The sequence below is a fragment of the Mesorhizobium sp. M1182 genome (assembly GCF_040318335.1).
Taxonomy (GTDB): Bacteria; Pseudomonadota; Alphaproteobacteria; order Rhizobiales; family Rhizobiaceae; genus Mesorhizobium.
This window is the reverse complement of sequence record NZ_JAMYMD010000015.1, coordinates 1-53,147: the sequence shown is the minus strand read 5'-3', so window position 1 is coordinate 53,147 and position 53,147 is coordinate 1. Positions and strand designations below refer to the sequence as shown.

63 protein-coding genes, 2 tRNA genes and 1 pseudogene (1 of these 66 running past the window's edge) are annotated in these 53,147 nt (G+C 62.8%); 27 read left to right on the top strand and 39 right to left on the bottom strand.

Going from position 1 to position 53,147, the window contains the following annotated elements; translation table 11 throughout:
* From NKH33_RS18890 to NKH33_RS18875, 4 genes are all read right to left on the bottom strand, one after another.
* Window positions 1-745, bottom strand: partial view of an amino acid ABC transporter ATP-binding protein gene (locus tag NKH33_RS18890; RefSeq protein ID WP_031212005.1) — the 5' portion only. 5 nt of this gene lie to the left of the window's left edge; the window shows 745 of its 750 coding nt (coding positions 1-745); its start codon is at window positions 743-745; its stop codon lies off the left edge, out of view.
* Window positions 746-814: 69 nt separating this feature from the next.
* Complete coding sequence (locus tag NKH33_RS18885) at window positions 815-1,936, bottom strand: amino acid ABC transporter permease (protein WP_502900218.1); 1,122 nt, start codon at window positions 1,934-1,936, stop codon at window positions 815-817.
* A 40-nt stretch (window positions 1,937-1,976) separates the two neighbouring features.
* Window positions 1,977-3,164, bottom strand: a complete 1,188-nt coding sequence (locus NKH33_RS18880; RefSeq protein ID WP_352472636.1) for an amino acid ABC transporter permease — start codon at window positions 3,162-3,164, stop codon at window positions 1,977-1,979.
* A 63-nt stretch (window positions 3,165-3,227) separates the two neighbouring features.
* Window positions 3,228-4,256: an amino acid ABC transporter substrate-binding protein gene (locus NKH33_RS18875; RefSeq protein ID WP_254820740.1), complete on the bottom strand. Its 1,029-nt coding sequence runs from the start codon at window positions 4,254-4,256 to the stop codon at window positions 3,228-3,230.
* 427 nt (window positions 4,257-4,683) lie between these two features.
* Between NKH33_RS18875 and NKH33_RS18870 the strand changes: the two genes are divergently transcribed.
* From NKH33_RS18870 to NKH33_RS18855, 4 genes are all read left to right on the top strand, one after another.
* Window positions 4,684-5,853 (top strand): cystathionine beta-lyase, encoded by a 1,170-nt coding sequence (locus NKH33_RS18870; protein ID WP_352920978.1) that lies wholly within the window; start codon window positions 4,684-4,686, stop codon window positions 5,851-5,853.
* Between the two features lie 246 nt (window positions 5,854-6,099).
* The gene (locus NKH33_RS18865) at window positions 6,100-6,771 is read left to right on the top strand and encodes an RNA polymerase sigma factor (protein ID WP_352472634.1); all 672 of its coding nucleotides are present in this window, start codon (window positions 6,100-6,102) and stop codon (window positions 6,769-6,771) included.
* A gap of 103 nt (window positions 6,772-6,874) precedes the next feature.
* Window positions 6,875-7,399, top strand: a complete 525-nt coding sequence (locus NKH33_RS18860; RefSeq protein ID WP_352472633.1) for a DUF4142 domain-containing protein — start codon at window positions 6,875-6,877, stop codon at window positions 7,397-7,399.
* 11 nt (window positions 7,400-7,410) lie between these two features.
* On the top strand, window positions 7,411-7,725 hold the full coding sequence (locus NKH33_RS18855; protein WP_352920976.1) for a cupredoxin domain-containing protein: 315 nt from the start codon (window positions 7,411-7,413) through the stop codon (window positions 7,723-7,725).
* Window positions 7,726-7,830: 105 nt separating this feature from the next.
* On the opposite strand, the gene NKH33_RS18850 is transcribed toward NKH33_RS18855, so the two are convergent.
* The 3 genes from NKH33_RS18850 to NKH33_RS18840 all read right to left on the bottom strand — a co-directional run bounded on the left by NKH33_RS18850 (window position 7,831) and on the right by NKH33_RS18840 (window position 9,543).
* Window positions 7,831-9,051, bottom strand: coding sequence for an anion transporter (locus NKH33_RS18850; RefSeq protein WP_352920974.1), 1,221 nt, complete (start codon window positions 9,049-9,051; stop codon window positions 7,831-7,833).
* Window positions 9,052-9,110: 59 nt separating this feature from the next.
* Window positions 9,111-9,187 (bottom strand) — tRNA-Arg (locus NKH33_RS18845).
* Between the two features lie 50 nt (window positions 9,188-9,237).
* The gene (locus NKH33_RS18840) at window positions 9,238-9,543 is read right to left on the bottom strand and encodes an ETC complex I subunit (RefSeq protein WP_352472630.1); all 306 of its coding nucleotides are present in this window, start codon (window positions 9,541-9,543) and stop codon (window positions 9,238-9,240) included.
* Between the two features lie 160 nt (window positions 9,544-9,703).
* On the opposite strand from NKH33_RS18840, the gene NKH33_RS18835 reads away from it, so the two are divergent.
* Window positions 9,704-9,780, top strand: a tRNA-Pro gene (locus NKH33_RS18835).
* A 124-nt stretch (window positions 9,781-9,904) separates the two neighbouring features.
* Here NKH33_RS18835 and NKH33_RS18830 read toward each other — a convergent pair.
* On the bottom strand, window positions 9,905-10,732 hold the full coding sequence (locus NKH33_RS18830; RefSeq protein WP_352501886.1) for an alpha/beta fold hydrolase: 828 nt from the start codon (window positions 10,730-10,732) through the stop codon (window positions 9,905-9,907).
* A 130-nt stretch (window positions 10,733-10,862) separates the two neighbouring features.
* Here NKH33_RS18830 and NKH33_RS18825 point away from each other — a divergent pair, with 130 nt between their 5' ends.
* Window positions 10,863-11,864 carry a GlxA family transcriptional regulator gene (locus tag NKH33_RS18825; protein WP_352817536.1) on the top strand — a complete coding sequence of 334 codons (1,002 nt, stop codon included), beginning with the start codon at window positions 10,863-10,865 and terminating at the stop codon, window positions 11,862-11,864.
* A gap of 200 nt (window positions 11,865-12,064) precedes the next feature.
* On the opposite strand, the gene hdaA is transcribed toward NKH33_RS18825, so the two are convergent.
* From hdaA to NKH33_RS18810, 3 genes are read right to left on the bottom strand one after another with little or no spacing between them, the layout of a single operon-like run.
* A complete protein-coding gene (gene hdaA / locus NKH33_RS18820) occupies window positions 12,065-12,766 on the bottom strand; it encodes a DnaA regulatory inactivator HdaA (protein ID WP_352472673.1) in 702 nt (233 codons plus the stop codon).
* 5 nt (window positions 12,767-12,771) lie between these two features.
* Window positions 12,772-14,013, bottom strand: coding sequence for an AI-2E family transporter (locus NKH33_RS18815; RefSeq protein WP_352472627.1), 1,242 nt, complete (start codon window positions 14,011-14,013; stop codon window positions 12,772-12,774).
* A complete protein-coding gene (locus NKH33_RS18810) occupies window positions 13,985-14,542 on the bottom strand; it encodes a CDP-alcohol phosphatidyltransferase family protein (protein WP_352472672.1) in 558 nt (185 codons plus the stop codon). The genes NKH33_RS18815 and NKH33_RS18810 overlap by 29 nt, the downstream gene beginning before the upstream one ends.
* A 201-nt stretch (window positions 14,543-14,743) precedes the next feature.
* On the opposite strand from NKH33_RS18810, the gene NKH33_RS18805 reads away from it, so the two are divergent.
* The 9 genes from NKH33_RS18805 (at window position 14,744) to NKH33_RS18765 (ending at window position 20,054) form a co-directional block, all read left to right on the top strand.
* Complete coding sequence (locus NKH33_RS18805) at window positions 14,744-15,388, top strand: glutathione S-transferase family protein (RefSeq protein WP_352541636.1); 645 nt, start codon at window positions 14,744-14,746, stop codon at window positions 15,386-15,388.
* Between the two features lie 12 nt (window positions 15,389-15,400).
* A complete protein-coding gene (locus tag NKH33_RS18800; protein WP_352921038.1) occupies window positions 15,401-16,165 on the top strand; it encodes an Imm52 family immunity protein in 765 nt (254 codons plus the stop codon).
* A gap of 87 nt (window positions 16,166-16,252) precedes the next feature.
* The gene (locus NKH33_RS18795) at window positions 16,253-16,666 is read left to right on the top strand and encodes a hypothetical protein (RefSeq protein WP_352771148.1); all 414 of its coding nucleotides are present in this window, start codon (window positions 16,253-16,255) and stop codon (window positions 16,664-16,666) included.
* Window positions 16,667-16,776: 110 nt separating this feature from the next.
* Entirely contained in the window at window positions 16,777-17,841 is a 1,065-nt protein-coding gene (purM, locus tag NKH33_RS18790; RefSeq protein ID WP_352472623.1) for a phosphoribosylformylglycinamidine cyclo-ligase, read from the top strand.
* The gene (gene purN / locus NKH33_RS18785; protein ID WP_352920971.1) at window positions 17,838-18,545 is read left to right on the top strand and encodes a phosphoribosylglycinamide formyltransferase; all 708 of its coding nucleotides are present in this window, start codon (window positions 17,838-17,840) and stop codon (window positions 18,543-18,545) included. Before purM ends, purN begins: the two co-directional genes overlap by 4 nt.
* Window positions 18,546-18,604: 59 nt before the next feature.
* Window positions 18,605-18,892 (top strand): type II toxin-antitoxin system ParD family antitoxin, encoded by a 288-nt coding sequence (locus NKH33_RS18780; RefSeq protein ID WP_352457662.1) that lies wholly within the window; start codon window positions 18,605-18,607, stop codon window positions 18,890-18,892.
* Entirely contained in the window at window positions 18,885-19,178 is a 294-nt protein-coding gene (locus tag NKH33_RS18775; RefSeq protein WP_352920969.1) for a type II toxin-antitoxin system RelE/ParE family toxin, read from the top strand. The genes NKH33_RS18780 and NKH33_RS18775 overlap by 8 nt, the downstream gene beginning before the upstream one ends.
* Window positions 19,179-19,196: 18 nt before the next feature.
* Window positions 19,197-19,529 (top strand): hypothetical protein, encoded by a 333-nt coding sequence (locus NKH33_RS18770; RefSeq protein ID WP_352920967.1) that lies wholly within the window; start codon window positions 19,197-19,199, stop codon window positions 19,527-19,529.
* Between the two features lie 9 nt (window positions 19,530-19,538).
* On the top strand, window positions 19,539-20,054 hold the full coding sequence (locus tag NKH33_RS18765) for a SixA phosphatase family protein (protein WP_352920965.1): 516 nt from the start codon (window positions 19,539-19,541) through the stop codon (window positions 20,052-20,054).
* A 113-nt stretch (window positions 20,055-20,167) separates the two neighbouring features.
* On the opposite strand, the pseudogene NKH33_RS18760 reads toward NKH33_RS18765, so the two are convergent.
* From NKH33_RS18760 to NKH33_RS18725, 8 genes and pseudogenes are all read right to left on the bottom strand, one after another.
* A pseudogene (locus NKH33_RS18760) lies at window positions 20,168-20,437 on the bottom strand (DUF680 domain-containing protein); the annotation flags it as partial.
* A 275-nt stretch (window positions 20,438-20,712) separates the two neighbouring features.
* Window positions 20,713-20,949 (bottom strand): DUF680 domain-containing protein, encoded by a 237-nt coding sequence (locus NKH33_RS18755; RefSeq protein WP_352920963.1) that lies wholly within the window; start codon window positions 20,947-20,949, stop codon window positions 20,713-20,715.
* Between the two features lie 379 nt (window positions 20,950-21,328).
* The gene (locus NKH33_RS18750; protein ID WP_502899638.1) at window positions 21,329-23,551 is read right to left on the bottom strand and encodes a cation:proton antiporter domain-containing protein; all 2,223 of its coding nucleotides are present in this window, start codon (window positions 23,549-23,551) and stop codon (window positions 21,329-21,331) included.
* Window positions 23,552-23,741: 190 nt separating this feature from the next.
* Window positions 23,742-24,440, bottom strand: a complete 699-nt coding sequence (locus NKH33_RS18745; protein WP_352472615.1) for a DUF2270 domain-containing protein — start codon at window positions 24,438-24,440, stop codon at window positions 23,742-23,744.
* Window positions 24,441-24,496: 56 nt separating this feature from the next.
* The gene (locus NKH33_RS18740) at window positions 24,497-26,605 is read right to left on the bottom strand and encodes a molybdopterin-containing oxidoreductase family protein (RefSeq protein WP_352920961.1); all 2,109 of its coding nucleotides are present in this window, start codon (window positions 26,603-26,605) and stop codon (window positions 24,497-24,499) included.
* 69 nt (window positions 26,606-26,674) lie between these two features.
* Window positions 26,675-27,082, bottom strand: coding sequence for an SMI1/KNR4 family protein (locus NKH33_RS18735; RefSeq protein ID WP_352817550.1), 408 nt, complete (start codon window positions 27,080-27,082; stop codon window positions 26,675-26,677).
* A 125-nt stretch (window positions 27,083-27,207) separates the two neighbouring features.
* On the bottom strand, window positions 27,208-29,085 hold the full coding sequence (locus tag NKH33_RS18730; protein WP_352920959.1) for an ABC-F family ATP-binding cassette domain-containing protein: 1,878 nt from the start codon (window positions 29,083-29,085) through the stop codon (window positions 27,208-27,210).
* Window positions 29,086-29,539: 454 nt separating this feature from the next.
* Window positions 29,540-29,719 (bottom strand): hypothetical protein, encoded by a 180-nt coding sequence (locus NKH33_RS18725; protein WP_023677659.1) that lies wholly within the window; start codon window positions 29,717-29,719, stop codon window positions 29,540-29,542.
* Window positions 29,720-29,851: 132 nt separating this feature from the next.
* Here NKH33_RS18725 and NKH33_RS18720 point away from each other — a divergent pair, with 132 nt between their 5' ends.
* From NKH33_RS18720 to NKH33_RS18710, 3 genes are all read left to right on the top strand, one after another.
* The gene (locus NKH33_RS18720) at window positions 29,852-30,025 is read left to right on the top strand and encodes a hypothetical protein (protein WP_023677660.1); all 174 of its coding nucleotides are present in this window, start codon (window positions 29,852-29,854) and stop codon (window positions 30,023-30,025) included.
* A 94-nt stretch (window positions 30,026-30,119) separates the two neighbouring features.
* A complete protein-coding gene (locus NKH33_RS18715; RefSeq protein WP_352920957.1) occupies window positions 30,120-32,201 on the top strand; it encodes an ATP-dependent helicase in 2,082 nt (693 codons plus the stop codon).
* A gap of 164 nt (window positions 32,202-32,365) precedes the next feature.
* A complete protein-coding gene (locus NKH33_RS18710) occupies window positions 32,366-32,668 on the top strand; it encodes a DUF982 domain-containing protein (RefSeq protein WP_023677662.1) in 303 nt (100 codons plus the stop codon).
* A gap of 12 nt (window positions 32,669-32,680) precedes the next feature.
* Here the strand turns inward: NKH33_RS18710 and NKH33_RS18705 are convergent, their stop codons facing one another.
* From NKH33_RS18705 to NKH33_RS18695, 3 genes are all read right to left on the bottom strand, one after another.
* Complete coding sequence (locus NKH33_RS18705; protein WP_352920955.1) at window positions 32,681-33,469, bottom strand: GGDEF domain-containing protein; 789 nt, start codon at window positions 33,467-33,469, stop codon at window positions 32,681-32,683.
* Between the two features lie 130 nt (window positions 33,470-33,599).
* Window positions 33,600-33,833 carry a hypothetical protein gene (locus tag NKH33_RS18700; RefSeq protein ID WP_352920953.1) on the bottom strand — a complete coding sequence of 78 codons (234 nt, stop codon included), beginning with the start codon at window positions 33,831-33,833 and terminating at the stop codon, window positions 33,600-33,602.
* Window positions 33,834-33,923: 90 nt separating this feature from the next.
* The gene (locus tag NKH33_RS18695) at window positions 33,924-34,436 is read right to left on the bottom strand and encodes a DinB family protein (protein WP_352472607.1); all 513 of its coding nucleotides are present in this window, start codon (window positions 34,434-34,436) and stop codon (window positions 33,924-33,926) included.
* A 73-nt stretch (window positions 34,437-34,509) separates the two neighbouring features.
* On the opposite strand from NKH33_RS18695, the gene NKH33_RS18690 reads away from it, so the two are divergent.
* From NKH33_RS18690 to NKH33_RS18670, 5 genes are all read left to right on the top strand, one after another.
* Window positions 34,510-35,220, top strand: a complete 711-nt coding sequence (locus NKH33_RS18690; protein WP_352920951.1) for a glutathione S-transferase family protein — start codon at window positions 34,510-34,512, stop codon at window positions 35,218-35,220.
* Window positions 35,221-35,533: 313 nt separating this feature from the next.
* Complete coding sequence (bluB, locus tag NKH33_RS18685) at window positions 35,534-36,169, top strand: 5,6-dimethylbenzimidazole synthase (protein ID WP_352617690.1); 636 nt, start codon at window positions 35,534-35,536, stop codon at window positions 36,167-36,169.
* Between the two features lie 145 nt (window positions 36,170-36,314).
* Window positions 36,315-36,611 (top strand): DUF1905 domain-containing protein, encoded by a 297-nt coding sequence (locus NKH33_RS18680; RefSeq protein ID WP_352617688.1) that lies wholly within the window; start codon window positions 36,315-36,317, stop codon window positions 36,609-36,611.
* 244 nt (window positions 36,612-36,855) lie between these two features.
* Window positions 36,856-37,278, top strand: a complete 423-nt coding sequence (ndk, locus tag NKH33_RS18675) for a nucleoside-diphosphate kinase (RefSeq protein WP_352820224.1) — start codon at window positions 36,856-36,858, stop codon at window positions 37,276-37,278.
* A gap of 257 nt (window positions 37,279-37,535) precedes the next feature.
* Complete coding sequence (locus NKH33_RS18670) at window positions 37,536-38,144, top strand: class I SAM-dependent methyltransferase (RefSeq protein ID WP_352457647.1); 609 nt, start codon at window positions 37,536-37,538, stop codon at window positions 38,142-38,144.
* A 75-nt stretch (window positions 38,145-38,219) separates the two neighbouring features.
* On the opposite strand, the gene NKH33_RS18665 is transcribed toward NKH33_RS18670, so the two are convergent.
* From NKH33_RS18665 to NKH33_RS18635, 7 genes are all read right to left on the bottom strand, one after another.
* Complete coding sequence (locus tag NKH33_RS18665; RefSeq protein ID WP_023677671.1) at window positions 38,220-38,489, bottom strand: hypothetical protein; 270 nt, start codon at window positions 38,487-38,489, stop codon at window positions 38,220-38,222.
* Window positions 38,490-38,683: 194 nt separating this feature from the next.
* A complete protein-coding gene (locus NKH33_RS18660) occupies window positions 38,684-39,451 on the bottom strand; it encodes a YbaY family lipoprotein (RefSeq protein ID WP_352920948.1) in 768 nt (255 codons plus the stop codon).
* Between the two features lie 85 nt (window positions 39,452-39,536).
* On the bottom strand, window positions 39,537-40,016 hold the full coding sequence (locus tag NKH33_RS18655; RefSeq protein WP_352874348.1) for a molybdenum cofactor biosynthesis protein MoaE: 480 nt from the start codon (window positions 40,014-40,016) through the stop codon (window positions 39,537-39,539).
* A gap of 3 nt (window positions 40,017-40,019) precedes the next feature.
* Window positions 40,020-40,277, bottom strand: a complete 258-nt coding sequence (moaD, locus tag NKH33_RS18650) for a molybdopterin converting factor subunit 1 (protein WP_023677674.1) — start codon at window positions 40,275-40,277, stop codon at window positions 40,020-40,022.
* A gap of 1 nt (window position 40,278) precedes the next feature.
* Complete coding sequence (gene pgsA, locus NKH33_RS18645) at window positions 40,279-40,875, bottom strand: CDP-diacylglycerol--glycerol-3-phosphate 3-phosphatidyltransferase (RefSeq protein ID WP_352481786.1); 597 nt, start codon at window positions 40,873-40,875, stop codon at window positions 40,279-40,281.
* Window positions 40,876-40,975: 100 nt separating this feature from the next.
* Window positions 40,976-43,054 (bottom strand): excinuclease ABC subunit UvrC, encoded by a 2,079-nt coding sequence (uvrC, locus tag NKH33_RS18640; RefSeq protein WP_352920946.1) that lies wholly within the window; start codon window positions 43,052-43,054, stop codon window positions 40,976-40,978.
* Window positions 43,051-43,827, bottom strand: coding sequence for an SDR family oxidoreductase (locus NKH33_RS18635; RefSeq protein ID WP_352472599.1), 777 nt, complete (start codon window positions 43,825-43,827; stop codon window positions 43,051-43,053). The genes uvrC and NKH33_RS18635 overlap by 4 nt, the downstream gene beginning before the upstream one ends.
* Window positions 43,828-44,246: 419 nt before the next feature.
* Between NKH33_RS18635 and NKH33_RS18630 the strand changes: the two genes are divergently transcribed.
* The gene (locus NKH33_RS18630) at window positions 44,247-44,897 is read left to right on the top strand and encodes an outer membrane protein (RefSeq protein ID WP_292662341.1); all 651 of its coding nucleotides are present in this window, start codon (window positions 44,247-44,249) and stop codon (window positions 44,895-44,897) included.
* A gap of 77 nt (window positions 44,898-44,974) precedes the next feature.
* Here NKH33_RS18630 and NKH33_RS18625 read toward each other — a convergent pair whose 3' ends face one another.
* The 4 genes from NKH33_RS18625 to NKH33_RS18610 form a co-directional block, all read right to left on the bottom strand.
* Entirely contained in the window at window positions 44,975-45,571 is a 597-nt protein-coding gene (locus tag NKH33_RS18625; protein WP_352472598.1) for a glutathione S-transferase family protein, read from the bottom strand.
* A 485-nt stretch (window positions 45,572-46,056) separates the two neighbouring features.
* Window positions 46,057-46,476, bottom strand: coding sequence for a hypothetical protein (locus NKH33_RS18620; RefSeq protein WP_352920944.1), 420 nt, complete (start codon window positions 46,474-46,476; stop codon window positions 46,057-46,059).
* 495 nt (window positions 46,477-46,971) lie between these two features.
* Window positions 46,972-47,136, bottom strand: coding sequence for a hypothetical protein (locus NKH33_RS18615; RefSeq protein ID WP_352920942.1), 165 nt, complete (start codon window positions 47,134-47,136; stop codon window positions 46,972-46,974).
* Window positions 47,137-47,150: 14 nt separating this feature from the next.
* Window positions 47,151-47,495 carry a hypothetical protein gene (locus NKH33_RS18610; RefSeq protein WP_352920940.1) on the bottom strand — a complete coding sequence of 115 codons (345 nt, stop codon included), beginning with the start codon at window positions 47,493-47,495 and terminating at the stop codon, window positions 47,151-47,153.
* Between the two features lie 62 nt (window positions 47,496-47,557).
* On the opposite strand from NKH33_RS18610, the gene NKH33_RS18605 reads away from it, so the two are divergent.
* Window positions 47,558-48,193 (top strand): TetR/AcrR family transcriptional regulator, encoded by a 636-nt coding sequence (locus tag NKH33_RS18605; protein ID WP_352920938.1) that lies wholly within the window; start codon window positions 47,558-47,560, stop codon window positions 48,191-48,193.
* 38 nt (window positions 48,194-48,231) lie between these two features.
* Here the strand turns inward: NKH33_RS18605 and NKH33_RS18600 are convergent, their stop codons facing one another.
* Entirely contained in the window at window positions 48,232-48,984 is a 753-nt protein-coding gene (locus tag NKH33_RS18600; RefSeq protein WP_352920936.1) for a sulfite exporter TauE/SafE family protein, read from the bottom strand.
* Window positions 48,985-49,101: 117 nt separating this feature from the next.
* Here NKH33_RS18600 and NKH33_RS18595 point away from each other — a divergent pair, with 117 nt between their 5' ends.
* On the top strand, window positions 49,102-49,461 hold the full coding sequence (locus tag NKH33_RS18595; RefSeq protein WP_352501860.1) for a VOC family protein: 360 nt from the start codon (window positions 49,102-49,104) through the stop codon (window positions 49,459-49,461).
* Between the two features lie 36 nt (window positions 49,462-49,497).
* Here the strand turns inward: NKH33_RS18595 and NKH33_RS18590 are convergent, their stop codons facing one another.
* The 4 genes from NKH33_RS18590 to NKH33_RS18575 form a co-directional block, all read right to left on the bottom strand.
* On the bottom strand, window positions 49,498-49,950 hold the full coding sequence (locus tag NKH33_RS18590; protein ID WP_023677684.1) for a hypothetical protein: 453 nt from the start codon (window positions 49,948-49,950) through the stop codon (window positions 49,498-49,500).
* Window positions 49,951-50,075: 125 nt separating this feature from the next.
* Window positions 50,076-50,924 carry a 23S rRNA (adenine(2030)-N(6))-methyltransferase RlmJ gene (locus tag NKH33_RS18585; protein ID WP_352501859.1) on the bottom strand — a complete coding sequence of 283 codons (849 nt, stop codon included), beginning with the start codon at window positions 50,922-50,924 and terminating at the stop codon, window positions 50,076-50,078.
* The gene (locus NKH33_RS18580; protein ID WP_352472592.1) at window positions 50,921-51,532 is read right to left on the bottom strand and encodes a hypothetical protein; all 612 of its coding nucleotides are present in this window, start codon (window positions 51,530-51,532) and stop codon (window positions 50,921-50,923) included. Before NKH33_RS18580 ends, NKH33_RS18585 begins: the two co-directional genes overlap by 4 nt.
* Before the next feature lie 4 nt (window positions 51,533-51,536).
* Window positions 51,537-52,208: a TetR/AcrR family transcriptional regulator gene (locus tag NKH33_RS18575; RefSeq protein ID WP_352501858.1), complete on the bottom strand. Its 672-nt coding sequence runs from the start codon at window positions 52,206-52,208 to the stop codon at window positions 51,537-51,539.
* Between the two features lie 85 nt (window positions 52,209-52,293).
* Here NKH33_RS18575 and NKH33_RS18570 point away from each other — a divergent pair, with 85 nt between their 5' ends.
* A complete protein-coding gene (locus NKH33_RS18570) occupies window positions 52,294-52,761 on the top strand; it encodes a carboxymuconolactone decarboxylase family protein (RefSeq protein ID WP_352920934.1) in 468 nt (155 codons plus the stop codon).
* Between the two features lie 37 nt (window positions 52,762-52,798).
* Here NKH33_RS18570 and NKH33_RS18565 read toward each other — a convergent pair.
* On the bottom strand, window positions 52,799-53,147 hold a 349-nt coding region (locus NKH33_RS18565), incomplete at its 5' end, for a phosphotransferase (RefSeq protein ID WP_352920932.1).

Genomic DNA, 53,147 nt, shown 5'->3' with positions numbered 1-53,147 from the left:
GCAGGATCTGCGACAGGAACAGCTTCGTGCGCTCATGGCGCGGGTGGTCGAAGAACTCGGCCGGCGTGTTCTGCTCGACGATCTGGCCTTGGTCCATGAAGATCACCCGGTTGGCGACTTTGCGCGCAAAGCCCATTTCGTGGGTGACGCAGAGCATGGTCATGCCCTCCTCGGCCAGCCCGACCATCGTCTCCAGCACTTCCTTGATCATTTCCGGATCGAGAGCCGAGGTCGGCTCGTCGAACAGCATGATGCGCGGATTCATGCACAGCGAGCGGGCGATCGCCACGCGCTGTTGCTGGCCGCCGGAAAGCTGGCCGGGATATTTGTTGGCCTGTTCCGGGATCTTGACGCGCTTGAGGAAATGCATGGCGATTTCCTCGGCCTGTTTCCGCGGCATCTTGCGAACCCAGATCGGTGCCAGCGTGCAATTCTCCAGAATGGTCAGATGCGGGAACAGGTTGAAGTGCTGGAACACCATGCCGACCTCGCGGCGCACCTCGTCGATCTTCTTCAGATCGTTGGTCAGTTCCTTGCCGTCGACTATGATCTTGCCCTTCTGGTGTTCCTCCAGCCGGTTGATGCAGCGGATCATCGTCGATTTGCCGGAGCCCGACGGGCCGCAGATGACGATGCGCTCGCCGCGCATCACCTTTAGATTGATGTCCTTCAGCACATGGAATTCGCCGTACCATTTGTGCATGGCGATGATGTCGATGGCGACATCGGTGGTGGAAATGTGCATCTTGGCGGCATTGACCTTGATCTCTTCCGCGCTGACGGCGTTTTCTATGGCCATGACAAGGTCCCCTTTTTAGCGTTTGTGGCCGGTGTCGAGACGGCGTTCCGTGTACATTGAATAGCGCGACATGCCGAAGCAGAACAGCCAGAAGATGAAGGCAGCGAACACCAGGCCGGATCTGGCCGTCTGCGGCGTCGCCCAATTTGCGTCGGAGAAGTTCTGCTTGACGATGCCGAGGAGGTCGAACATCGAGATGACGATGACCAGGCTGGTGTCCTTGAACATGCCGATGAAGGTGTTGACGATGCCGGGAATGACCAGCTTCAGCGCCTGCGGCATGACGACCAGGCCCATCTTCTGCCAGTAGCTGAGGCCGAGCGAATCGGCGCCCTCATACTGGCCTTTGGGGATCGCCTGCAGGCCGCCACGCACCACTTCGGCCATGTAGGCGGCGGCAAACAGCGACACGCCGATCAGCGCGCGCAGGAACTTGTCGAAGCTGACGCCGGCCGGCAGGAACAGCGGCAGCATCACGCTGGCAAAGAACAGCACCGTAATCAGCGGGATGCCGCGTACCGTCTCGATGAAGATCACGCACAGCAGCTTGACTATCGGCATGTTCGAGCGCCGGCCAAGCGCCAGCACGATGCCGATCGGCAGCGACACGGCAATGCCGACGAACGACAGGCTGAGCGTCACCAGCAGTCCACCCCAACGCGAAGTCTCGACATGCGGCAGGCCGAACATGCCGCCGACCAGCAGAACGAAGGCGACGACCGGCAGTACAAAAAAGAGAAGAATGGCATTCAGCCCCTTGCGCGGTATGCGCGGAATGAGCAACGGCACCAGCAGTGCCACGAACAGGATGGCCACCACGATCGGCCGCCAACGCTCCTCGATAGGATAGGTGCCGAACATGAACTGGCCGAACTTGGCGTTGACGAATGCCCAGCAAGCACCGGTCCAGCCATCCGGCTGGATGCCGCCTTGCGCCACGGTGGCGCAGACCGAGCGGTCCGGTCCAGTCCACTGGGCGTTGATGAAGGCCCAATTGATGATTTGGGGCAGGATCACAGCGACCAGCGCAATGCCAACGATGGTGAGAATGGTGTCGCCCGTGGTGGCAATCAGGTTCTTGCGGATCCAGGCGGTGAGGCCACGCTCGCTCGACGGCGCCGGTTGGGCCAGCGCCATCTCAGTCCGCACCCAGGACATGTCGTGTTCCTGCATGGCCCTACCTCTCCACCAGCGCCATCCTGGCATTGACGACGTTCATGATCGCCGACGTGATCAGGCTGAGCGCGAGATAGACAGCCATCATGATCACCACGCCTTCAACCGCCTGCCCGGTCTGGTTCAAGACAGTGCCGGCAGTCGCCGTCAGGTCCGGATAGCCGATGGCGATGGCGAGTGAAGAGTTCTTGGTCAAGTTCAGATACTGGCTGGTCAGCGGCGGAATAACGATGCGCATCGCCTGCGGCACGACGACAAGCCTGAGGATCGATCCCGAGCGCAGCCCGAGTGCCGCGGCCGCCTCGGTCTGGCCCGTGCTGACGCCCCTGATGCCGGCGCGCACGATCTCGGCGATGAAGGCGGCCGTATAGCAGGACAACGCCAGATAGAGTGACAGGAACTCCGGTCTGACCTGAAAGCCACCGACCAGGTTGAAAGTCGATTGTTTCGGGAATTCGAAGGTCAGAGGAAAGCCGCTCAGCGCGTAGGCCAGCAGCGGCAGGCCGACGATCAACGCTATGGATGTCCACAGCACCGGGAACGGCTGACCCGTCGCCATCTGCCGCTGCCGCGCCTTGCGGGCGACGAACCAGGCCATGGCAAGGGCGAGGAGCAGGGCGACCAGGATCAGCCAGGAGCCCTCGCCCCAGACAGCGCGCGGAAAATAGAAGCCGCGCTGGTTGAGAAAGGAGCCGAACGGCAAATTAATGCTCTCGCGCGGCGGCGGCAGCACGGCGAGCACGCCGGAATACCAGAAGAAGATGACCAGCAGCGGCGGGATGTTGCGGAAGACCTCGACATAGACCGTGCAGATCTTCCTGATCAGCCAGTTGCGCGAAAGCCGGCCGATGCCGACGATGAAACCGATAATGGTCGCGGTGATGATGCCGACGACGGCAACGATCACGGTGTTGATGAAGCCAACCAGGATGGCTCGGAAATAGGTCGAATCCGACGAATATGCGATCGCGCTTTCGCTGATGTCGAAGCCGGCGCGGCCCCTGAGGAAGCCAAAGCCGGAAGCGATGTGCAAGCGCGTCAGATTGACGATGACGTTGTGGGTAACCCACCAGACCCCCGCTACCAGCAGGACGAGGACCAGCGCTTGAAAGAATATTCCGCGGACACGAGGATCATTGATGAAGGAACCGCGGCTTGGCTCCTCGCGAAGAACTTCCTGCGATGCCATTCGACAGTCCCCTGGAAAGAGAGACCGGAAGGCAGACGATCTGCCTTCCGGATCCATTTTCGATCAGCGGATCGGCGGAGCGTACTGCAGGCCACCCTTGGTCCACAGCGCGTTGATGCCGCGCGCGATCTTCAGCGGGCTGCCCGAGCCGACATTACGCTCGAACATCTCGCCGTAATTGCCGACGGCCTTGACGATGTTGACGACCCAGTCGTTAGAGACGCCGAGATCGGTGCCGATCTTGGTGTCGGCTTCCTGGCCGAGCACGCGCTTGATCTCTGGACTGTCCGAGTTCTTCATCTCGTCGACATTGGCCTTGGTGATGCCGAGTTCCTCGGCGTCGAGCAACGCGAAATAGGTCCACTTGACGATGTGGTACCATTGGTCGTCGCCCTGGCGTACGGCCGGCCCAAGCGGTTCCTTGGAGATGATCTCGGGCAACACGACGTGGTCGGCCGGCGCACCGAGCGTCAGGCGGATGCCATAGAGGCCCGACTGGTCGGTGGTGTATACGTCGCAGCGGCCGGCGTCATAGGCGGCGTTAACCTCTTCCAGCTTTTCGAAGACGACAGGATTGTACTCCATCTTGTTCGACTTGAAATAGTCGGCAAGGTTGAGCTCGGTCGTGGTGCCGCTCTGCACGCAGACCGCCGCGCCCGAAAGCTGCAGCGCCGAGTTCACGCCCGGTAGCTTCTTGGCGTTGATCATGAAGCCCTGGCCGTCGTAATAAGTCGTGCCGATGAAGTTCAGGCCGAGTGCGGTGTCGCGATTGATGGTCCAGGTGGTATTGCGCGACAGGATGTCGATCTCGCCCGACTGCAGAGCGGTAAACCGCTCCTTGGCGCTGAGCGGCGTAAACTTCACCTTGGTGCCATCGCCGAACACGGCGGCTGCCACAGCGCGACAGAAGTCCGCGTCGATGCCTTGCCACTCACCCTTGTCGTCCGGCGCCGAGAAGCCGGCCAGACCGGTCGAGACGCCGCATTGGATGAAGCCCTTCGCTTTGACATCGTCGAGCGTGGCCGCCGAAGCCGCCGAAGCCGCGAATCCAAACGCGGCGGCGCCCAAAACGCCGATTGCAATGTGTTTCATGACCCACAGACCCTTTTCTGTTTTTTCCAGGCGAACCTGACTTTTTCCCGTGTGAACGCAGCTATGTATCCCGGCCCATTACCGGAATCCCGCATCGTAACCGACGCGCTGCCTCCCATTCACGAACAACATCGAAGGCGATTATTCCTGTGAGGTCAAGGGAAATGACCAAATCCGAAAGACTTTGAAAACCAACCGCCTGAAATGCCTGAAATTGCAGACAAACGCGCTCGCAAATTGGTCAGCGCGCCAATAAAGCCGGCAAAGTCGGACCGTGACTTGCCAAGCGCACCTGGTAGCCGTCCAGAGGATCTACGGCGCATTGCTGAATTGGCATATTCAAGACCTTGGCCTGGCGAGTGCGGTGCGGTTGCGCGGCCAATGCCGCCGCACTATGGCTAACGACCTACTCATGGGATAAAAAGCAATGGCAAAAGACGGCAGCGAGATGGGCATCAACACGCGGCTCGCCCATTCCGGCAACAACCCGCATGACTATTTCGGCTTCGTCAATCCGCCGGTCGTGCATGCCTCGACCGTGCTCTATCCCAATGCCGCGACAATGGCGGCGCGCAGCCAGAAATACACCTACGGCACGCGCGGCACCCCGACCACCGATGCGCTGACCAGCGCCATCGATGCGCTGGAAGGCTCCGCCGGCACGGTCGCGGTGCCGTCCGGCCTGGCGGCCGTGGTGCTGCCGCTGCTCGCCTTCCTGTCGGCCGGCGATCATCTGCTGATCGTCGATTCCGTCTATCATCCGACCCGCAATTTCGCCGACACGATGCTGAAGCGGCTGGGCATCGAGGTCGAATATTACGAGCCCCGCGTCGGCGCCGGCATTGCGGCGCTGCTCAGGCCCAACACCAAGGTGGTACTCACCGAATCGCCGGCCTCCAACACCTTCGAGGTGCAGGACATACCGGCCATCGCCAAGGCAGCACACGCCGCCGGCGCCATCGTCATGATGGACAACACCTGGGCGACGCCGCTCTACTTTCGCCCGCTCGACCATGGCGTCGACATCTCGATCCACGCGGCGACGAAATACCCGGCCGGCCATTCCGACGTGCTGCTCGGCACCGTGTCGGCCAATGCGGACTGCTGGAAGCAGCTTTGCGAGACGTTCAACACGATGGGCTGCTGCGCGGGGCCGGACGACGTCTACCAGGTGCTGCGCGGCCTGCGCACCATGGGCGTGCGGCTGGAGCACCATCAAAAGAGCGCGCTTGCCCTCGCCGGCTGGCTGGAGGGCCAGCCGGGCGTGGCGCAGGTGCTGCATCCGGCGCTGCCCAGCCATCCCGACCATGATCTTTGGAAGCGCGACTTTTGCGGATCGAGCGGCATCTTCTCGATCGTTCTTGCGGGCGGTGGACAAAAGCAGCAGCACGCCTTCCTCGACGCGTTGAAGTTTTTCGGCCTCGGCTATTCCTGGGGCGGCTATGAGAGCCTTGCCGTGCCGGTATTCCTTGGCGACCGCACCATCGCCAAGGGCCCGTATGACGGGCCGCTGGTGCGCCTGCAGATCGGGCTCGAGGATGTCGAGGATTTGAAGGCCGACCTGGCGCGCGGGCTGGCGGCGGCCGCTGAGGCCTGAGCCAGCACCTTTTCACACTGAGTCAGAAAATCGGCGTAACAGCCTGGAAAAATTGCGATCCTGAGCGATGTCATGGCGACCGATCGGCCGGCGTCTACAAAATAGAGGCGGCGGTGTGGTGAAGGCGGTAGAATAGCCTCTGCCAGTCCTTGACACGGATTGAGGCTGGCCGGCGGGATCGGTCGGGAACCTTTTGTCGGCCGATGCATCCAATGTCGCGATGAGAAGCCTATCAGGAGATCGGCCATGCCTGCTGCGTTGACGGCAACGCCCGCCGCTCCCGGCGACATGCAGCTTGTCGGCCGCGCGCTGGCACGTGATGGCGATGCATTCCGCACCATCATCAAGACGCACAACCAAAGGCTCTACCGCATCGCCCGAGGCGTCGTGCGTAACGACAGCGAGGCAGAGGACATCGTCCAGGAGGCCTATGTCAGCGCCTTTGCCCATCTCGAGGCCTTTCGCGGCGATGCCTCGCTCGCCACGTGGCTATCGCGTATCGTCATCAACGAAGCGCTCGGCCGCTTGCGCAAAAGGCGGCGAATGGTAGCGATGCCTGAAAACCCGCAAGCCGAAATCATCCGGTTTCCCCTCAACCCGAGCGACGATCCGGAGCGGACGATGGCGCAACGGCAGATCCTTGAGCTTGTCGAACGGGCAACCGACAGTCTTCCCGATGTCTACCGGATGGTGTTCGTGGCGCGCGTCATCGAGGGATTGAGCATCGAAGAAACCGCCGAACTGCTTGGCGTGCGACCAGAAACCATCAAGACCCGGCTGCACCGCGCCCGCGCGCTGGTGCGCAAGGCGCTGGACGACCAGATCGGCCCGGTGCTGCTCGACGCCTTTCCCTTCGCGGGCCGGCGCTGCGAACGGCTGACCAATGCCGTGATGCAGCGGCTCGGTCTTTCCGGATAGGTCGCGCCGATTATCGCGGGAACGTTTTCCCGTGACCTGCATCCAAAGAGCATCACTGAAACGAAGCCCGATGCAGTTCCGCGTCGGGGCGAAGGAGAGCATCATGTTTATTCGATCGACCACGGCACTGGCCGCATTTTTCCTGCTTAGCGCAGCGCCCTTGTCGCAAGCTGCCGACAAACCGACCGATCCGCAGATCGCACATATCGCCTACACAGCAGGGGTGCTTGACGTCGAGGCGGCCAAGCAGGCGCTGAAGAAATCGAAGAACAAGGAGGTGGTGGATTTCGCCAAGGACATGGTGCGAGATCACGAGGCGGTCAACAAACAGGCTCTCGACCTGGTCAAGAAGCTCAAGGTCACGCCTGAGGACAATCCGACCAGCAAGGCGCTGACCAAGGCGGCGGCCGAGGAACGTGCCAAGCTTGCCAAGCTCAAGGGAGCGGCGTTCGACAAGGCCTATGTCGCCAACGAGGTGGCCTACCACAAGCAGGTCAATAGCGCGCTCGAAACTCTGCTGATCCCGTCGGCCAGCAATGCCGAGCTGAAGAGCCTGCTGGAAACCGGCCTGAAAATATTCCAGGGCCACGAACAGCACGCCGAACACGTCGCCGGCATGCTGAAGTGAGGATCGAGCCAATGTTGTCGAGGCGGCATCTGTGGGTTGCGCTGGCATTGGCCATGGGTGCCCAGCCGGCCAAGGCCGACACCATCGAGGTGACGATCGAGAAGCTTGTGTTTTCGCCGGCAAAGATCGAGGCGAAGGTCGGCGACACGGTCAGGTGGGTGAACAAGGACGTGTTCGCCCACACGGCAACCGTCAACGGCGCCTGGGAAGTGATGATCCCGCCGAAGAAGGCGGCGAGCCTGACGGTGAAGAAGGCGGAATCGGTCGATTATTTCTGCCGCTTCCATCCCAACATGAAAGGCCATCTGACGGTGACATCGCCCTGACTGGCTGATGCATGTCGCGCAAAATCGTGCAGCGGTTTTGCGATAACGACATGCATAAAAAAGCCTAAAGCGCGCCGCATGAGGTCGGTCTAATGCGACGCGCTTTTAGGCTGCCAGCCATGCCGTCCCTACGAGAAGCGTGACCAGCGTCAACGGCAGGCCGACCTTGAAGAAGGCGATGAAGCCCAGCGGTTTGCCGGAGATTCGCGCGTGCTCGGCAACGATCAGATTGGCGACCGAGCCGAGCAGCGTGAAATTGCCGGCCAGCGTCGAGCTCATGGCGACGACCAGCCAGGCCCGCTCGGGGTTTTCCAGTCCGGGCACGAACGGCTTCAGCGCCAGCACGGCCGGGACATTGCTCATGATGTTGGACAGCACCGCGGTGAAGCCGGACAGCCGCCAGACATCATTCAGTCCGAGGTCCTTTGCCGAGGCGACGATGTCGGGCGTCAGCAGCGTCTTCTCCGCCCCGGCGACGACGATGAACAGCCCGGCGAACATGAACAGCAGCGGCCCATCGATCTCGCGATAGATGCGCTCAGGTTTGATGGCGCGGGTCAAAAGAAGAATGGCACCGCCGATCAGCGCTGCCTTGGCGACTGGAACGCCGGCGAAGAAGGCGATCGCCAAACCGACACAGACGACCACCGCCTTCACCACCTGCCCCGGCAGCATGCGGCCGCGGTAGACTTCGGGGCTGAGCTCGGCCTTGCGCGAAAATTCGGCGCGGTAGACGATGCGGATGATGACGATGACGGCGATGAGGCCGAACGCCGCGACCGGCGCCAGCGCCGCAGAGAAGGCCGGATAGGAAATCCCCGACAGCGCGCCGATGACCATGTTCTGCGGGTTGCCGGTGATGGTGGCGACGCTGCCGCAATTCGAGGCGGTGGCGGTGGCGATCAGATAGGGAACCGGGTTGCGGTTGATGACGCGGGTGACATGGACGACGATCGGCGCCATGACCAGGCAGATGGCGTCGTTGACCAGGAATGCGGACAGGAGGCCGGTCAACAGCGTCACCATCACCAGCAGCATGAACGGCGCATGCGCATGCTCGATGGCGAACCCGCCGAGCGCGCGAAAGGCGCCCGACACTTTAAGATGCGCCACGACGATCATCATGCCGAGCAGAAGCGTGATGGTGTCGAAGCTGATGGCGCGGTAGGCGTCCTCCATGTCGAGCGCGCCGATGGCGATCATCACCGCACCGCCGAGCAGCGCGATCCCTGCCCGGTCGAGGCGCAGCCCGGGTATCCTGCCGATGGCGACGCCGGCATAGGTCAGGACCAGGATCAGCAGTGCCGCCGCGCCCATCGCTGTCATGTGTTGGAAATCCTGTGCGACTGGCGAGTGAACCTGTCCGGAATGGACCCTGAAAATATTGGCGATCCCGACAGGATTCGAACCTGTGACCATCGGCTTAGAAGGCCGGTGCTCTATCCAGCTGAGCTACGGGACCGCTGGCCGGCCGCATGACCGGCGGATTGTGCCGGCAGGGCCGGTATGGGATCAATGCGTCCAGGGCGTCCTGCGGTCATAGCGGAAATTCTCCGCATAGGAAATCTGGCGGCGCTTGATTTCCTTCGGCTCCTCGACGCGGAAAGCCAGCCCTTCCTTCTCAGCGTAGGCGACCGCGTCCTCTCTTGTGTCGAAGGTCAGCCTGATCTGGCTTCGCATGTCGCCGGACGTGGTGTAGCCCATCAGCGGATCGATCTTCTTGCGCTGCTCCGGATCGAATTCCAGCACCCAATAGCCGGTCTTGGCCTTGCCGGACTGCATCGCGGTTTTGGCTGGGCTGAAAATGCGGGCTGACATGACCACCTCATTGCTGGTTGCAAGCACACGACCCCGAGACCACATTACTGTTCTCTGGCCATGCACTAGCCCGTCATTACTGCGCAATGCCGCCGGCAGCAAGGCCGATGGCTTTTTACGCTTGCTTTGGCGGGCTGAAATCACTAGGCAACAGACCGTTCGGAGTGTAGCGCAGCCTGGTAGCGCATCTGGTTTGGGACCAGAGGGTCGGGAGTTCGAATCTCTCCACTCCGACCATTCATCAAGCGAATCTCGTCGGCAGGGCAAGCGGATCACGCTCGAGTGTGTCTGCCGTCGCCGGTCATGTTTAAGCGACGGACGGACAGCATGAGCCCGCGCTGCCCGTCCGACATGCAAGCCGTCAGCCCTGGATGAAGGCCAGCAGATCCGGATTGATGATCTCCGGGTGGGTGGTGCACATGCCGTGCGGCAGGCCCTTGTAGACCTTGAGCGTGCCGCGCTTCACCAGCTTGGCCGCAAGCAGCGCGGAGTCGGCGATAGGCACGATCTGGTCGTCGTCGCCGTGCATGATCAGGACGGGCACGTCGATCTGCTTGAGGTCGTCGGTGAAGTCGGTCTCGGAAAAGGCCTTGATGCAGTCGTAATGGGCCTTGGCCCCACCCATCATGCCTTGGCGCCACCAATTATCGATAGCGCCTGGCGAGACCTTGGCGCCGTCGCGGTTGAAACCGTAAAACGGGCCGGCCGGCACATCCCTGTAGAACTGGGCGCGGTTAGCGGCCAGAGCAGCGCGAAAGCCGTCGAAGACTTCGATCGGCAAGCCGCCGGGGTTGCTGTCGGTCTTGACCATGATCGGCGGCACGGCGCCGATCAGCACCGCCTTGGCAACACGGCCGCCGCCGCCATAAAGCGCGACGTAACGCGCTACCTCGCCGCCACCGGTCGAGTGGCCGATGTGGATCGCATCCCTGAGATCGAGATGCACCGCCAGCGCCGCAACATCGGCGGCGTAGGTGTCCATCTCATTGCCAGTCGCGGTCTGCGACGAGCGGCCGTGGCCGCGGCGGTCATGTGCGACGACGCGGTAGCCCTTATCGAGGAAGAACAGCATCTGGTTGTCCCAGTCGTCGCCGCTGAGCGGCCAGCCGTGATGGAACACGATCGGCTGGCCCTTGCCCCAATCCTTGTAGAAAATCTCGGTGCCGTCATGGGTGGTGAATGTGCTCATCGTCCTACTCCTTGATGGAAAAGTTGGGGGGTAACAGGGAAGCTTTTAGCCCCTTCAGCTGGACAAATTATAACAGTGCGGCCAAGGTGAGCATTGGCAAAACGGACATTCAACGTGGCAAAACTGACAAATGACGGCTACGCGTGATCTGATCGAAATCGGCCTTGTCTTGTATCCCGGCGTGCAGGAAGCGGCCGTGCTCGGCCTTACCGATCTTTTCATGCTGGCAAACCGGCTGGCTGTCGAGCGGTCGCCGGACGCGGCGAGGCTTCGCGTCAGTCATTGGCAATTGGAGGACGCGGGCCACACCGTAGTCCGCACCTTCGACAGCGACCCCGGCGCCGACAATGAACCAACCATGGTTATCCTCCCGCCAACCTTGGGAGATCCGATCGCTCGGGAAGCAGCCGCGGCCTATGCCGGCTGGCTCAGGGACCGTCATGGGGCAGGCGCGACCCTCGGCTCGGTCTGCGCCGGCGCCTTCGTGCTTGCCGAGACCGGCCTGTTGTCCGGTCGCGCCGCGACAACGCACTGGGCCTATCGCGACGCGCTGGCGCTACGCTTTCCCGACATCCTGCTCGACGCCGACAGGCTGGTCATTGACGATGGCGACGTCATCACCGCAGGCGGCTACATGGCCTGGACCGACCTCGGCCTGAAGCTGGTGGACCGGGTGCTCGGGTCAGCCGTGATGATGGACACGGCGCGTTTCATGCTGGTCGATCCGCCGGGCCGCGAGCAACGTTTTTACAGCCCGTTCGCGCCGCGATTGACCCATGACGACGAAGCGATCCTCAAGGTGCAGCATTGGCTGCAGGCGAACGGCGCGCGCGACGTGACGCTCGGCGCCATGGCCGCGCATGCGGGGCTGGAGGAGCGGACCTTTCTCCGACGCTTCCGCAACGCCACCGGCCTCAGGCCGACCGAATATTGCCAGCACCTGCGCGTCGGCAAGGCGCGCGAGATGCTGGAAACCACGATGCGATCGATCGACCAGATCGCCTGGGAGGTCGGCTATGACGATCCCGGCTCGTTCCGCAAGGTATTCGCCAGGATAACCGGCCTGGTGCCCGGCGACTATCGCAAGCGCTTTGGCACGGAACGAGCGGTAATTGCAGGCGGAGAGAGCTGAGGCCAGCCGCGCAATGACGCAATCGATTCGATGCTGCCAAAGGCAAGCTCGCCGGGCGAGAACCCCAACCACCCATCTCCCGGCGAGCCTACTACCTGATTTGATACGCAATCAGGACCGGGATTAGCCGGCAAGCTCTTTGCTGCAAGACAGATGCCAGCTTTTGTTCCCGAAATGGGACAGTGGCGGCACTGGAATCGTCAAATCTCGAACTCGCCCTGCCCTTCGTCCATGGCGCTGACGGTCTCGGCGGCGAGCGCGCGGGTGATCGGCGTCTTGCGCTCGAGCGCGGTGCGGTCGAGCCGTTCGACCACCCGCATGGCAGTGGCCAGCGAGCGCTCGATGCGGCGCACCAGATATTGCACGACATGCGGCTCGACCTCGACCTGGCGGTCGGCGAACAGCTTTGTGATGACGCCGGCCAGCAGAAGATCGTCGGGTTCGTGGATCTCGACGGTCGCCGCCGCCTTCAGCCGCGACGCCAGGTCGGGCAGCCTGACGCCCCAGGCGGACGGGAAGCGCCGCGCCGTCAACAGCAAGCTCGAGCCGGCGCCGCGCACCGCGTTGATCAGGTGGAAGAGGCCGTGCTCATCGATCGGGCCGGCATCGACATCGTCGATCAGGGCCGGATGCGCGCCGAGATTTTCGATGCAGTCGCCGATGCGGCCGGCCTCCACTTTCACCGCGTCGGCGCGGGTCCGCCAGATCGAGGCCAGATGGGTTTTCCCCGAGCCGGCCGGCCCGGCCAGCACAACGACCGGCGACGGCCAGTCCGGCCAGCGGTCGACAAGCGCCGCCGCCTGGCTGTTGGTGCTGGAGACGACGAGCTCGTCGCGCGAATAGCCGGTGCCGTGGCCTAGATCGAGCGGCAATTGACGCGGCGGATCGATCTTGTCCGGCATCTGGCTCAACCGCGCGCGCCCCCGCGGCGGCGCACCTGCAGCGGCGGCACCGGCTCGTCGGCGTGGCCCTTGTAGAGCGGCGATTCGAGATAGCGGGCGATGGCGAAGCGCACCAGAACGGCAACGGCGGCGGAAGCCGGAACGGCGATCAGCAGGCCGACGAAGCCGAACAGCGCGCCGAAGGCAAACAGCGCAAACATCAGCCATACCGGATGCAGGCCAACGCTTTTGCCGACCAGCCTTGGCTGCAGGATGTTGCCCTCGATGAACTGGCCGACGAAGAACACACCGGCCACCGCTGCGATCATGGTCCAGTCCGGCCAGAACTGGACGAAGGCGACGCCGACGGCCAGCACCAGGCCGGTCAGCGAGCCGACATAGGGGATGAAGGAGATCAGTCCGGCGAACAGACCGATGAGGATGCCGAAATTCAGGCCCGTCAGTGTCAGGCCGGTGGCATACATGGCGCCCAGCACCAGGCACAGCGTGCCCTGGCCGCGCACGAAGCCGGCGGTCGCCGTGTTGATGTCCCTGGCGATCGTCCTGACGGTCTTGACATAGTCGCGCGGCACCCAGCTGTCGACGATTGTCACCATGCGATCCCAGTCGAGCAGCATGTAGAAGGCGACGACCGGCGTCACCACGAACAGGCTGACCACCGAGACCAGCGCCACGCCGGAGCTCCAGATCGAGGTGAACACGGTGGTCAGGAGGCCGAAGCCGGAGGTCAGCAGCGAGTTCAGGCCTTCGCGCAGGCCGTTGGCGTCGACGCCGAATTTCTCTTCCAGCCATTTCGGGTCGAAGCTGGTGATCAGGCTCTGCAGCCGGGTCAGATAGTCCGGCAGCTTGCTGGCGAAATCAGCCATCTGCGAGGCGAGCACCGGAACCAGGATGACGACGGCCAGCACCAGGACGACGATGAAGGCGATGAGGATGACCACCGTCGCCATCAGCCTGGAGAGGCCGAGCCGCTCCAGCCGGTCGGCGACAGGGTCGAGGAAATAGGCGAGCACCATGCCGGCGACGAACGGCAGAAGGATGCCGCTGAAGACATAGAGGAAGACGGCGAGGATGATGGCGCTGACCAGCCAGAAGCGGATCTGGCGGCGAAACGACGCCGACGCCGCAGCCTCCGCTGCCGCGGCTTCGGCCTCGGCGTCGATGGACCGTTCGTCAGGTGCCCGGTGTTCGGGTGCCCGGCGTTCAGGTGCCCCGCGTTCAGGTGCCGGGTGTGGAGCCTTCGCCATAGCCGCTCATATGCCTCAGCCAAGCCACGAGATAGGCCGCGGCCGAAGCCACGGTCAAGACCCCGGACAGCAATATGAGGGCCGGCCTCAGCGGATCGAGATGGATGTCGAAGGCGAGTTCGCCCAACACCACTGCCGCCAGCACGATCTGGATCGCGGTGTTGGCCTTCGACACCAGGAGCGGCTTCATCTCGACCGGATGCGCCATGACGGTGGATAAAAGCACGGCGCAGACGATCAGTGCGTCGCGCGACACCATGGTAACGACCAGCCACAGCGGCAGTTCGCCGCTGAAGCCCAGGACCACGAAAACCGAGACCAGCAGCAGCTTGTCGGCCATCGGATCGAGATAGGCGCCGAGCCTGGAAAACTGATTGAAATGGCGGGCGATGAAGCCGTCGACGCCGTCGGAAATGCCGGCAATGAGGAAGCCCGCAAAGGCCCAGTCCCAGCGGTCCTGCAGCATGGCCAGCACCACCGCCGGCACCAGCACGAAGCGCATGATCGTGATCATGTTGGGGATGGTCAAACGCATATCCCGTCGCTCTTGTTTGCCGATACATGATGGAGATGGAGGGTTACGGCAAGTGAGAAGCGACACAGAAGCTGCCAATCTCCCCACGAGGGCGCCAGCAATGAAATAGGTCAAGACAGATGTCGATTTCGGGGAGGCTCATTCGTCTCACGATAGGAAGCCAAGGAAATTTGCCCAGGCAAGGAAACGGACGCGATGACAATCACTATCACAGCATTTGAACGATCGCCCGATGGCGGCAAGGGACTGGCGCGTGATACGCGCGTTCGCTGGGCGCTCGAAGAAGTGGGGCAGCCGTATGAGGTTCGTCTTGTTTCCTTCGCAGAGATGAAGGCGCCTGAACATCTGGCGATCCATCCCTTCGGCCAGATCCCCACCTATGAGGAAGGTTCTCTCTCGCTGTTCGAGACCGGCTCGATCGTCTTTCATCTTGCTGAGCAGCATGCGGGATTGCTGCCGAAGGATCGCAATGCCCGCGCGCGTGCGATCACGTGGATGTTTGCCGCACTTAACACCGTCGAACCACCGATCCTCGAATTAACGACGGCAAGAATATTCGAACGTGACAAGCCTTGGAGCGAGGAGCGCTTGCCGTTGGTAAAGGACCGTGTTCGCGCTCGGCTGGACAAACTCTCGGCTCACTTGGGTGTCGCCGACTGGCTCGATGATGCGTTCAGCGCGGGCGATTTGTTGATGGTGTCGGTGCTGCTGCGACTAAGAATGTCAGGCATTTTGGACGAATATCAAAACTTGGCTGCCTATGTAGCGCGCGGGGAAGCACGGCCGGCCTATATCCGGGCTTTCGCCGCGCAATTTGCGATCAACGCAGAGGGGGCGTGAAGATTAGCCAGCATTGAACTAACCAAATGGAAGCGAGCCCGAAGCGCGCGCGCTCTCCTTTGGCGACGCCAGTCAAGAAAGCTGGTACGTCTCCCGTATTCGAGGGGACGCCATGTCGATCAACATCTATGTCTACTGGGGGCGAGGAGAAAGGACGCCGAAGAGCTGGTCCCGCAGCTGCAGGCGCATTTCCGGGCCTTGGACGAAGCCGACGACAGGTTCGCGAGGTGGGCCCCGCGCGGCAGATCGCTCAAAAAAGCAATCGCCTCCAAGCCGGTCAACACCTCGTCGTGCGAGGTTCTCCATCGCTGGCTGTTAAAGGGCCGGAACAAGACGGACATGCCTCCGAGACAGCCCGTTCCTGAACTGGGATACAATGTGTCGCTGTGGAACCAGCGCCAGGCAAATATAGAGGCGTCCACATCAGTCCATTGCAGTTCCTGGTCCAAATATCTGTCGGAAGACAGCCAGAACAATGCTTCGCTGGAGTTTAGCTACATAGCTGGAGCCGAACCGGTGAATACAAAGGTTTTGCTCAGCCTATTTCTCAAGTTCATTGATATCTGGGAACCCAGTTGGGGTTCGATCTGGCGGCACGTTCATGAGGGACATCCAGCCGGGGCGCGTTGGAACCCAAGACATGTTCAATATGCCTTCTTCCAGTCACCGGGAGGACGCGGGCACGATGAACGATTTATGGGACAGCAGCAGACCCTCCCCAAGGGCGGTCGCCTCTGGACGGACGAAACGGCGGTGCCTTTCCTGGAAGAGACGTAAGTGCCCGGTATTCCGCTGCCGTCCTTGCAAGACGCTGTTGCCCATGCGAAGAGCCCGTGAAGCGACAGCCTATTTCCCCACTGCTGAATGACGATGGCGCAGAGAATCACAATCGCTTGGCGAGTAACGCTTTGTTATCTGGCCGGACTGACAGAAAGTCTTTTGGTCTTCGCATTTTTGGGAGCCCCGCACCGCAAGGTGGCGACGCAAGATCTCCTGTGGGCCTTCGCTCTTGAGCTGGCCGTGGGCGTGGTCGTCTCTTGGCCCCTCTGGCTGACCGCCGCTGTCGTCGCGTTCGTTTTCTCAAGATCAGTCGTTGCAAATCCAGGTCTGTGGGCTGCCGCGGCGGCGTTGATCGCCGCCGGCTTCTCGTATGGGACCCTGCCCTTCGACGGTGAGATCAGGTCTCTTGCCACCGTCGGAGGCCTCGCCGCAATTCTGGCAGGGATTTCTTTTTATTGTTGGAGTGTATCGCGCCCGGTTCCCCCGGCATCCAACTGAAAACACCCTCATCGCGCGCTTGCCTTGCGGGGCAAAACCGTTCATGCGAAGAGCCCGCACGCGAATGAAACCAGCGACAGGCAAGCGCAACAGATGAGCAGGCGCCGGAAATGAGCAAGCGCAAGAACGGGCTCACCTATGCCGAAGCGGGCGTCGACATCGACGCCGGCAATCTCATGGTCGAGAAGATCAAGCCGCTGGTGCGCGCCACCCGCCGGCCAGGCGCCGATGGCGAGATCGGCGGCTTCGGCGGTTTGTTCGACCTCAAGGCCGCCGGCTTCACCGATCCGGTGCTGGTGGCCGCCAATGACGGCGTCGGCACCAAGCTGAAGATCGCCATCGACGCCGGCAAGCACGACACGATCGGCATCGATCTCGTCGCCATGTGCGTCAACGACATCGTCGTGCAAGGCGCCGAGCCGCTGTTCTTCCTCGACTATTTCGCCACCGGCAAGCTCGATCCCGACCAGGGTGCTTCGATCGTCGGCGGTATCGCTGCCGGCTGCCGGCAGGCCGGCTGCGCGCTGATCGGCGGCGAGACGGCGGAAATGCCCGGCATGTATCACGACAAGGATTACGACCTTGCCGGCTTTGCCGTCGGTGCCGCCGAACGCGGCCAGCTGTTGCCGACCGACGACATCGTCGAGGGCGATGTGCTGCTCGGCCTCGCCTCGTCGGGCCTGCATTCGAACGGCTTTTCGTTGGTCCGCCGCATCGTCGCGGTAAGCGGCCTTGGCTGGGGCGATCCGGCGCCGTTCAATGACGAGGCGACGCTGGCCGAGGCGCTGCTCGAGCCGACGCGCATCTACGTCAAGTCGATCCTCAAGGCGATTCGCAACACGCATGGCATCAAGGCGCTGGCCCATATCACCGGCGGCGGCTTTCCCGAAAATATCCCGCGCGTTCTGCCCAAGGATTTTTCGGCCGAGCTCGATCTCGGCGCCATCGAGGTGCCGCCGGTGTTCTCATGGCTGGCCAAGACCGGCGGCGTCGCGCCGGAAGAGATGATGCGGACCTTCAATTGCGGCATCGGCATGATCCTGGTCGTCGCCTCCGGCCAGGCGGCGCAGGTCGCTGCCGTTCTGCAGGAGGCCGGCGAGACGGTGACGCCGATCGGCCAGATCGTGCCGCGCCGCGATGCCGGCGTCATCTATCGGGGCTCGATTGGCCTATGACCAGGAAAGGGACGGTCGTACTGATCTCGGGGCGCGGCTCCAACATGACGGCGCTGGTTGCGGCGGCGAGCAACCCGGCCTATCCGGCCGAGATCGTCGGCGTCATCTCCGACCGCGCCAATGCCGCCGGCCTTGGCATCGCCGCGGCGCGCGGCATCGCCACCAGAGTGATTTCGCGCTCCGACTATGCCAGCAAGCAAGCGCATGACGAGGCGATCGACGCGGCCCTCTTATCGTTCGGCGCCGAGATCGTCGCGCTGGCCGGCTATATGCGCATCCTCGGCGCGCGCTTCGTAGAGAAGTGGCAGGGCCGCATGATCAATATCCACCCTGCCCTGCTGCCTGCCTTCAAGGGGCTGGATACGCATGCGCGGGCCCTCCGCGCAGGCATGCGCATCCATGGCTGCACGGTGCATTTCGTCACGCTCGACATGGATGACGGGCCGATCATCGCCCAGGCCGCCGTGCCGGTGATGGTCGGCGACAATGAGGACACGCTGGCCGCGCGCGTGCTCAAGGCCGAGCACCAGCTCTATCCGCTGGCGCTGGGGCTGGTCGCCGAAGGCAAGGCGCGAATGGAAGGCGGCCGCACGGTGTTTTCGCGCTTCGCCGACGATGCCGACAACGCCACGTCGGTGGTGATCGCGCCCGACCCGCTGCGCGAAGAGACCGATCTCGAGCACCTGGCGCGGATCACGCCGTGAGGGTCAGTTCTTGAATTTGGTAGCAAATTTTGCTACCGTTTTCGTGAGGAGACGGCTTGATGGCGACAGTCGAAAAAGTCAGCGTAGCGCTTTCCCCGGAACTGCTGGACATGGTCAAAGGCGCGGTGGCCAGCGGGCAGTACGGTTCGGCAAGTGAAGTGATCCGCGAGGCACTGCGCGAATGGCGGCTTCGCCAGCCCTTGCGCGAGGCCGAAGCGGAGCGGTTGCGGAAAGCCTGGACGGAAGGGCTGGAGAGCGGTCCGTTTGCGCCGTTCGACATCGAGGACATAAAACAGAAAGCCCGCAGCCGGTTGGGCAACACCAGCAAAAACCGGCGGAATGGCTGACATCCGCATTGTCCGCAGCCCGGCGGCAGAAGACGACCTGATCGATATTTGGTTTGGCATTGCAAGGGACAACCCGCTTGCCGCGGACCGCTTTTTGGATGCTATTGCCGAGCGCATCGTGCAATTGGGCACATTCCCGGAATCCGGTCCCAAGAGGCCCGACATCGCTGCCGAGGTGCGGGCGTTGACGATCGGCAACTATCTCGTGCTTTATCGCCTGGCCGAACAGCGCGTCGAGATCGTCCGCGCCGTACACGGCGCCCGCGACGCTTCGGCACTGTTTTGATAGATTGCGGACAAGCAAATGGACGTTTTCGACAGCGCGATCCGGACAAAGCGTGATCTGGCCGGCGTCTTCGAGTACGACGCGGCGGACGATCCGAAAAGTGCCACGGCATATTTCTATCTTTGTCGAACCGAGGACGGGCGGGCCGATTCTGTCATCGATGCAATTCACGTTCGATCGGGCGATTGGGCCATCACTGAAGCAGACATTTTGGTCAGATGGGATAAAGATGAACGGCATGTAGGCCTGTTCATCTTTGGTGCGCTTTGGGCGAGTTTTGATACCGCCATGGGCACAAAACATGGCGGCGGCTATGGGAAAGACTTTCAGCCCGACATCCCTTGGACTTGAGTTGAATCCATGAAGCAACTGCTGCTCCTGCGTCACGCCAAGTCGAGTTGGGACGATCCCAACCTCATCGACTTCGACCGGCCGCTGTCCGCGCGCGGGCTGAAGGCAGCACCACTGGTCGGGCGCGAACTGGCCCGGCGCGGCTGGGTGCCGGAGCTGGCGCTGGTGTCGCCGGCGCTGCGCACCCGCGACACGTGGCGGCTGGTCTCGGCGGAATTGCCGGCGAAGGTGCAGGCCAAATTATCCCAGGCGCTCTACGAGGCGGCGGCGGCGGACATCCTCGCCAAGGTGCGGCAAGTAAAGGCGGGGACTGGAATGCTGCTGGTGCTTGGCCACAATCCCGGGCTGGAGGAGTTCGCGCGCGGGCTTGCCGGGGCTGGATCGGACCAAGCGGCGCTGAAGAAGCTGGCGGAAAAATACCCCACCGCGGGCCTGGCTCGGTTCGACGTCGACGGCGATTGGACCGGTCTCACCTTCGGCAGCGCCCGACTGACGCACTGCATTTGGCCGAAGGATCTTCGCTAGCGACTGCCTGACAGGCCGGGGGATCGCCGACCTTTCGACCAAACCCGGCTTCGCGCAAACAAAAGCGGCGGGCCACGCCCGCCGCGCGTCGTGCGGCGGGGGTTGAGGCACGATCGGCCCCAGTTGCCCCGGCCAGATTGGGGCACTACGGGTTGATCCGCGCCGAACCGGGTCGTCGCCTCGGTGTCGACGGCATTGTGCTCGGCCGTCAGCGGCTTGCGGATGGAACCGGTAAACCCGTTGTCGATGCTGCCGACAGGCGCGTTGCCAACAGGCGCGGCCGGCTGGTTGACGCCGTCCGAACCATAGTGATCACTGCCTGCAAAGGCGCTGCCCGTGGCGACGAGGACGATGGTGGCGACGGTAAGAGCAATCTTGGTCATTTCAGGTACTCCAGTGTACTGGTCATTCGTGAGTTGTCGTTGCTTTCGACGCATTCGAGATGAGAGCGCTGTCCGCGCTGACGAATACGCACCCGGCTTTTCCGATGTGCACGTTGCTGGACGATTTCAGCAACCGAGATTGTGGCTACAGATGAAACCTGCAAATCAAAGTATTCGATTGGCGCAGGATGCTATTCGGCGCACACGCCCGTTGATACGCGAAAGCAAGAGTAGCGGGCCAAGCCCGCCGCTCTTTGTGTTGCGGGCCGTAATAATCAGCGGCCCCAGATGCCTTGGCCGGATTCAGGCGCCACCGACTCGGAGGTTATCTTGGCACCGGTATGCTCGGAAGTAACTGGCTTGCGGATCGAACCGGTGAAGGTGTTGTCTACGTTGGCAGCAGCAGCAGCGGCCGGCTGGTTGACGTTGTCCGAGCCATAATGGTCGCTGCCGGCAAAAGCAGTGCCGGTGGCAACGAGGATGGCGGCGGTGGCAAGAGCGAGCTTGGTCATTTCAGGTACTCCGGTAGTTCTTTGGTCTGTCCGTCAAGTGGCGTGCCTCGGGAGGAATTCGCGTCGCTCGGACCACCCCGAGATGGGTCGGCAAGCCTGTCGTTTCCAATCACGAAAATTTTGTACGGGTGCGCCAAATTGGCCGCTTGAAAATCCGGCATAAGGTCCCTTCTGCCACAATCTTCTGATTTCTTTTCAATTAGTTATGCGGTCAGTGGTGATTTGCCGCGCGAACATTCTTTGAGCCGGCGTTCACCCTTTCCTGTACTCTCTGCTAACGGAACCGAGCCGTTCGGTTCGAGTTCTTTTACGCTTGGCTGATCAGCGCTTTCAGAGGCTCGATCGACATTCCTGCCGACCGATCAATGCGCGGTGAAATTCACGCTGCCAGCTCAGCGCCAGCGGCGTCGTGCTTGGGCCGCGCGCTGGCCAGAAGCACGACCGGGCAGTTGCAGGCGGCTAAAACAGCGCCGGCGGTTTCACCGAAGAACAGGTCCTCACCCGGACGTTGGGTGACGCCCATCACGACGATCGCCGCTCCTTTGGCCGCCTCCCGGGTGATCGCCTTGTCGGGTGTGACGCGGGTATGGAACGCTGTGTCGATATGCAGGCCGTAGCGGCCCGCCAGATCAGCGATGTCTTTCAGGACGGCCTCTTCGCGGCTATGCGACACCGATGTCGACCTGCGGCCCTTGGCTGCCTTTTGCGAGACGTAGAGAACCTTGATCCGCGCCCGGTTTGGACGCGCCAGCGCCAGCGCCAGGTCGGCGGCGCGACGCGCCACCTGGGTACCGTTGACGGGGACGAGAATGCTGGTGCCGGCCCTCAGCGTCGGCATCTTTTCGCCAGCATTGCCGCCGTTCAGGACCAGGCAAAGCGGGCCGTCAAATCCTGCGGCAATGTCGTTGAGGGCCGGCGCGAAGGCGCCATCGGCGGTCAGCACATTGTCCAGGCCGACCAGCAACAGGCCGTATCCCTTGCGGGCCTCTTCGGCAATCGTCTCACCCGTGGCATCCAATTCGGTGCGGGCCGTCAGATGGACTTTGTCGACAAGCGTATCTTCGATCCGTTTCACCGCCTGAGCGCTCTTTTTTGCACCCTTTTTGATTTCCTGGAGGGCGCGCTCCTGTCCCTTGCTGTCGGTCGGCCTGTCAACTCGGCCGTCTTTCGGCTGAAGCAAGGTGGTGGGCAGGCGAAGCAAGGTGGTGGGCATGCCGCTGCCTCCGCCGACCAGTCCGGCGAGATATGCGGTGAACTTGCCGATCCTGCTGTCGTCGACCAGCACCAGCAGCCTCTCCAGCCTGGAAATGAAGCCGTATTCGTCCAACGCCTCGCGCTCGACACGCTGCTGCTCGTCGTGCCCAACCGGCAGCCGGCCGAGCGCCCAGCGCAGCATCGGCGGCATGGCCAAGGTGGTGATCACGGCCATGGTGACGATCATGGTGAAGAGATTGTGCGACAGGATGTTCATCGACAGGCCGATGCTGGCGACGATCACCTCGGTCGAGCCGCGTGCGTTCATGGCACTGCCGACGGCGATTGCTTCCTTGAGCGACATGGCGGCGAGCTTGGCGCCGATGAACGCGCCGCCAAACTTGCCGATGCTGGCGATGATCACGAGAGCGCCCGTCAGCATGGCAAGGGTTGGATCGGCGAGCACTGTGAGATCGGCGGAAAGCCCCGCCATGCCGAAGAAGATCGGCATGAACAGCGCGGTGATGACGCCGCGAAGCTGACCTTCGATATGGCTGGAGAGGATGGGCGATTCCCCGACCAGGATGCCGGCGACGAACGCCCCCAGCACGGTATGGACGCCTATCAGATTAGTGATCAGCGCCATCGCTCCCATGATGATGAGGATCATGGTGATCACCGCAAACTCGCTGCGGAATTGATCGTTGGTCCAGCGGATCAAGGTGAAGACAAGACGGCGGCCAATGGTGAAGGAGAACACCATGAACAGTGCCACCGCGGCGATGGTGGTCACCAGCGGCGCGAACTGTAGCTTGCCATTGGTGGCGATGCCGAAGGTTACGGCGATGACCAGCCAGCCGATCGTGTCCTCGATGATCGCCGAGGAAATAATCACCTGTCCGAGGTTGCGGCGCATGAAGTTCATCTCGCGCACCACCATGGCGACGACCTTGACCGACGAGATCGACAGCGCCGTGCCCAGGAACAGCCCGGCGACGGTGCGCTGCGTGGGGTCAGCCAGCAATGCGTCCGGCAGGAACTGCGCCAGCGCAAAACCGAAGATGAAGGGCACCACGACGCCGGTAGCCGAAATGGAAAAACAGGCCGCGCCAACCCGGCGCACCAGCCGCAGGTCCGTCTCCATGCCGGTCAGCAAAAGCAGCATCAGGATGCCGAGCTGCGAGACGGCGTCGATCATGCCCTTTTGCGCAGGATCACTGGGAAAGATCAGGTGCTGGGCCGACGGCCACAGCCAGCCGAACAGCGAAGGACCGAGCAGGATGCCGCCGATCAGTTGGCCCATGATTGCCGGCTGGCCATAACGCTGCAGCACTTCGCCCAAGCCGCGCCCGACAAGCAGCAGAAGCACGATCTCGGCGACGAAAGCGCCTTCGCCCGAACCACCCATGCCGGAGGCCCGGGTACCGGCAACGAGCGTCTGCGCTGCCCAGGCCGCCCCCGCGGGGACGAAAGCGCAAACCAGCAGCGCCAGGCTGGAACGTGTCGGAGCCTGCCAAGCCATGAAACCCCCATCGCCCAATGCACGTGTCCAACAACGCGCGACAGGGCGTTGCGTTGCTAGACAGGGCGTTGCGTTGCTAGACGTGGACGTCACCGAAGGAGAGTTCGCCGTCGTCGCTCTCTGTCAGAAATGCTGTCACCAGCAGGCCCGCATAGAGGACGGCGACCAGCACGACGATGACGGCGCCCGGAATTGGACCCAAGGCAGCACTGGCGACCGCCTCACGCATCGACCCGACGAAGCCGATGCGGACACCTTCGGTCAGAAGACTGGGGGTCGACAGTTTGAGGATCCAGGCCAGCAGCAGGATCAGCAGCATGTAGATGTAATTGCGACGCAGGCGGCGCGCCAAAGCCATGCGTTGCGAAATCAGGAATTTCGGCGCGCGCAGGCTCTCGCCGACGATCAACAGCCAATCGGACGCGAAGTCCGGCTGCGGCGAGAATATCTGCGCGAAATAGTGCCGTTCGAACTGGCGCACGCGAGCCCGATAGAAGTCGAAGAAGCGATATCGGCGGGCCTCTATCCACAGCAGCAGCAGAACAAGCAGCATGGCAAACAGCAGCACACCATGGTGAGCGCTGGCTGTCGAAAGCGAAACGGACAGCATGGCTGCGACAACGGTTATCGCCCAGTTGCTCGTCCGGTCCAGGCGGTCACGCCACCCAGCCATGCGCGCAATCTCGGCGCGATGAAAGTGGGACATCGTGGTTACGAGTTCGCCGGACGACAGTGTCCTTCCGATGGGATCCGGCGCCGGCAACACTTCTGCCATGACAATGCCTCCACCCGCCACGCGAAAACGGCCGGATGGAGATATCGTTCCGACGCTCAATCCGCCGGGCGCAGCCAGACCTTGTTGTCGTGGAAGGCGGCGCCGCCATAGGGCGCCGGCGCATCGGCGCCGGTCAGCACGTTGATGCCCTCGCCGCGCTCATGGGCGCTGTTCGGCCAAATGCCTTCGGCGACGACGACGCCGCGCTTGATGCCGTCGAACAGCTTTGCGTGCAGCACCACCTCGCCACGCTGGTTGCCGACCTCGACACGGCCGCCGTCGGCGACGCCGAGTGCCGCCGCATCATCGGGATGCAGGAGCAACTCCGGCCGGCGCTCCTTTGCCTGCGATACCGGCGTTTCGGCAAAGGTCGAATTGAGGAAATTGCGCGCCGGCGAGGTGGTCAGCCGGAACGGATGCTTCTCATCAGCCACCTCGATCAGGTCGACGTGGTCGGGGAATTCCGGCAGGCTCGCCACCGGTCCGAACAGGCCCATGCTTTTCGGCGGCCGGTTGGGTGCGGCCTGGCCCGTCCAGTCGGCGCGGAAATGGAATTTCTTGTCGGCATGGCCGAAGCCGTCCAGGAAATGTGCGGCCTCGAAATCCGGCTGCAAATCGACCCATTTCTGCTCTTTCAGGCTCGAAAAGCTGCCCAGCCCGCGCTTGCCCAAGATGATGTCGATATGCTGCTGCTCGGTCATGCCGAAGCCAGGACGATCGGCGACACCGAGCCTTTTGCCGAGCTCCTCGATGACGAAATGGTTGGTGCGCGGACCTTCCGGCGGATCGATCAGCTTCGGCCCGAGGGTGATGTGCTGGTTGCCACCGCCCTTGTAGACGTCGTCATGCTCGAGAAACATCGTCGCCGGCAGCACCACGTCAGCGAGCTTGGCGGTGTCGGTCATGAACTGCTCGTGCACGCAGGAAAACAGATCGTCGCGCAGAAAACCTTGCTTCACCAGCCGCTGCTCCGGCGCGACATTCACCGGATTGGTGTTCTGGATCAGCAGCGCCGTCACCGGCGGGCCGCCATAGAGCGCATCCTCAGCCCCGGTCAGCACCGGGCCGATGCGCGAATGATCGAGATGACGGATCGCGGGGTCGCGCATCCGTGTGCCTTCGAGCAGTTCCTGGTTGAGCTTGAAGATGCCCGAATTGGAATGGAAGGCGCCGCCGCCCTCATATTGCCAGCAGCCGGTAACCGCGGCGATCGAGGCCGCGGCGTGCATGTTGACCGAACCGTTGCGCTGCCGCGAAAAACCGTAGCCGAGGCGAAAGTAGGTCTTCTTCGTCGTGCCGACGAGACGGGCGAAGGCCTCGATTTCGTCGACAGAAAGCCCGCTGATATCAGCGGCCCATTGCGGCGTCTTTGTGCTGAGATGCGCTTCCAGACCGTGCGGATCGTCGGTGTATTGTTCCAGATAGGCGCGGTCGGCCATGCCGTCACGGAACAGCACGTGCATCACCGCGCAGGCCAGCGCGCCGTCAGTGCCGGGCTTCAGCACCAGGCCGAGATCGGCCTGCTTCATCGTTGCATTTTCGTAGACGTCGATGACGACGATCTTGGCGCCGCGTTCCTTGCGCGCCTTGATGGCGTGGGTCATGACGTTGACCTGCGTGACCACGGCGTTGGTGCCCCAGATCACCACGCAGTCGGACTTCGCCATTTCGCGCGGGTCGGGGCCGCGCAGCGCGCCGGCGCCCATCATCCAGCCGGTCCAGGCCAGATTGGTGCAGATCGAACCGAAGAAGCCGGAATATTTTTTGGCGTGCCTGAGCCGCTCTATGCCGTCGCGCTGCACCAGCCCCATCGTGCCGGCATAGTAATAGGGCCAGACCGTCTCCGAGCCGTATTTTGCCTCCGCCGCGATGAATTTTTCAGCGACCAGATCGAGCGCCACCTCCCAGCTCGCTTCCTTCCAGGCGCCGTCGCCCTTGGCGCCGGCCCGCACCAGCGGCTTCAGCAGGCGGTCGGGATGATGGACGCGATCGGCGTAACGGGCGACCTTGGCGCAGATGACGCCGGCCGTATAGCTGTTGGCCTTGGCGCCATGGACGCGGCCGATGCGCCTGGCGTCGAGCAGCTCGACCTCGAGCGCGCAGGTCGAAGGGCAATCATGCGGACAGGCCGAATGGCCGATTTTGAGCTTGGCGTGCTGATTCATGGGAGCAAACTAGCTGGTTGATATGGCGACGTGTAGGGCCAGATGGGCGGGCCTACATCCCCCTCTGGGCTATTCGTCGGAAAGGCCGATCAAGTCCAAGAATGCATCAAAGTCCGGCGCAATGGGCCAAACGCTTTCGACAAGATCGATATTTGTCATGTCAAACGCAACGAGCGGATAAAGCCCCACTGTGCGTAGATCGAACGCAATCGCCTCGCCGCCCCCGTTGCTGCCGATAACGAAAAAACCCGGAAAGAACTCCTTGAATGTCCCCTGTTGCTCTATTTCGATCACCTCTTCCGCAGCGTGCAAGGCAAGCCATAGCGGCTGGACTGGCAGGGGGCCCTCACCACCGTTGCTGAAAGAGAGAAGGGCAACATAGCCTTCAGGCAGGACCAAAGGCCCCACGTCCCTGAGTTTCTCGATCGCTTCGTCTGACGCTCCATCTTTTTTGCGCCACTCCCGACCTTCAAGCATCTCATTCACCCCCTACGGCGAACCACGTGGGTATCCAGGAACGTACCCGGCCATGACCGCGACAGGCTTGAGCAACGCGTCGTAGGCGCGGCATCTCCCCCGCGAGGGGGGAGATTGCGCTCTCCCTACTCCGCCGTGCCTTCCTCGTACTCCGCCGACATCGACAGCCATTTTTCCTCATGGCCGGCCAGCTGTTGCGCAAGTTGTGAGCGCTCCTTGGCCAGCCTTGTCGCGGTCGACGGGTCCTTTTCGTAGACGGCCGGGTTGGCGAGTTCGTCCTCGATCAGGTCGATGCGCTTGCGGAGGCGGTCCATCAGCGCTTCGGTGGCGCGGATTTCCTTGGCCAGCGGCTCGAAGGCGGCGCGGCGCGCGGCTGCGTCGCGGCGGCGGTCGGCCTTCGAGGCTTTGTCCGCCTCGCGCTTGCCGCGGCGGTCGCCGGAGACGCCGGTAACCAGCGTCTTGTAATCCTCGAGATCGCCGTCATACGGATTAACCGCGCCGTCCTTGACCAGCCACAGCCGGTCGGCGGTCGCTTCGAGCAGATGGCGGTCGTGCGAGATCAGGATGACCGCGCCGGGAAAATCGTTCAGCGCATGGATCAGCGATTCACGGCTGTCGATATCAAGATGGTTGGTCGGCTCGTCGAGGATGAAAAGGTTCGGCCCCTCGAAGGCCGACAGGCCCATCAGGAGCCGCGCCTTTTCGCCGCCGGACAGATCCTTGGCGGCGGTGTTCATCTTTTCGGTGGTCAGGCCGAACTGGGCGACGCGGCCGCGCACCTTGGATTCCGGCGCATCCGGCATCAGCCGGCGGACATGCTCATAGGCGTTTTCGTCGGGCCTGAGGTCGTCGAGCTGGTGCTGGGCGAAGATTGCTACCTTGAGGCCGGGTGCCACCGTCATGCTGCCGGTCTCCGGCTTCAGCCGGCTGGCCAAAAGCTTGGCGAAAGTCGACTTGCCGTTGCCGTTGGCGCCGAGCAGCGCGATGCGATCGTCGGCATCGATGCGCAGCGTCATCTTCTTCAGGATCGGCTCGCCCTCGACATAGCCGACGTTGACGTTGTTCAGCGCAATGATCGGCGAGGCCACCGACTTCACCGGCTCCGGAAAGGAGAACGGCCGCACCGTGTCGTTCACGATCGCGGCGATCGGCTTCATCTTCTCCAACGCCTTGATGCGCGACTGCGCCTGCCTCGCCTTCGACGCCTTGGCGCGGAAGCGCTCGACAAAGGATTCCATGTGCTTGCGCGCGGCTTCCTGCTTGACGCGGCCCTTCTCCTGCAATTCGCGCTGCTCGGTGTATTGGCGCTCGAACTGGTCGTAGCCGCCGCGCCAGAAGGTCAGCTTCTTCTGGTCGAGATGGACGATCGAATTGACGGCGCGGTTGAGCAGGTCGCGATCGTGCGAAATCAGCAGCACGGTGTGCGGATATTTCGACACGTAGTTTTCCAGCCACAGCGTGCCTTCGAGGTCGAGATAATTGGTCGGCTCGTCGAGCAGCAGCAGATCGGGCTCGGCAAACAACACGGCGGCCAGCGCGACGCGCATGCGCCAGCCACCGGAGAAGGACGAGGCCGGGCGCCGCTGCGCGGCATCGTCGAAGCCGAGGCCGGCGAGAATGGTGGCCGCGCGTGACTCGGCCGAGTGCGCATCGATATCGGCCAGCCGCATGTGGATGTCGGCGATGCGGTGCGGGTCGGCCGCCGTCTTTTCCTCTTCGAGCAGCGCACTCCGTTCGAGGTCGGCCTTGAGCACGATCTCGATCAGCGGCTCCTCGGTGCCCGGCGCTTCCTGCGCCACCTGGCCGATGCGCGTGTTCTTGGGCAGGCTGATCGAGCCGGTCTCGGAGGCGAGGTCGCCGGTGATCGCCTTGAACAGGGTCGTCTTGCCGGTGCCGTTGCGGCCGACAAGGCCAGCCTTGCTACCGGCCGGCAAGGTCAGTGAGGCATGGTCGAGAAGCAGGCGTCCGGCCATGCGGAGCGAAAGGTCGTTGATGATCAGCATGGCCGGGCTTTTGCACGGGACAACCATGCTTCGCAAGGGCTTGAGCCCCGGTTCGCCGCATAAGCCGCGAAAACCGACAGAGCTGGTGATGTCGACCCCGCGCGCCGCGACTTCCCGCAAAACGCAAAAAGAACCCGCTATCCTGAGGGGGGACAAGGAGAGCGGGTTCTTTCGTGAACGGCGGCCTTGGGAGCGTCCGATCGACATCCAAACACGCAGCAGCTTGGTTTGTTCCATGGGAAGAACGAACTATGTGATGAACAAACGCTGCTGTGGCCGGCAGGTTTGTCCACAGGGGCGTGCCGTCTGTACGCTATCGACCATGACGCTGCGGAAAGACTCGGCTATCCTTGGATGTGCGGCGGGCCTGATCTCCGCCTGGCCGGCGCCATCAGCTTCCTCCCAAGCGGCGCCGGCCACCTTCCTTGACCGGAGCCGACGCCATCTGAGGCGGTCATTGTTTCGGCGGCGTGCCGGGCTGATCGCCGCCGGTCGTCGACTTCGGCACCGGATTCTTGTCGACCTGCGGGTTCTGATCGACCGTGTCGCCAGGGGCCTTGGTCGGCTGGATGTTGTTGTCGCAACCCGCAACAGTCAGAGCTGCCATAAGCAGCAGGATTGAGCGCTTTTTCATCGCAGTCTCCTCTCGCCCGACAACGAGGCGTCGGCGATTTGGTTGCGCGGCCGGTGTCGTTCCTGCATTCGCCAGGGGGCCCGGGAACAAAATGCCGCGTCTCCGGTTGCTGCACAATCAATGGAGGAAGGCATGATCCGTCTGCTCATCGCCGGGGCAATCGTCTATGTCGCCTATCGCGTCGCCAAGAAAGTGATCGACGAGGTGCCCGACGATTTTGATCCGCTGCTGCTGCCGCCGCCACAGGACGATCGCGAGGCGCTGCGGCGGCAATCGGCAAGGATGGGCGTCGAGCCCGAGCGTTAGTCGACACGCCTGCCCGCAAGGCTTCTTCGTTCACGAGCCCTATTCCGGCTCCGCAAACCGTTGCGAACAAAGCAGAAACGATGCTTGATGGGCGATGAACCTCGCCGCCCGTGATTCGTCCTTCCAGCCGGCCTATCTGGCGAAGCTCAACGCCGAGCAGCGGCTTGCCGTCGAACATGGCGACGGCAAGATCGCCGGACCGTTGCTGGTCATCGCCGGCGCCGGCTCCGGCAAGACCAACACGCTGGCGCACCGGGTCGCGCATCTGATCGTCAGGGGTGCCGACCCGCGCCGCATCCTTTTGATGACATTTTCGCGCCGTGCCGCGGCGGAAATGGCCAAGCGGGTCGAGCGCATCGCCGGCGAGGTGCTGGGGCGCGATGCCTCGGTGATTACCGATGCGCTGAGCTGGGCCGGCACGTTCCACGGCATCGGCGCCAGGCTGCTGCGCGATTATGCGCTGGAGATCGGTCTCGATCCGGCCTTCACCATCCACGATCGCGAGGATTCCGCCGACCTGATGAACCTCGCCCGCCACGAGCTTGGGTTTTCGAAGACCGAAGCCCGCTTCCCGACCAAGGGCACCTGCCTTGCGATCTATTCGCGCGCCGTCAACGCACAGGCGGCGCTCGGCGAGGTGCTGGGTTCGGTGTTCCCGTGGTGCGCCGGCTGGGCCGAACAGCTGAAGCAATTATTCGCACGATATGTCGAGGCCAAGCAGGCGCAGAATGTGCTCGATTACGACGACCTGCTGCTCTACTGGGCGCAGATGGCCGGCGAGCCGGAAATCGCCGCGCATCTGGGTGCGCGTTTCGACCATGTGCTGGTCGATGAATACCAGGACACCAACCGGCTGCAGGCCTCGATCCTGACGGCCCTCAAGCCCGACGGATCGGGGCTGACGGTGGTCGGCGACGACGCGCAGTCGATCTATTCGTTCCGCGCCGCGGAAGTGCGCAATATCCTGGATTTTCCCAAGCAGTTCGCGCAGCCGGCGGAAGTCGTCATGCTGGAGCGCAATTACCGCTCGACCGAGACCATCCTGGCGGCGGCCAATGCGGTAATCGGCGAAGCGTCGGAACGTTTCACCAAAAATCTCTGGACCGAGCGCAAATCTGCGGAAAAGCCGAAGCTGGTCAGCGTGCGCGACGAGACCGAGCAGGCGAGCTATGTCTGCCAGGCGATACTCACCGAACGCGAGGCCGGCACCGTTCTCAAAGCACAGGCGGTGCTGTTTCGCGCCTCGCACCATAGCGGCCCGCTGGAGATCGAGCTGACGCGCCGCAACATCCCCTTCGTCAAGTTCGGCGGGCTGAAATTCCTCGATGCCGCCCACGTCAAGGATATGCTGGCCGTGCTGCGCTTTGCCGAAAACCCGCGCGACCGCGTCGCCGGCTTTCGCGTGCTGCAACTTCTGCCGGGCATCGGCCCTTCGGCCGCCAATGCGATCGTCGAGACCATGGCAAATTCGCTTGACGAGACGATGGGGCTTGCCCGCTATCGGCCGCCGCAGCGTGCCGCCGACGACTGGCCGGGCTTTGTCGCGCTCTATAGCGGCCTGCGCGCCGGCGCGCAAAAATGGCCGGCCGACATCGAACAGGTCAGGCTCTGGTACGAGCCGCATCTGGAACGCATCCACGAGGATGCAACGACGCGCCGGGCCGATCTCCTGCAGCTCGAGCAGATCGCTTCCGGCTATGCGTCGCGCGAGCGCTTCCTTACCGAGCTGACACTCGATCCGCCGGACGCGACCAGCGACGAGGCCGGCCCGCCACACCGCGACGAGGATTATTTGATCCTTTCGACGATCCATTCGGCCAAGGGCCAGGAGTGGAAGAACGTCTTCGTGCTCAACACCGTCGACGGCTGCATCCCGATCGATCTCGGCGTCGGCAGCAAGGAGGATGTCGACGAGGAGCGGCGGCTGCTCTACGTGGCGATGACGCGGGCCAAGGACAGCCTGCACCTGGTCATGCCGCATCGCTTTTTCGTCCATGGCCAGGCGGCGCGCGGCGACCGCCATGTCTATGCCTCGCGCACGCGCTTCATCCCGCGCTCGATCCTCGGCGCCTTCGAGCAGGTGGCATGGGCCAGCGTCCAGGCCAGAGACGATCCGCGCCGACAGCCGCAGGTGCGTGTCGACCTCGGCGCCCGCATGCGCGGCATGTGGAAATAGGCACCCGCCTCGACGTCGGCGCTGCTCGCCCGGCGACCGCTCCCGGAGCCGGCGAAAAAACAATCCCGGCAACATGGAACCTCGCGCCGTGATCCGCGTTTCTGCCCGACCCCCAGACCGGAGAACGGCGTCCGCCGTGACCTCCGCCCATTCGAGAGGCCAGAATGCACGACAGGACGTTTTCCACCCCGGTCGCCCTAACCGTTGGAGCCGGCTACAAGCGTACGATCGCTTCGTTCTCCGAGATGCACGAATTCCTGACCGAGTTCCCGCCTTCGCGCCGCCGGCTGAGCTATGGCGCCGCGGTGAAGGCCTGCGAGGCGGCGCGTGCCGGCGATATCTCGGCCGAAGCGGCACGCGACGCCCTGATCACCTTTGCCGTAACGGCAGGCATCCTCTGGCCGGCCGCCCAGCCGGCGGTCTCGGTCAAGCCGGTCGCCCGGGGCCTCGGCGGCTACGCCGCCTGACAGAAACGACCATCAATGGACCGTCATCGGGCCGCCGCCCGGCGGGTCGCCCGCTGCCGCGGTTTCGAAACTGACCTGATTGCGGCCGTTCGATTTGGCCTTGTAAAGGTGCTTGTCCGCCACCACGAACATCTCGGCGTAGGTGGTCGGCCCGCTGAAGGCGACGCCGCCGATGCTGACCGAGAGAGGACAGGGCCGGCCGCCAGGCGAGAACTCCGCCTCACGGACGCGCCGGCGAATTGTCTCCGCCACCAGCCAGGACTGCGAAGGATCTGCGCCGGGAAGGAAAACCGCAAATTCCTCGCCGCCGATCCGGCCGACGATATCGGCGCCGCGTAGCTGGCCCTGGATTGTCCTGGCGATCAGCTTGAGCGCCTGGTCTCCGCAGTCGTGGCCGAGGCGGTCGTTGACGGATTTGAAATGGTCGGCATCGACGATCAGCAAGGCTCCGGCATTGACGACGGAATGGCTGCGGGCCTGTTCGAGATAGGCCTCGACGAGCATGGAAAACGCACCCCGGTTGAATACCGCCGTCAGGCTGTCGGTCGCCGCGACGACGGCCAGTACCTTCTGCGCGATCGCCAGCTGGCGCATTTTCCACATGAGGAAGAAGAAGAACGAGCTGGCCAGGACAAGCGGCAGCAGCAGGTCTGTGAGCTGCGCCCGCCACAGCGCTTCCGGCGACAAATACGGGAAATTGAAGGAATCGACGAAGAACGCGGCTGCAATGCAGACCGCCGTGCCCGCGACGGTAACGGCCACGACCCTGCCCCAGCTCGTCGGGGACAAATCGATCTGCATGCTTTTGCTCCTGCTTCAGCAGGCTACCTTGAAGCAACAGCGCAAACGAAGTCCTAAGACTTTGCTTTCAATTCGATCGCAGTCGAAGCGAACCAGCCGTCGAGATGGCGGCCAGATAAGAAGATCGGTCCTAAATCAGCTGCCGTCTGATGCTCATCCGGGTTACCGCGGTCACAAGAATGGCGCCGATCATGAAATAGATGGTCGCGACAATGTCGCCCTGGTGGAAATAATAACCGGAGTTGAGAAGCGCCAGGACCACGGCGAAGAACGCCACGAGGCGCAAGGGTTCATTGGGCATGCGTGCCAATTCTCGCTGTTGCTGCTGGATGCTGCTGAATGCTGCTGAAGCGGCCGCCCTCACGACCGTCCGCTCCATAAAATGTTTTGGCGCGTTTTGCAATCTCGGCAGATCGCCCTCTATCCACCGTCCGCTTCACCAGCCGCCCCAGGTTCAGGCGAAAGCCCTGCCCTCCTCGCTGCGCTGGAACATCGTCAGGTCCAGTCCGAGGCTTGGCTTGCCCAGAATGGTCAGGATCGCATGCGCCTGGCCGCGATGGTGGGTCTGGTGGTTGAAGAAGTGGTCGAGCGCCGGCGCCAGCCGCTGCGAGACGGTGCGCATATCCGAGACGGTCATGTAGGAGAAGCGGCCCGACAGCGCCTTGTCGCTCAGGCCGTCGACCCAGTCGATGATCCGTTTGTCCTCGGCCTCGCGCGCCAGCCGCAAGCCTGGCAAGGCGCGGTGCAGGACCGTGTCGAGCCTTGCCGGCGCGTCGCCCTCGCCGGTGAAGCGTTTCATCCAGATACGGTCGGCTGCCAGGAGGTGGTTGAGCGTTCCCATCATAGAACCGAAGAAGACGCCGACATTGCGGTCGAACTCTTCCTCGTCGAGATCGGCGGCGGCATCGTAGATGCGGCCGTTGGCCCATTGATTGTAGGCCGCAAACATCCTGAAATGCTGTTTCATTTTCTCTCGACCTGCGAGACCCCCTGCGCGGGTCTGTTTCGGGCATAGTTAGACTGCAAGGACGCTGCCGCCAATGACCATTCTGCTCTATGACCTTGTCGGACGCGATGCCGCCCGCCCATTCAGCCCACATTGCTGGAAGGCGGCGATGGCGCTGGCCCACAAAGGGCTCGACATCACCAGCGTGCCGACCCGTTTCGTCGAAGTGCCGAAGGTGGAAGGCGGCGTCTCGAAGCTCGTTCCGGTGATCCGCGACGGCGAGACGGTGGTCGCCGATTCCTTCGCCATCGCGCTCTATCTCGAGGAGACCTATCCCGAGCGGCCGACGTTGTTTTCCGGCGACGGCGGCAAGGCGACGGCGTGCTTCATCGAACGCTGGTCGCAGCTGACCATCCATCCCTACGTCACCACCGCTGCGATACTGGACCTGCACGCTATGCAGGACGAGGCGAACGCCGCCTATTTCCGGCAGAACCGCGAGCAGCGCTTCGGCAAGCCCCTGGAGGCGGTTTACGCCACCCGCGACGCCGGGCTCGCCGGCTTCCGCGCCTCGCTGGAGCCGCTGCGCTCGATGCTTGGCTATCAGCCCTTCATCGGCGGCCGGTCGCCGCTATTTGCCGACTACATCGTCTTCGGCGCGCTGCAATGGGCGCGCATCGCCACGCCCTACCGGCTGCTCGACGACAGCGACGTCGTGGCGCAATGGTTCGAACGATGCCTCGATCTGCATGGCGGCCTCGGCCGCAACGTCGCGGCGGCAGCGATCGCCCCGCTCGAGAGTTGAAATCGGCAGTTTTTATCGGAGGCGCCACATTTTGTTCTTGCTTTGTGCCGGCAGCTATGCTACTAATCTCGATATGGTGATGATTCGCACCGACGCCCGCCCGGCCTGCCGAGGCGGGTTTTGTTTTGCCGATCGAGGTCCAACGGCGTTGCCGGCAGGGATGTCGTCCGGCCTTAGCTGCAAGTTGCCAGCCGGCGAAATGCGACAATGCGGGTAGACGAAGTGTCGCTCGAAGCGCCTCATCAGTGCCTGGATCGAAGCAAACAAGACGAACATCCGGCGAACCGGGCAATCACAACAAAGGCAGCGCGCCATGACGGCAAACCCAGAGTTCCCGGCCGATTTTCGCGCTGCGCTCGCCAACCTTTTCCTGTGGCGGCGCGACGTCAGGCGGTTCAAGCCGACGCCGCTCCCCGATGGAGCGCTGGAGCGGCTGCTCGAGCTTGCCAGCGCCGCGCCGTCCGTCGGGCTGAGCCAGCCCTGGCGCTTCGTCGTCGCCGAGAGCGAAGCATGCCGCGCCGCCGTCAGGGCCTGCTTCGAGCGCTGCAACGCGGAGGCACTCCAAACCTTTTGCGGTGAACGCGCCGCCCTGTATTCGCGCCTGAAGCTTGCCGGCCTGAATGAGGCGCCCTGCCAGCTTGCGGTTTTCGCCGACCGCGCAACCGAGCAAGGGCATGGGCTCGGCCGCCAGACCATGCCGGCCACCATAGACTATTCGGCTGTCATGGCGGTCCACACGATGTGGCTGGCGGCGCGGGCCGAAGGAATAGGCATGGGCTGGGTCTCGATCCTCGATCCGGCGGAGATGGCGACGATCCTGGATGTGCCGCCGGAGTGGACGCTGATCGGTTACTTCTGCATCGGCTATCCCTCGGAGGAACACAGCGTGCCGGAACTGGAACGGGAAGGCTGGGAAACCCGGCGGCCGTCTATCGTGACAAGGCGGTAGTGGAATGGCGGCGCTGCGCGGGGAAGAATGACTCCTCCCTGCAGGGCTGTGGATGTCATGGATGGTTTCGCCGATCATCAGCATTGCCAGCGAGACACCATGGCAAAGCCAGTCGTGACGGGCTTGACCTGAGGAAGGGCATAGAATGTTTCGCTACGACATGCAGGCCGAGATCTGGGTCTATCCGGGCAAGGGCGGCTGGCATTTCGTGACGCTGCCGCCGGAGCTTGGAGCCCGGATCAAGACGGCGATGGTGGGGATGGCAAGGCCCTGGGGCTCGCTTGGCGTGGAAGCCGTCATCGGCCAGACCAGATGGCGGACATCGCTGTTTCCCGACCAGAAATCCGGCAGCCTGCTCTTGCCGATCAAGACCGCGGTGCGGGTTCGCGAAGGCCTCGGGGCTGGCGACACGGCCAACCTGACGATCGAGATGCAGTTATGACGACGTAGTCTCAGGCTGACGACGACGCGCTATAGGGCGGCCACTCGGTCGGCTCCAAAGTGGGTACCGGTTGTCGGAAAATCCGATGCTCAGCAAAAAGATGAGCGGCGGCATGGTTCGACTTGAAAGTCCGCTGCCCCAGCGCAGAAATGCGCGCTGCACCGGCCTCCCCTTGGCAAGCCGGCGGGCGGCTTGTATAGAGCCCGCCACCTTCAATTCCACTCTCCATCACAAGGACGATCCCATGGCGCTCGAACGCACTTTTTCCATGATCAAGCCGGACGCGACCCGTCGCAACCTCACCGGCGCTATCACCAAGATACTGGAAGATGCCGGCCTGCGCGTCGTCGCTTCGCGCCGGGTGTGGATGAGCCGCCGCGAGGCGGAAGGTTTCTATGCCGTCCACAAGGAGCGTCCGTTCTTCGGCGAGCTGGTCGAATCCATGTCGTCGGGCCCGACAGTCGTACAAGTACTGGAAGGCGAGAACGCCATTGCCAAGAACCGCGAAGTGATGGGCGCCACCAATCCGACAAGCGCCGCCGAAGGCACCATCCGCAAGCTGCACGCGCTGTCGATCGGCGAGAATTCCGTGCATGGTTCCGATGCGCCCGAAACCGCCGCGCAGGAGATCAAATACTGGTTCTCGGACACCGAGATCGTCGGCTGAGCCGGCATCCCGAACCCCATCAAGAAGGCCGGCACAAAGCCGGCCTTTTTTGCTAAAGCGCGTCGCGTTCGACCGGCCTCCTGCGACGGGCTTCAGGTTCTTGTCTTGATGCATGTCGTTATCGCAAAACCGCTGCACAGTTTTGCGCGACATGCAGTGGCGGACATTTTCAGCTTCAGGCTCCTCGACGGGTCACGGGTGCGTTAAGCTCGGAGGGGCGGATCAAACGCGGTCCCGACAATGGAGCCGACCAGGCCATGACCAGCACCATTCCCGGTTTCTTCCAAGGCACCGAAATGCCAACCGGCGGCTGGTGGGAAGCGCTGTGGCCCGAGCCCGCCAGCGTCCTGGCGGCGGTCGGCATGAAGCCCGGCACGGACGTGGTCGATCTCTGCTGCGGCGACGGCTGGTTCACGCTGCCAATCGCCAGGGTCGCCCGTCATGTGATCGCAATCGACATCGATGCCGATCTGCTCGAAGTCGCCAGGCGGCGGCTGGCCGAAGGCGGCGCGGGCAATTGCGAGTTTTTGGCGGGGGACGCCTATGACCTTGCCAGGCTGGTGCCTCAAACCGTCGACTTCGTCTTTATCGCCAACGCTTTCCACGGCGTTCCGGATCGGCCGCGGCTTGCCCGCGCCGTGCGCGCGACGCTTGGCCCTGCGGGTCGTTTTGCCATCGTCAACTGGCACCAGTATCCGCGCGAGCAAACCACGGTCCTGGGCGAGCCGCGCGGGCCAAAGACCGAGCTGAGGCTGTCACCCGAACAGACCACCGCGTCGGTGGAAGCGAGCGGGTTCAAGCTCGCCGAGCTGGTTGATGTGCCGCCCTATCACTATGGCGCGGTATTCAAACTCGCGACGAATTGAGAAATATCGCATGAGATGCGGCATCGTCGCCCGATACATGTCGCCCGCCGCCCCCTAGCGGCGGGTTCTGCCAGTCTATTTCGCCTCGCGTTCCTTCACGTTCGCATGTTCGTTCGCCGCTTCCGTGTCGGTGGACGGGGTCTTGGTCTCTTCACCTGAAAACGGGCTGCCCTGCCCCGGTGCGAGATCGCCGCTATGGCCGGCCTTGTTGGTCTGGAACGGTTGGCTGTCCGCTTTGAGACCGTGGTCAAGAGCATTGACGAGATGGTCGTCCGCCTTGGCAAGGCCGGTAAAGGCAAGGAGCGATGCACCGGTGGCGGCAAGGATAAGCGTGTGCGTTTTCATGTCTGGACTCCTTTGAGTTAAGGCCAGAACGAGCCGCAGCCATTCTGGCGGCTTCAACGAAGGGACGACGTCCCTTTTGCCTTACCCGCCATTTTTATGTGGAACTAACGCGCCCTCTGCCCGGCCTATTCCCGCTGAAACACAATGTGATCGGCATACAGCTGCCGCAGAGAGTAATCGGCTTGGGTGATGCGCTAGCTCGCGGCGTTGAAGCGCAGGATGTCGCGGCCGTCTCTGTCGGCGATGACAAGCTTGCCGGCGTCGACGTGGTAGGATGCTGCTTTGGCCAGCGCCTCGAACAGCGCCTTTTCCTCGGCCATGACCTGAGGCGCGCAGGCCTTGAAGGTCGAGCCGATGTCGCTGACGGCGATCGTCGAGCCGTTTACCTTGGCAGTGGCGAAATAGACGTTGCAAGGGCCGCTGCCGCCGGCCTTGCCGGCTTCGCTGATGCGGAATGTCGCCCGTGGCTCGGCAATCACGCCGATGCCGTCGATATATTCGACCAGCCAACTTTGGCCGAACACGGAGGCTGCCGCCGGCTCGTCGCCCGGCGCCGCCATTTTCAGCATGATGGTCTGTGGCGCGTCGCTGAGCGGGTCGACCTGGAGGCGCGTATCGGTGACGAATAGCAGCCGGTCATCGACAGTGATGCGCGCCTGCAGCGCGTAGGTCATATCAGGCCGGATCACCCGCGGATCGAAGCTGATCTCGAACTTGATCGGCACCTGGCCGGCCGGCACCACCTTGCGCTCACCGATGATTGCGACCGGCGCGTCGGCCAGCGACACGTCGGCAAGCTGCACGGAAAGCACGGCATTGGGCGGCAGCGCGATGCGCTCGCGATACATCACCTCGCCCTTGAGGGTCTTTTCGGCAGCCGCAGAACGATCCGGGACGGCCAGGATGCCGACGGCCAGCGGCACCAGTCCGAAGATGAAGAACTCGGCGATCCTGTCCAGCATGATCCTGCTCCCCTTCCGGCAAAGGGTCTCGCAGGATTACGGTCAATGAATGGCCGGCAGGGTATGGGATGGCTGTCGCAGGGATTTATTTGGACGGCGGCTGCTTCCAGCGGCTCGCCGCCTTGTCGTCGGCATCCTTGGCATCGACCCAGCCGCCCTCGGAACCGTCGCTATGGTGTTCCTTTTTCCAGAACGGCGCCCGTGATTTCAAATAATCCATCAGGAAATTCGCGGCCTCGAACGCCGCCTGCCGGTGGGCGGAAGCGGACACCACCAGCACGATGTTTTCGCCCGGCGCGATCTTGCCGTGGCGATGGATGACGGTGAGCCCCTGCAGCGGCCAGCGCTCGATTGCCTCGCCGGCGATGCGGGATATCTCGGCTTCCGCCATGCCGGGATAATGTTCGAGCTCGAGCGCCGAGAGCCTGCCTTGCTCGTCGCGGCAAAGGCCGGAGAAGGTCACCACAGCGCCGATATCGTTGCGACCCCTGGTCAGCCTGGCGATCTCGGCGGCGACGTCGAAATCCTCCGCCTGGATGCGCACGACCGGCACCACCGCGGACATGGTTCAGCCACCGGTCATCGGCGGGAACAGCGCGATCTCGCGCGCGCCGGCGATCTTCTCGCGGTGCTCGACATGTTCCTGGTTGATGGCGACGCGGATCACGTCAGGATATTGCAGCGCGTTCTCGTACTCCTCGCCGCGCGATTTCAGCCAGCGCAACAGGTCGGCGACCGTTTCGATGCCGGCCGGCAGTTCGACCTCTTCCTCCGGTCTGCCGATCCGCTCGCGCACCCAGGCGAAATAGATGAGCTTCGTCGACATTTTATTCATCCATGATGTGCTTGAGGCCGGCGCGGAAATAGTCGTAGCCGGTGTAGAGCGTCACCAGGGCTGCGATCCACAGCAGCACCAGCCCGGTCTGGGTGGTCAGCGGGAAGATCTTGTCGCCGGCGGGACCTGCAAGCAGGAAGGCGATGGCGATCATCTGGATGGTGGTCTTCCATTTGGCGAGCTGCGTCACCGGCACCGAGACCTTCAAGGCCGCCAGATATTCGCGCAGGCCCGAGACCAGGATCTCGCGGCACAGGATGATGATCGCCGCCCATAGCGACCAGCCGGCGATGCCGGCATGGCGGTCGGTGTCGGCGGCAAGCAGCAGCAGGCAAGTGGCGACCAGCAGCTTGTCGGCGATCGGGTCGAGCATCTTGCCGATGTTGGAGGTCTGCTGCCAGGCGCGCGCCAGATAGCCGTCGAAGTAATCGGTGATCGAGGCGAGCAGGAAAATGATGAGCGCCGACCAGCGCGCGAAGTCGCTCGATTTCAGATGCCCTTCCAGGAAGAAGCACAGCACCACCAGCGGCACCGCCAGGATGCGGGCATAGGTGAGCATGTTGGGCAGGTTGAATGCGCGCTGAGCCATGTTTTGGGAACTCTTTCTGCCTGCTTAGTCAAATCAGAAGCGAATGTGGGGGGTCAACAGGCCAGAATCGATTAGCCAGCCGAAATGTCGGCAATACGTCTTAGCTCTCGTGAAAATGATTGTAGACCAATTTCGCCACCTGCTCGGAAATGCCGTCGACCTTGACCAGGTCCTCGACGGCGGCACGGCTGACCGCCTTGGCCGTACCGAAATGCATCAGCAGCGCGCGCTTGCGGCCGGGGCCGATGCCGCTGATCTCGTCGAGCGGGCTCTTGACCATCTCCTTCTTGCGGCGGGCGCGGTGCGAACCGATGGCGAAGCGATGGACCTCGTCGCGCAGCCGCTGGACGAAATAGAGCACCGGATCGCGAACGGGCAGCGAGAATGGGGCCTTGCCCTTGACGAAGAAGCGTTCGCGGCCGGCATCGCGGTCCTGACCCTTGGCGATGCCGATGGCCACGACGCGGTCCTCGATGCCGAGATCGGCGAGAATCTTGCGCACCGCCGTCATCTGGCCCTGGCCGCCGTCGATGAGGATGACGTCGGGCCAGGCGGGGAAGGCGCCCGCGTCCTCGATATCGTCGCCCGGTTCGGTAGGGCTCGCCTCGTCCGCGCCCTCGGTTTGCGGGGCGTCACCATGTTCCTTCAACAGCCGCGAGAAGCGCCGCTGCATCACCTCGCGCATCATGCCGAAATCGTCGCCCGGCGTGATCTCGGTCGAGCGGATGTTGAACTTTCGATACTGGTTCTTCACAAAACCTTCCGGCCCGGCGACGACCATGGCGCCGACCGCGTTGGTGCCCATGATGTGCGAGTTGTCATAGACCTCGATGCGCACCGGCGGCTTTTCCAGGCCGAAGGTCTCAGCAAAGCCAGTGAGCAGCCGCGCCTGGGTCGAGGTTTCGGCGAGCCGCCGGCCGAGCGCCTCGCGCGCGTTCTGCAGCGCGTTGTCGGTCAGGTCCTTCTTCTCGCCGCGCTGCGGCACGGAGATTGACACCTTGCGGCCGGCGCGGGTGGAGAGGGCCTCCGCCAGCAATTCCTGGTCCTCGACGCCATGCGACAACAGGATGGTGCGTGGCGTCGGCTTGTCGTCGTAGAACTGCGCCAGGAACGATCCCAGCACCTCGCCGGCTTCGAGCGCCGGATCGGCCTTGGGAAAATAGGCGCGGTTGCCCCAGTTCTGGCCGGTGCGGAAGAAGAACACCTGGATGCAGACCTGGCCGCCCTCCTGATGGATGGCGAAGACATCGGCCTCGTCGACGGTCTGCGGATTGATGCCTTGATGGCTCTGCACATGCGACAGCGCCGCCAGCCGATCGCGATAGATGGCGGCGCGTTCGAAATCGAGGTTCTCCGAAGCCTGCTGCATGGCGGCGGAGATCTCCGTCTTCACCTTCTGGCTGCGGCCGGAGAGAAAATCCTTCGCCTCGGCGACAAGCCTTGCATAGTCGCCGTGCGAGATTTCGCCGGTGCACGGGCCGGCGCAGCGCTTGATCTGGAACAAAAGGCAAGGCCGGGTGCGGTTCTCGTAGAAGGAGTCGGTGCAGCTCCTGAGCAGGAAGGCGCGCTGCAGCGAGTTGATGGTACGGCCAACTGCGCCGGCCGAGGCGAAGGGGCCGAAATAGTCGCCCTTGCGCGAGCGCGCGCCGCGGTGCTTGTAAATACCGGGCGAGACATGGTCGCCGGTCAACAGGATATAGGGGAACGACTTGTCGTCGCGCATCAGCACGTTGAAGCGTGGCCGCAAGCGCTTGATGAGGTTGGCTTCAAGCAGCAGCGCTTCGATCTCGGTGCGGGTGACGACGAACTCCATCGTCGATGTCTCGCGCACCATGCGGCCGATACGGCTGGTGTGGAACCGGCCTTGCGCGTAGCTGGTGACCCGCTTCTTCAGGCTGCGTGCCTTGCCGACATAGAGCACGTCGCCGGCGGCATTCATCATGCGGTAGACGCCGGGCGCATTGGGCAGCCGCTTTACCAGCGTCTGGATCACCTCGGCGCCGACCATGCCGTCGGCGTCGCCGGCATGCGGGGTCCAGTCGATGGCGGTGAAGGTAACGTCCGGACCGCTGGCTGCAGGCTCGACGACCTCCTCGGCCGCCTCGTCCTCGAGGTCGATTTCGGGCGGCAGGTCGTCGGCGCCACCGCGCGTTTTTTGTTTCTGGTCCATGGGGCTCATTCCGTCATGCCTGTCACATCGGGCGTCTGCCATGCAAGATGCTGGCCGCCGTCAAGCGCGATCATCTGGCCGGTGACCGAGCGTGCCGCCCAGAGATAACGGATAGTGGCACCGAATTCCGGCAATTCCGGGCCGCGTTTCAGGATCAGCCCGGCAATCTGAGCATCGAAATCGCTGTCGTGCTGGCGCGTGTTCTTCAAGGTCGGGCCAGGACCAATGGCGTTGACACGGATGCGGGGACCCAGCGCCTGCGCCATCATCTCGGTCGCCGCCCACAACGTCGACTTCGACAGCGCATAGGAGAAATAACGCGGCGTCGGCCGCCAGACGCGCTGATCGATCATGTTGACGATCAGCCCCTCACTGTTCTGCGGCAAGGCCCGGGCGAAAGTCTGTGCCAACAGCGCCGGCGCCTTGACGTGCATGGCGAAATGGCGATCCCAGGCCGGCCAGTCGAAATCCTCAACGCTGTCGTGCTCGAACAGCGAGGCGTTGTTGACCAGCAGCGACACCGGCCCGAGCGCCGCCGCCGCGCGACCGACCAGGTTGCTGACGGCGTCCATCTCGGTCAGGTCGGCAGCAATCACTGCGGCCCGGCCATGTCGACCAAAATGACCACTGTTGATTTCGGCCGCCAGTGCCTCCGCCTCGGCCAGCGAGCGATTGCAGTGAATGGCGACGGCAAAACCATGCGCGGCAAGATCTTCGACGATCGCCCTGCCGATCCGTTTCGCACCGCCCGTCACCAGTGCCGTCGCGGCGACCTTGCTCATCTGTCAATCCTTAATCCGATGCCGATTCCGGCCTGCCGGGATCGCGCCGGCAAATTATGGCCCGCCAAGCGTTAAATCCCATTTCCACCTGGGGCAGGATTGTGGCAAAGTGCCCGGTGGGCGTTTTGGCTCGACCGGAATTCGGGCCAGCCCGCCCGCAATATAGGGCTCTGGAGCCCTTACACCAAGCCGTGTGCAGTGCAGCACGGCGAACCTGCTGACATTCGCTGTTGCGAAGATGCAACGTCAAGGTTCTGCCTCATTCGTGCCAGGGAATGACCCAAGTTCAGGTTCGCTTCAGCCGCATTTCGACACGACATTTGGAACCGTTGAACGCCGGATCCGTTTCATCCCCCGGACGGGTTGAGGGCGCTCATAAACAACAAGCCTGTGTCCTGTGGCTTAAGGAGTAAAGAACAATGCAAGCCAATCTTAAATTTGCGCGACCGCTCGCGGTGGCGTTTGGGCTGTTCGCCCTCGGCGGAACCGCCTATGCCGCGGACGTGGTTCAGGAAGAGCCGCCGGCACCTGCCCCGATCGCAGAACTTCCGGTCGCATCCTGGGCCGGTCCCTATGCCGGTGTGAGCGTCGGCTACGGCTTCGCTGGCCACGCCAAAGCCAAAGACATTGGCGTCGACGTCGACACCAAGGGTTTTGTCGGCGGCGTCTTCGGCGGCTATAACTGGCAGCAGGAGAACTTCGTCTACGGTGCCGAAGCCGATATCGGCTACAACGGCGTCAAGGGCGACGATGCCGGCATCGAGGCCAAGGGTGGCTTCGAGGGCTCGCTGCGTGCCCGCCTCGGCTACGCTGTCACCCCGGACATCCTGCTCTACGGCACCGCCGGTGGCGCGCTGAAGAACCAGAAGATTGAAGCTGCCGGCGTAAGCGACACCAACACGCAGTTTGGCTGGACAGCCGGCGTCGGTACCGACATCAAGATCACCGACAATGTGTTCGGCCGTGTCGAGTATCGTTACACGGACTTCGGCAGGAAGGACTTCGACGGTATCGGCAAGGTCAAGTCGACCGACAATCGCGTCACTTTCGGCGTCGGTATGAAGTTCTAAGTCGTCCAAGCCACGACACGAAAAAGCCGGGCCTCGCGCCCGGCTTTTTTTGTGGCACCGGTTGGGGCCGCCCGCCCTCAAGCCGGGATGGCGGGCTTCAGCTCCGGGAATTTCTCGTCGAAGCGTGCCGCCCAGCGCGTCAGCCGGCCGCGGCCCTTTTCCCATTTTCCAGCGAAGCGCAGCGAGAGATAGCCGAGGCAGGCGCGCAATGCGATCTGGCCGAGGGTGATTTTCTTCGGCAGCTTCGGCGGGTTTGCGTTGAGCAGATCGAGCGCGTCCGAAATCTTCGTCCACTGGCGCTCGAGCCAAGGCTGGTAGACCATCTCTTCCGGCCGTGTGCGCCGCTCGTAGACCATCGACAGCGCGCAGTCGCAGATGCCGTCGGCCAATGCCTCCAGCACCTCCGCCTCGAGGCGCTTGTCGGGATTGCGCGGAAACAATGCGTTCTTCGACATCCGGTTGAGATGCTGGGTGATGGCGCGGCTGTCATGGACCGAGCGGCCGTCGTCGAGCACCAGCACCGGGATCTTGCCGAGCGGATTGGCGCCGATCAGCGCGGCCGGTCTTTCCTCGGTCTTTATCGGCACGAGATCGACGGCGATGCCGGCATGAAGTGCTGCCATGCGCACCTTGGAACTGTAGGGAGAAGTAGACGCGTAGAGCAGTCTGGGCATTGTCGATTCCTGTTTGCCGGCTACAGCTCCATATGCCCCATTGGACGCGCAAAGGATGCGGTAGCATTGTGACTTCGTGCATGACCCTCACCGAAAATCGATTCCGACAGGGGCTCGTGCATGGGCACGTTGACCGATCATGCAGGGTTCATCAACGGCCAGAGGCGGATAACCGCGCCGCCAGCGTACAACCATTGTCTCGCGTTCGGATGCGATGAATCGGAGGTGCGTCGGCAGACGCGAGCGCGTCGGACAATCCAGATCCGAGCAACTACCAACTAGGCCTTGCACCGAAGGTTTGGTTTTGGCAGCCACGAAAATCCCACCGGACTTCGCCGCACGGCGAAGTCCTGGGAGCTGCGAAAAGATGTCTTCCTCCCGCCTCTTTCTCGTCCTGCCCGACCGTCAGCCAGCAAGCGAGGCGCCTATTAGGCATCCCGCCATGGCTGTCTTGAGTACTGTCCCCGGCGATCGGAGAACGGCGACTACTTCTTGGCCTTCGCCTTTGCGGGCGCTGCCTTCGGCTTGGCCGCGGGCGCTGCTTTCTTCACTGCTGCGGAAGATTTCGCAGCGGCGGCCTTTGCCGGTGCTGCCTTCTTCGCAACGGGCTTCGCCACGGCCTTTGCAGCCGGCTTCTTGGCCGGTGCAGCCTTGGCCTTGGCCGGTGCTGCTTTTGCCTTGGCAGGTGCTGCTTTCTTCACGGCCGGTTTTGCCGCGGCCTTGGCGTCCGGCTTTTTGGCCGGCGCTGCTTTTGCCTTAGGCGCAGCGGCCTTCGCTTTGGCCGCGGGTGCTGCTTTCTTCACAGCAGTTGCGGCCTTTGCCGCGGCTGCTTTTGCCGGTGCTTTCTTTGCCGGTGACTTTGCCGGTGCCTTGGATGCCGGCGCTTTGGATGACTGCTTAGCCATATCATGCCCCTTCCGTTGTGCCGACGGCCGTTATTGACCCGGCGCGCATTGCATATCTGACTCGCGGCTTGCTAGCCAGCGAAGCATTAGAATGATTTTTGCAGCTTAAGTTTCGGTTACGGCGAGCGCGCGACCATTTTACCCGCGCAAAAACCGGCTGCGAATCTTTGTGTCCCGCAGCGAAGTTCTGCGACAGAAATTCTGGTCGCTCTATCTCGACCGGTCTTCTCGTCAAGCTCAGGACCTTTTCGACCAGCTTTTGCGCTTCAACGTCCGACGCCCAGCGCGAACATTGTCAAGAACGAAGGCGGTCGCCCGCCTCGTCTTGTTCGAAAAGATAAACTACAGGTAAGTAGGAAGCAACGCGACGAGCACGCCGCTGCACTATCTTGCACGACGCGATGAAAGTAAGCAGATAGCTCGCATTTCTGAAGGACAGGATATCGCTCGATAGATCCGGTCGAGCCGACCTCGTGATCGAATGCGCTCGGCCGTTCAGGCGCCGAGCGGCTCACGGCTCATCTGCAGCCGGCGCGAAGGCTCGGCCCTGTGGAGATGGACGGCGAAGGTATCCCATGGCGGCATGACCGAAATCTGCGCCAGGATGCGCCCCGCTTCACCGCGATGATAGCCGCCGTGCAGTACGACGTGGGTCAGCATTTCCTGTCGCGACATCAATGCCCGTCGGTGAACACGAATGCGACGGACTCGGACAGCTGCCGCGACGAAACGGTTTCGAGATAATCGAGATACCAGCGATCGGTCGCTGCGACCGCGGCGCGAAGTTCGTCGAACGCCGGCGTGTCCTCGGTGGTGTCGGCGGAGTAGCCATGGCTTGCGTCAACCAGGTGCGCCGAGAATATCCGCGACACCACATGGCTGTGATCGATGAGCCCTATCACGGCCTGCCGTTCCTTGCCGTGAACATGCGGGTCGAGACTCGCGAGCTTTTCCAGCAGTTCGTCATTGGCCCAGGCCTGATAGGCAAACAGGCTGCGAAGCAGAGCGAGCGCATTCATAGTCGGTGTCCTTTTCCGGAAATGCGAGTATGTTGTTTATGTTTTCAGGAGAATGGGCGAACGTGTCTACTCGCATTGCAAAACCGCATCCGCGCATGCGCAAACAGCCGCGCCAGGCGCGTTCCAGGGCAACCGTCGAGGCGATCATCGAGGCGGCGGCTCATGTTCTGAGCGGGCTGGGCTGGGCCGGCTTCACCACCAACAAGGTTGCCGAGACAGCAGGTGTAAGCATCGGCACGCTCTACCAGTACTTTCCCGACAAGCTTTCCCTGCTCGCTGCCGTCCGGCGCCGTCACTTCGATCATGTGCTGTCGGTCATTCGCGATTCGGCGGAAGACCAAAAGCCGCTAAGGAAATTCGCGCAGGAGCTGGTGCGCGGCATGATCGCGGCGCACAGCATTCACCCGACACTACATCAGGTGCTGCTCGACGAGGCGCCGGGCGATCGCGGCTCCAGGGCCGCCCATGCTTCGTTCCAGGCACAATACCTCAATCACTATGCGACTGCTGTCGCCACTTATCGCAAGCCAAGGAAAGGCGCCGACTCGGAGACCGTGGCGCGCGTGCTGTCGTCAGCGATCGAAGGTGTGATCCACAACGCGGCACGCCGGAACATGCTCGCCGCGCCGGAGCTGCAAAAGCAACTCGTCGAACTGATCTGCGCCTACCTATCGGGAGCAGGCCGCATCGGTCGATAGCGCATGGCACGGCGGAAGTCGGGATTTCTGTGTGTCGTTCAAACCCGGCTTATGAGGTGCGGCAAGGACGATGCCAACAATGCCGCACCTGATGCGGCCAAGAGTGTGAGGACGATCTTTCGAAAAGTCGCCTCGCTAACGCCGATGTAGAGTCTCGCGCCAAGGAGTGTCGGTATCAACATCGCCGGCGCGACGACGGCAAACATCGGCAGCATTTCGAGCTTGATCTTTCCGGCCGCAAGATAGGCAGCCATCGTCATGGAGAGGGTCACAAGGTTGAAATTCTGGATAACAATACGCTGCCGGTCCTTTTCCCATTGGCGCAGCACGCACCACAGCGTTGGAACCGGGCCGGTGAAGCCGCCAAGTCCACCCATGATGCCGCCGACCAGACCTATTGCGCCGTCTGCAACAGGACCTCCGACCGTGATGGGAGGGAGGCGACGGGCAAAGAGCATCAAGGGACACCAAACGACCAGCAGCGCTCCGAAGACCAACTTGAACAACTGCACATCCAGCAAAGGCAGGATGGCGACACCGACCGGAATCCCGATGATCCCCCCGATCAGGAATGGCAGCAGAAGCTTGAGGTCGAAGCCCCGGCGGACGGTGACGGCGGCGATGATCTGGCCGGTGAGCGCCCCAAAGACCGCCATGGCGGCAGCAAGCTGGGGCTCCACGGTCCAAACCCAAATCGACATGGCAACCAGGCTGAAAGCGAACCCGGAAAGCCCCTGGACGAAGCCTGCAACGACCGCGCCGAGAGCAACAGTATAAACAAGCGAATCCATGTGGTGCTGTTTCCCCCGCAAAATGATCGATGTGGTCGGTTGGCGTTGACATGCATGGAAGTCTCCGATTTTCGCAACCTCGTCCGACCTTGGACCCTCAACACCAGAGAGGTATGAATGTCCTCCTTGCCGAGCTTGGCATTTGTCACATGGTTTTCGGCTGATCCCAGATCAGCCGCGGCTTTCTACGCGAATTTCGGAATTGCCTTCAGGCAAGAGCAGCATGGCTCCGGTCCGATACATTTCGCGTTCCAAGGTGAAGGGCTTGCGATCGAACTCTACCCGGCAGAAGCAACGACGCCGGAAGGAGCGGGAACGATGATCGGCTTCGAAGTCGCCAACGCAGATGAAGCTGCTTCTGCCGCCAAGGCCAACGGCTTTGGAATCATTGCGGACGTCAAGGCGACGGCTATGGGCCGACGTGTGATCGTCCGTGATCCTGATGGCCGTCAGGTGTTCCTTTTCTCGACCACCTAAGTGACGCAACAATCCGTCGGGATCGGAAAGCGCTGGTCAGCGCAGGACGCGGCAGCGGCCGTTGTAGACCATCCAGCGGTCGAAGCCCGAGACGCAGAATTCGACATTGTCGCCGATCGAGGCAAAGCCCTGGCCTTCTTCGATCAGGTACCAGATGGTGCGAGCGCCGCCGTCGGAGAGGCTGACGGTGGCGCCGCAATAACGGCGGCCGATCGGCCAGGTGTCGTCGGCCGGCAGATAGCGATGCTGGTGGATGCGCTGGAAGTCGACGATCTGCACATCCGGCAGATGCGGCACGTGATGCACCTGATAGGAGAAGCGGTCGGTGATCTTGTTCAGCACCCAGGCCTCGCCGCAGACGCCGCTATCCTCGTCGGTATAGATTGCAAGGTCGGCCGCCTGGACTGCCTGGGTGACGCCAAGAGGCGCAGCCAGCGGCGTGCAAAAGGCGAGCAGTGCGGCAAGGGCGGATTGGGCGAAGCGAGTCATGGCAGCCTCTCAAGGTCGACTACGCGCACTGTGCGGATTCGCTGACGCGCGGTCAAGCGGTTGTAGCGACCGTGGTTGTGGTGACGATGGTTGCGCTGACGGAACGGCAGGGCCGCGCCCTCAAACTACTCTCCCGCCAGCCAGTCCAGCGTCCAATGCGACGGCTGCTCAAGTGCAAGCAGCCGGTGCAGCGCCGGCAGCAGCGTCCGTAACTCGCCTTCCAGCGTGAAGGGCGGATTGACCACCACCATGCCGCAGCCGTCGAGGCTCGGCTCGACGGCGTCCGGCCTGATCTCAAAACCGATGTCGAGCAGCTTCGAAATGCCCGTCTGCTTCAGCGCCTTGCGGAAGGCGGCGACCGCCCTGCGGTCCTTGAGCGGATACCACAGCGCGTAAATCCCTCCTGGCCAGCGCCGATGGGCTCTTTGCAGCCCGTCGACCAAGCGACCGAACTCGCCCTCTTCCTCGAAAGGCGGATCGATGAGCACGAGGCCGCGCTTTTCCTTTGGCGGCAGATGCGCGCCGAGGGCCAGCCAGCCGTCGAGCTCGATCACCCGGGTCTGGAAGTCGCCGTCGAACAGCGCCTTCAGCCTGGCGGCATCCTTAGGGTGCAGTTCGACCGCCGACAGCCGGTCCTGCTTGCGCATCAGGTGCCGGGCGATCAGCGGCGAACCCGGGTATTTTTTCATGCCGCCGTCCGGATTGAGCGAGCGGACGGCTTCAAGATACGGCGCCAGCAGTGCTGCCGCCGGCGCATCGAGGGCCGCATCGACGAGCCGGCCGATGCCGCCTTGCCATTCGCCGGTCTTTTGCGCTTCGGTCGAGGACAGATCGTAACGGCCGATCCCGGCATGGGTGTCGATGACCCGAAACGCCTTGTCCTTCTGTTTCAGATATTCGATCAGCCGGCTGAGCACGACATGCTTGACGACGTCGGCGAAGTTCCCGGCATGGTAGGCATGACGATAGTTCAATTGGAGCCCCTGCCCCAGCGCGGCGGTGGCGGCTGCGAGTTCGGATTTTCCGGCCGACGGCCGCCGAAACGGAATGCCAGCACCAGCCCGACCAGGCCCGCCGCCATCAGGGAAAAACCAACCGGGCGCGCCCGGCGGTCGACCTCGCCGGCCCCCGAGCGCAGGACGAGATCGACGGCCCGCATCGGAATGCCTTCGGCGTCGCCCGGACCGACGGTGAAGATGTAGGAACCAGGGGTAACGGTCGGGATCAGGCCAGCCTCGTCGCGAAAGATCCTGTCCGGCAGTTGCGGGCTGACCTGGCGCGGATTGTCGGAGTGATTGAACTGCAGCGTCGAGGCGAGCACCGTCCTGCCGCCGGTGGCGGCAGTGAGGGTCAACACAGTGCGCTGCTGCGAGACGATGCGCTCGGCTCTTGCCGTAAGGTCGACCAGCAGGCGTAGCGGCCCGTCGCGTGCGCTCAGGGGCACGGTCACCGGCTTGAACCGGCCCTGGTCGTAAACTCGCCAGGTGCCGATCTCACGGCCGGAGAAATTGGTCATCGCCCAGGGATAGACGACGCCGATGCCGGTACCGATGAGCAGTATCAGGGCGAACAGGGAGCGCATGAGGTCAAGTCCCGGTATTCGGCGCGATGGTGCCGTCGCGGGCGCGCTCCATTTCGTCCAGGAGCATGTCAAGGCCGAGATCAAACGTCCGGTCGAATTCGGCGGTGCCGAAATAACGCCCGGCCGCAGCTACTTTTGGAAAATCCTGCGCCAGTTGCTCGTCGCTGACGATGGTCACGGCCGAAGGCCCCTTTGCATAGCCGGCAGTCTCGTCGAGGATGGCACCCATCAGATAATAGCCGGTGGTGCGGAACAGCCGCGCACCCAGTTGCGGTCCGAAGCCGCCGGCCTCGAACAGGCCAAGGATGCCGTTCAGCCAAGTGAGACAGGTCGGCGAATTCATCCGGTAGGTTACAAGGAACGTGGCAAAGGCCGGGTGCTCACGCGCGACGCGGCGGAAATCCTGCACGGCAATGCGTAACCTTTGTCGCCAAGGGAGGTCCGCGTCGGGCATTTCGAGGGAGCCGATCAGCCGATCCACCAAGGCTTCGAAGAGATGCGCCACCGAAGGAAAGTGGTGATAGATGCTCATGGCTTCGCAGCCGAGTTCTGCCGCCAGCTTGCGCATCGAAAACCCGGCGAGGCCCTCGCTCTCGATCACCTTCAAAGCGGCATCCTCGATCATCTCGCGAGACAGCCGGCCGCGCGGTCGCTTTTTTTTGATCGATGTGTCCATGGTGCCGCTTGACAACTTACGCTGTAAGGTTCATTTTCGACGTTACCTTACACCGTAAGGCCAACAAACGCCAGAGGAGAATGTCATGTCTGCCTATCGTACTCTTTCATCAACGCATTCTTCCATCCGCCGCGCCTGCCTGCTCGCCGCCACCTGTGTGCTGACCCTGGCTGCAGCTCCTTCTTATGCCGATGAGTATGACGCGACCGTCACGGACATCCAGTCGACCATGGGCGGGGTGCCCGGTTTCGTAAAGCAGTTCCCGAAAGCCGGTCTGCCCGGTGCATGGGCCGAGGTCAAGGCCATCCAGCTCAGCGACAAGACGGCGCTGCCGCCGAAGGTCAAGTCGCTGATCTCGCTGGCGGTGGCGGCGCAAATCCCGTGCAACTACTGTATCTGGTCGGACACGCAGGACGCCAAGCGCGCCGGCGCCACCGACGAGGAGATCCAGGAGGCGGTCGCCGTTTCAGCGCTGACCCGCCATTGGAGCACGATCTTCAACGGCATGCAGGTCGATTTCGATACGTTCAGGAAGGAGATGGGCGGGCAGTAATGCTTTCGTTATTAGAGCGGGACGCGTTCAGACTGAATTAGCCTTCCCGCTTCGACTGTTTTGTGTGATCCGCCAGCACCTCATCGATGACCCGCCACGATTTTTCCGGCTCGCGCTGGTTGCCGTCATGTCCCGAAGCGACGATCAGCGCCTTCCACAACGCCCAGCCCCGTGCGCGCGCCCAGCTGTGCTCGTCAAGGGCAATGGCGTCGCGGAACGCCTGACGGCTCTCGCCGTAAAATTCCGTCCACGCGATCACCAGATCACAGGCAGGATCGCCGATAGCCGAACTACCGAAATCGACGACCGCGTAGAGCTTGCCATCTTCGACGAGCAGATTGCCCGAGGCGACGTCGCCATGGACCCAGACCGGCGGCCCTTGCCAT

Excerpts from the sequence above, each read along its gene's own strand:
- NKH33_RS18655 (WP_352874348.1), bottom strand. The coding sequence starts at position 40,016 with ATGTCCGCGGTGGTGCCGGTCGTGCGCATCCAGGCGGAGGATTTCGAC.
- NKH33_RS18740 (WP_352920961.1), bottom strand. The coding sequence starts at position 26,605 with ATGAATCAGCACGCCAAGCTCAAAATCGGCCATTCGGCCTGTCCGCAT.
- NKH33_RS18840 (WP_352472630.1), bottom strand. The coding sequence starts at position 9,543 with ATGTCAGCCCGCATTTTCAGCCCAGCCAAAACCGCGATGCAGTCCGGC.
- NKH33_RS18705 (WP_352920955.1), bottom strand. The coding sequence starts at position 33,469 with ATGCAGATCGATTTGTCCCCGACGAGCTGGGGCAGGGTCGTGGCCGTT.
- NKH33_RS18815 (WP_352472627.1), bottom strand. The coding sequence starts at position 14,013 with ATGGCGAAGGCTCCACACCCGGCACCTGAACGCGGGGCACCTGAACGC.
- NKH33_RS18730 (WP_352920959.1), bottom strand. The coding sequence starts at position 29,085 with ATGCTGATCATCAACGACCTTTCGCTCCGCATGGCCGGACGCCTGCTT.
- NKH33_RS18765 (WP_352920965.1), top strand. The coding sequence starts at position 19,539 with ATGAAGCAACTGCTGCTCCTGCGTCACGCCAAGTCGAGTTGGGACGAT.
- NKH33_RS18575 (WP_352501858.1), bottom strand. The coding sequence starts at position 52,208 with ATGGACACATCGATCAAAAAAAAGCGACCGCGCGGCCGGCTGTCTCGC.
- NKH33_RS18860 (WP_352472633.1), top strand. The coding sequence starts at position 6,875 with ATGTTTATTCGATCGACCACGGCACTGGCCGCATTTTTCCTGCTTAGC.
- NKH33_RS18755 (WP_352920963.1), bottom strand. The coding sequence starts at position 20,949 with ATGACCAAGCTCGCTCTTGCCACCGCCGCCATCCTCGTTGCCACCGGC.
- NKH33_RS18580 (WP_352472592.1), bottom strand. The coding sequence starts at position 51,532 with ATGCGCTCCCTGTTCGCCCTGATACTGCTCATCGGTACCGGCATCGGC.
- moaD (WP_023677674.1), bottom strand. The coding sequence starts at position 40,277 with ATGTCGACGAAGCTCATCTATTTCGCCTGGGTGCGCGAGCGGATCGGC.
- NKH33_RS18620 (WP_352920944.1), bottom strand. The coding sequence starts at position 46,476 with ATGGCTAAGCAGTCATCCAAAGCGCCGGCATCCAAGGCACCGGCAAAG.
- NKH33_RS18715 (WP_352920957.1), top strand. The coding sequence starts at position 30,120 with ATGAACCTCGCCGCCCGTGATTCGTCCTTCCAGCCGGCCTATCTGGCG.
- NKH33_RS18590 (WP_023677684.1), bottom strand. The coding sequence starts at position 49,950 with ATGACTCGCTTCGCCCAATCCGCCCTTGCCGCACTGCTCGCCTTTTGC.
- NKH33_RS18625 (WP_352472598.1), bottom strand. The coding sequence starts at position 45,571 with ATGCCCAGACTGCTCTACGCGTCTACTTCTCCCTACAGTTCCAAGGTG.
- NKH33_RS18865 (WP_352472634.1), top strand. The coding sequence starts at position 6,100 with ATGCCTGCTGCGTTGACGGCAACGCCCGCCGCTCCCGGCGACATGCAG.
- NKH33_RS18770 (WP_352920967.1), top strand. The coding sequence starts at position 19,197 with ATGGACGTTTTCGACAGCGCGATCCGGACAAAGCGTGATCTGGCCGGC.
- purN (WP_352920971.1), top strand. The coding sequence starts at position 17,838 with ATGACCAGGAAAGGGACGGTCGTACTGATCTCGGGGCGCGGCTCCAAC.
- NKH33_RS18825 (WP_352817536.1), top strand. The coding sequence starts at position 10,863 with ATGACGGCTACGCGTGATCTGATCGAAATCGGCCTTGTCTTGTATCCC.
- NKH33_RS18850 (WP_352920974.1), bottom strand. The coding sequence starts at position 9,051 with ATGACAGCGATGGGCGCGGCGGCACTGCTGATCCTGGTCCTGACCTAT.
- NKH33_RS18595 (WP_352501860.1), top strand. The coding sequence starts at position 49,102 with ATGTCCTCCTTGCCGAGCTTGGCATTTGTCACATGGTTTTCGGCTGAT.
- uvrC (WP_352920946.1), bottom strand. The coding sequence starts at position 43,054 with ATGAGCCCCATGGACCAGAAACAAAAAACGCGCGGTGGCGCCGACGAC.
- NKH33_RS18880 (WP_352472636.1), bottom strand. The coding sequence starts at position 3,164 with ATGGCATCGCAGGAAGTTCTTCGCGAGGAGCCAAGCCGCGGTTCCTTC.
- NKH33_RS18885 (WP_502900218.1), bottom strand. The coding sequence starts at position 1,936 with ATGGCGCTGGCCCAACCGGCGCCGTCGAGCGAGCGTGGCCTCACCGCC.
- NKH33_RS18870 (WP_352920978.1), top strand. The coding sequence starts at position 4,684 with ATGGCAAAAGACGGCAGCGAGATGGGCATCAACACGCGGCTCGCCCAT.
- NKH33_RS18725 (WP_023677659.1), bottom strand. The coding sequence starts at position 29,719 with ATGAAAAAGCGCTCAATCCTGCTGCTTATGGCAGCTCTGACTGTTGCG.
- NKH33_RS18690 (WP_352920951.1), top strand. The coding sequence starts at position 34,510 with ATGACCATTCTGCTCTATGACCTTGTCGGACGCGATGCCGCCCGCCCA.
- NKH33_RS18680 (WP_352617688.1), top strand. The coding sequence starts at position 36,315 with ATGTTTCGCTACGACATGCAGGCCGAGATCTGGGTCTATCCGGGCAAG.
- NKH33_RS18660 (WP_352920948.1), bottom strand. The coding sequence starts at position 39,451 with ATGCTGGACAGGATCGCCGAGTTCTTCATCTTCGGACTGGTGCCGCTG.
- NKH33_RS18695 (WP_352472607.1), bottom strand. The coding sequence starts at position 34,436 with ATGAAACAGCATTTCAGGATGTTTGCGGCCTACAATCAATGGGCCAAC.
- NKH33_RS18665 (WP_023677671.1), bottom strand. The coding sequence starts at position 38,489 with ATGAAAACGCACACGCTTATCCTTGCCGCCACCGGTGCATCGCTCCTT.
- ndk (WP_352820224.1), top strand. The coding sequence starts at position 36,856 with ATGGCGCTCGAACGCACTTTTTCCATGATCAAGCCGGACGCGACCCGT.
- hdaA (WP_352472673.1), bottom strand. The coding sequence starts at position 12,766 with ATGCCGGACAAGATCGATCCGCCGCGTCAATTGCCGCTCGATCTAGGC.
- NKH33_RS18735 (WP_352817550.1), bottom strand. The coding sequence starts at position 27,082 with ATGCTTGAAGGTCGGGAGTGGCGCAAAAAAGATGGAGCGTCAGACGAA.
- NKH33_RS18600 (WP_352920936.1), bottom strand. The coding sequence starts at position 48,984 with ATGGATTCGCTTGTTTATACTGTTGCTCTCGGCGCGGTCGTTGCAGGC.
- NKH33_RS18615 (WP_352920942.1), bottom strand. The coding sequence starts at position 47,136 with ATGCTGACCCACGTCGTACTGCACGGCGGCTATCATCGCGGTGAAGCG.
- NKH33_RS18805 (WP_352541636.1), top strand. The coding sequence starts at position 14,744 with ATGACAATCACTATCACAGCATTTGAACGATCGCCCGATGGCGGCAAG.
- purM (WP_352472623.1), top strand. The coding sequence starts at position 16,777 with ATGAGCAAGCGCAAGAACGGGCTCACCTATGCCGAAGCGGGCGTCGAC.
- NKH33_RS18855 (WP_352920976.1), top strand. The coding sequence starts at position 7,411 with ATGTTGTCGAGGCGGCATCTGTGGGTTGCGCTGGCATTGGCCATGGGT.
- NKH33_RS18830 (WP_352501886.1), bottom strand. The coding sequence starts at position 10,732 with ATGAGCACATTCACCACCCATGACGGCACCGAGATTTTCTACAAGGAT.
- NKH33_RS18630 (WP_292662341.1), top strand. The coding sequence starts at position 44,247 with ATGCAAGCCAATCTTAAATTTGCGCGACCGCTCGCGGTGGCGTTTGGG.
- NKH33_RS18780 (WP_352457662.1), top strand. The coding sequence starts at position 18,605 with ATGGCGACAGTCGAAAAAGTCAGCGTAGCGCTTTCCCCGGAACTGCTG.
- bluB (WP_352617690.1), top strand. The coding sequence starts at position 35,534 with ATGACGGCAAACCCAGAGTTCCCGGCCGATTTTCGCGCTGCGCTCGCC.
- pgsA (WP_352481786.1), bottom strand. The coding sequence starts at position 40,875 with ATGGCTCAGCGCGCATTCAACCTGCCCAACATGCTCACCTATGCCCGC.
- NKH33_RS18670 (WP_352457647.1), top strand. The coding sequence starts at position 37,536 with ATGACCAGCACCATTCCCGGTTTCTTCCAAGGCACCGAAATGCCAACC.
- NKH33_RS18745 (WP_352472615.1), bottom strand. The coding sequence starts at position 24,440 with ATGGCAGAAGTGTTGCCGGCGCCGGATCCCATCGGAAGGACACTGTCG.
- NKH33_RS18750 (WP_502899638.1), bottom strand. The coding sequence starts at position 23,551 with ATGGGTGGTTCGGGCGAAGGCGCTTTCGTCGCCGAGATCGTGCTTCTG.
- NKH33_RS18875 (WP_254820740.1), bottom strand. The coding sequence starts at position 4,256 with ATGAAACACATTGCAATCGGCGTTTTGGGCGCCGCCGCGTTTGGATTC.
- NKH33_RS18610 (WP_352920940.1), bottom strand. The coding sequence starts at position 47,495 with ATGAATGCGCTCGCTCTGCTTCGCAGCCTGTTTGCCTATCAGGCCTGG.
- NKH33_RS18570 (WP_352920934.1), top strand. The coding sequence starts at position 52,294 with ATGTCTGCCTATCGTACTCTTTCATCAACGCATTCTTCCATCCGCCGC.
- NKH33_RS18710 (WP_023677662.1), top strand. The coding sequence starts at position 32,366 with ATGCACGACAGGACGTTTTCCACCCCGGTCGCCCTAACCGTTGGAGCC.
- NKH33_RS18775 (WP_352920969.1), top strand. The coding sequence starts at position 18,885 with ATGGCTGACATCCGCATTGTCCGCAGCCCGGCGGCAGAAGACGACCTG.
- NKH33_RS18720 (WP_023677660.1), top strand. The coding sequence starts at position 29,852 with ATGATCCGTCTGCTCATCGCCGGGGCAATCGTCTATGTCGCCTATCGC.
- NKH33_RS18635 (WP_352472599.1), bottom strand. The coding sequence starts at position 43,827 with ATGAGCAAGGTCGCCGCGACGGCACTGGTGACGGGCGGTGCGAAACGG.
- NKH33_RS18795 (WP_352771148.1), top strand. The coding sequence starts at position 16,253 with ATGACGATGGCGCAGAGAATCACAATCGCTTGGCGAGTAACGCTTTGT.